Origin of the sequence: Streptomyces sp. NPDC046727 (assembly GCF_040645635.1) — a bacterium.
Taxonomy (GTDB): domain Bacteria; phylum Actinomycetota; class Actinomycetes; order Streptomycetales; family Streptomycetaceae; genus Streptomyces.
This window is the reverse complement of the sequence record NZ_JBEYYR010000002.1, coordinates 315,652-372,775: the sequence shown is the minus strand read 5'-3', so window position 1 is coordinate 372,775 and position 57,124 is coordinate 315,652. Positions and strand designations below refer to the sequence as shown.

The window sequence follows — 57,124 nt, the reverse complement described above, 5'->3', positions numbered from 1 at the left end:
CGCTTGGCACTGGAACCGGCTGGCATGATCGCTCCCTTCCTCTGCGGCAGCGTACGAGTACCCGCATTCCGGGCGCTCACCTCACCGTTCGAGCCGCGCCACCCGCCCCTGTTCGCCGGCCGCCCAGCAGCTCAGGTCGGGGGTGCAGGCCACTGTGTCGTACGAGCCGGTGTCGATCGTCCGCCAGCTGTCGCCACCGTCGGTGGTCAGGTCGGTGCCGGTGGGGCCGACGGCCAGCGCGGCGGTGCGGCTGTGCGGGAGCCAGGCGGCACCGGAGCGGTAGGCGGGCGGCGGAGCGGCGGCGGGCCGCCAGGTACGGCCGCCGTCGGCGGTGACCGCGGCGGACCGGGGCGAGGACCGGTCGGGGCGGTAGTCGCCGCCGACCGCTATGCCGTGGGTGCGGTCGCGGAAGGCGAGGGCGAAGACGCCCTTCGCCGGATCGCCCGCGGGGACCGGCGTGTCGGCGGCCGTCCACGTCAGCCCGCGGTCGGCGGAGTGCAGTACGCGCGCGTGGGCGCCGCCGCCGGTGGCCAGCCAGACGTCCTGGGGACCGGAGGTGATGAGGCACTGGCCGCTCGCGGCGAAGCCCGCCTCGCCGTCCAGTGCGGGCGGCATGCCGTCCGAGGGCAGCACGCGCCAGGTGCGTCCGCCGTCCGCGGTGGACAGGAGGCGGAACTTTCCCTCCACGGGGTCGCTCAGGGCGAGGCCGTGGCGGTGGTCGAAGAAGGCGAGGCAGTCGTAGAAGGCCTTCGGGTCGGTGTTGCGGAAGGACTCGGTCCAGGTCGTGCCGCCGTCGCCCGTGCGGTAGACGCGGGACGACTCGCCCTCACCGATGGCCAAGGCCACCGCGCGTCGCGCGTCGAACGCCGTCACGTCCCGGAACTGCAGGTCGGCCGCCCCCGGCGGAGAGACGTTCCGCCAGTGCGCGCCGCCGTCCGTGGTGCGCAGCACCGTGCCGCCGGTGCCGGCCAGCCAGGCGGTGCGCCGGTCGACGGCCGCGAGGCCCCGGAACCGGATCTGCGGGGTGCCGGGGTCCTTCGCCGCCCAGTGCACGCTCCCCCGGCCCGTGTTCGCCTGCCCCGACGGCAGGGCCTCGGCCGTCGGAACCGTCAGAGCGGCCAGCGCCGCCGCGCACGCCACCCCCGCCGCCACCAGCCGGCCGGCCCGTCCCCTGCGTCGCGTGCTCCCCAAGCGCCTCATGGCGGGCGAAGCTAGCCCCACTCCCCCGGCCCCGTCCAGAGGGCCGCCCCCGGCCCGGCTGTGCGGGACAGGCGGGATCGAGCGCACGTTCCCCGTGCATGAACACGGTGACCGAGGTCACTCGTCGGCCGTGTGCACGCATCGGCCGTTTCCGTCGTCTCTTCCAGTGCCGGGTGCCGCACACCCGGGCGTAGTCCAGCCGTCACGAGGGAGCAAGGCGTTGTCCACCGTCATCGAGCAGCCCGTAGAGGCCCGCCTCGTCGCCGCCGCACCGCGCATGCCGAGCATTCCCGCCACGCTGTGCTACGACCGGCGCGACCCGTTCGCGGTCCGCATGACGTTCCCGGCCCCGGCCACCCTGGAGGGCGTCGAGGTCTGTTGGACCTTCTCCCGTGAGCTGCTCGCGGCCGGGCTCCAGCGCCCCGAGGGCCAGGGCGACGTCCGCGTGCGGCCGTACGGGTACGACCGCACGGTGCTGGAGTTCCACGCCCCGGAGGGCACCGCGATCGTGCATGTGCGCTCGGGCGAGATCCGGCGGTTCCTGGAGGCGGCCGACGCCCTGGTGCCCGTCGGCCTGGAGCACCTCCAGCTCGACCTGGACCACGACCTGGCGGAGCTGATGCGGGACGCCTGCTGAGCGCCACGCGCGCGTGAGGAGCGCGGCCCCGCCCGAGGAGCGCGGTTAATTGCGTTGACACCCCTCCCGGCCCCTCCTACGGTGTACAGCGGTTCTGTTGCCGTCGATTGGAGAAGGACGTTGCTCGTCTGAGGTCCTGAGACATCGCGTCGCACCGGTGAGGTGTGCGCGGCGTACGACCTCGGCGTCCGAGCCGTCCTCCGGCACAGGCCTTTTCGCATGGCCTCTTCGTGCCAGGCCCTTCGGTTTCCGCCTCGCGGTGTCTCGATACGCGTTCACCCGACCGCATCCCCCTCGCGAGGCGCCCATGTCTGCATCCCTCACCTCTACGTCCCTGTCCTTCACCTGGCCCGACGGCACCGCCGTCTTCGACGGCCTGGACATCGCCTTCGGCCCCGGCAGGACCGGGCTCGTCGGCGTCAACGGATCGGGCAAGTCAACCCTGCTCAAGCTGCTGGCCGGCGAACTCCTCCCGGCCGACGGCACCGTCAAGGCGGCCGGCGAGATCGGCTACCTCCCGCAGAACGTCACGCTCGACACCTCGCTCCGCGTCGACCAGGCCCTCGGCATCGCCGACCGGCGGGCCGCCCTGCACGCCATCGAGGCGGGCGACGTCGCCGAGGAGCACTTCGAGACCCTCGGCGACGACTGGGACGTCGAGGAGCGCGCCCTGGTCACCCTCGGCGAACTCGGCCTCGGCCACATCGGCCTGGACCGGACCGTCGGCGAGGTGTCCGGCGGCGAGTCGGTGCTGCTGCGGCTCGCTGCGCTGCTGCTGCGCCGCCCCGACATCCTGCTGCTCGACGAACCCACCAACAATCTCGACCTGTACGCGCGCCGGCGGCTGTACCAGGCCGTCGCCTCCTGGCCGGGCGTGCTGGTCGTGGTCAGCCACGACCGGGAACTGCTCGACCTGGTCGACCAGATCGCGGAGCTGCGCTCCGGGGAGGTCGCCTGGTACGGCGGCAACTTCTCGGCCTACGAGGAGGCCCTGGCCGTCGAGCAGGAGGCGGCCGAGCGCATGGTGCGCGTCGCCGAGGCCGATGTGCGCAAGCAGAAGCGGGAACTGGCGGACGCCCAGGTCAAGCTGGCCCGCCGCAAGCGGTACGGGCAGAAGATGTACGAACAGAAACGCGAGCCGAAGATCGTCATGGGCGCCCGCAAGCGTGCCGCCCAGGAGTCCGCGGGCAAGCACCGCATCATGCACGAGGAGCGGCTCGCCGAGGCCCGGGAGCGGCTGGACGAGGCGGCGGAGGCCGTACGGGACGAGGACGAGATCCGCGTCGAACTGCCGTACACGGCCGTACCGCCCGGTCGGCAGGTGCTCACCCTGGAGAACCTCGTCATGGCCCACCACGCGCGCGTGAAGGGCATCCTCGATCTGCGCGGGCCGGAGCGGATCGCGCTCGTCGGCCGCAACGGCTCGGGCAAGACGACGCTGCTGCGGACCGTCGCCGGGGAGCTGGCACCGGTGGGCGGGGCGGCGACGGCGCACGTCCCGCTGCGGTTCCTGCCTCAGCGGCTGGACGTGCTGGACGACGGTCTGTCGGTCGCCGAGAACGTGGCCCGGTTCGCGCCGGGCGCCACCAACAACCGGATCCGGGCCCGGCTCGCCCGCTTCCTGTTCCGGGGCGCGCGGGCCGACCAGAAGGCGGCCACCCTGTCGGGCGGTGAGCGGTTCCGGGCGGCCCTGGCGGCGCTGATGCTGGCCGAGCCCGCGCCCCAGCTGCTGCTGCTCGACGAGCCGACCAACAACCTCGACATGGCCAGCGTCCGGCAGCTGACCACGGCCCTGGAGTCGTACGAGGGCGCGCTGATCGTCGCCAGCCACGACCTGCCGTTCCTTCAGTCGATCGGGATCACGCGGTGGCTGCTGATGGAGGGAGGGGAGCTGACGGAGACGACACCGGAGGCGCTCGGGGATCCGGTCTGACCGGCCCGGCGGGGTCCCAGGAGAGGCACAGCCCGACGACGAGGGTTTTACCCTGGCCGGAGCGCGCTGCATGATGACGGACCGGCGCCTTGTGACCGGCGCCGGCAGCCGCACCATCGCACCACCGATTCGAAAGGTCCCTCGTGCCCAGCAAGAAGGCCCTCGTCCGCCGCCCCAGCCCACGCCTCGCCGACGGCCTGGTGACGCACATCGAGCGGGAGAAGGTCGATGTCGGGCTGGCCGGCGAGCAGTGGGAGGCCTACGTGGCGGCCCTGCGTACGCACGGCTGGGAGACGATCGAGGTCGAACCGGCCGACGACTGCCCGGACTCGGTGTTCGTCGAGGACACCGTCGTCATGTACAAGAACGTGGCGTTGATCACCCGGCCCGGCGCGGACTCCCGGCGCGAGGAGACCGCCGGCGTCGAGGAGGCGGTGGCCCGCCTCGGCTGCTCGGTGAACTGGATCTGGGAGCCGGGCACGCTGGACGGCGGTGACGTCCTGAAGGTCGGCGACACCGTCTACGTCGGCCGCGGCGGGCGGACCAACGCGGCCGGCGTGCAGCAGGTGCGGGCGGCCTTCGAGCCGCTGGGCGCCCGGGTGGTCGCCGTGCCCGTGAGCAGGGTGCTGCACCTGAAGTCGGCGGTGACCGCGCTGCCCGACGGCACGGTGATCGGGCACATCCCGAAGATCGACCGGCCGTCGCTGTTCCCGGGCTTCCTGTCGGTGCCGGAGGAGTCCGGCGCGCACGTGGTGCTGCTCGGCGGCAGCAAGCTGCTGATGGCGGCGAGCGCCCCGAAGACCGCGGAGCTGCTGACCGATCTCGGCCATGACGTGGTGACGGTCGACATCAGCGAGTTCGAGAAGCTGGAGGGGTGTGTGACCTGCCTCTCGGTGCGCCTGCGGGAGCTGTACGCCTGATCGGGTGATCCCGTTATTCCGAACAGCCCCGGGACCTGCGGGTCCCGGGGCTGTTCGGCATGCCCATGAAACGCCCGTACGGGTGGGCTGATCAGCGCTCTTTATGGCCGCCTTAACCTACGGCTTCGTAACCTACGGATTCGTAGCCTACGATCTCGTAGGCTCCCCGGCACCGCTCGCCGGACCCTCCCCTTTCCTCCCCCCTTTGTTCGGCGTCCCTCTGGAGTTCCTGTGACGATCACTTCCCCTCACCTCGGCAGCCCGTCCGCCTGGACCGACGCGCGGCTGCTGTACGCGCTCGAGGAAGTGGTCGAGACCGAACTGAACCGGCATCTCAAGATCGCCAAGGACTGGATGCCGCACGAGTACGTGCCGTGGAGCGACGGCCGCAACTTCCCGGGCCTGTTCGAGGACGGGGAGGCCTGGGACAAGGACCAGTCCCAGGTGACCGAGATCGGCCGTATCGCCCTCGTCGTCAACCTGCTGACCGAGGACAACCTGCCGAGCTACCACCACGAGATCGCCACGCTCTTCGGCCGCGACGGCGCCTGGGGCACCTGGGTGCACCGCTGGACGGCCGAGGAGGGACGGCACGGCATCGTGATGCGTGACTACCTGCTGGCCTCGCGCGCGGTGGACCCGGACAAGCTGGAACGTTTCCGTATGGCACACATGAGCGAAGGCTTCGAGTCCGACAACGGGCACTCGATGCTGCACTCGGTCGCCTACGTCGCCTTCCAGGAGCTGGCCACGCGGATCTCGCACCGCAACACCGGCCACCAGTCCGGGGACCCGGTCTGCGACCGCATGCTGGCCCGCATCGCGACCGACGAGAACCTGCACATGGTCTTCTACCGCAACCTGCTCAAGGCCGCCTTCGAGATCGCGCCCGACCTGACCATGCAGGCGGTCCGCGACGTCGTGGTGAACTTCCGCATGCCCGGTCACAGCATCCCCGGCTTCGAGCGGGCCGCCGCGCAGATGGCGATCGGCGAGGTCTACAACCTGCGCATCCACCACGACGACGTGCTCCAGCCGGTGCTGCGCTTCCTGAAGGTCATGGAGATCGACGGCCTCGGCCCCGAGGGCCGCCAGGCGCAGGAGGAACTCGGCCTGTTCATGGGCGGGCTCGACGCGGAGGCCACGAAGTTCGACGAGAAGCTGGCCGCGCGCAAGGCCCGCATGGCGGCACGCGCCGGCGGCTGACACCCCGCGCGCGCGGGCCGGGCGGCCGGTCCTCCGGCGGAACCCGCGGACCGCGTCAGTGGGCGGTGCGGCGGAGGGCCAGGCGCTCCTTCTCCGACAGGCCGCCCCAGACGCCGAACCGTTCGTCGTTGGCCAGCGCGTACTCCAGGCAGGCGGGGCGCAGTTCGCACATGGCGCAGATGCGCTTCGCCTCGCGCACCGAGCTGCCGGGCTCGGGGAAGAAGAAGTCCGGCCCGGTCTGCGCGCACAGGGCCTGGGCCTGCCAGGTCTCGTCGGCCGGGGTGATGGTTTCGAAGTGCATGGCCAGGAGCCTGCCGCACGCCGAAAAACGTTCGATCAACGCCGGATCAACGGCGGGCACGGGGCCTCCCGCAAAACCGATGATGCTCCGCCGGACCCGGCACGCGCACGGCGGCGCGCGGAGCGGTGTGAAAACCGGGAGAACGCCCGCTGTCACGGTGGGTGAGGGCAGCGGCGGCCCGGCGCGTCGCGATGCTCCCTGCGGCGATTGTCAGTGGGCGGTGCCAGACTCGGCAGTGCACAGGACGAGACCCCTTCCGAGGAGGGCCGAGATGCTCACCACCCGGTTCGTCAACGGCGCCCCCAACTGGATCGACGTCGGCAGTCCCGACATCGACGGCGCCACGTCCTTCTACGGCGCCCTCTTCGGCTGGCAGTTCCGGTCGGCGGGGCCGGACGCCGGCGGGTACGGCTTCTTCCAGTTGGACGGGAGGACCGTGGCGGGCGGCATGCAGAGCGATCCCGGGCAGGGCCCGCCGGCCTGGACGGTGTACTTCCGGAGCACGGACGCCCGGGCGACCGCCGAGGCGGCCGAACAGGCCCACGGCCGGGTGCTGCTCCCGCCGATGGACGTGATGGGCCAGGGCCACATGGCGCTCATCGCCGACCAGGCGGGCGTGCCGTTCGGGATCTGGCAGCCCGGACAGACCGAGGGCGTGGACGTGACGGGCGAGCCGGGCGCGCTGTGCTGGGTCGAGCTGTACACGCCGGACATCGCGGCAGCCGCCGCCTTCTACCACAAGGTGCTCGACCTGGAGACCTGCGCGGTGTCGTTCCCCGGCGGGACGTACACCAGCGTCAATCCCGGTGGTGCCGGGGAGGACGCGATGTTCGGCGGGATGGTGCCGATGGCGGACGCGCCCGCCGAGGCGGAGGGCGGTCCGTACTGGCTGCCGTACTTCGAGGTGGCGGACACCGACGCCGTGGTCGAGCAGGCGCAGCGCCTGGGCGGGAAGGTGCGGATGCACGCGACGAGCGTGGCGGGCGTCGGCCGCATGGCCAAGCTCGCCGATCCGTACGGGGCCCGCTTCGCGGTGATCAGGAGCGAGCCGCCGCAGGGCTGAGCACCACCGAGTGCCCGGCGGCTATGCGGAGGCGCGGCGTATCAGGGTGGTCGGCAGGATCACGCCCGTCGCCGGGGTGCCCTGGGCGGCGGTCGTCGCGCGCTCCCGGTGCCGGCCGTCGGCCAGGCCCTGCAGCAGCAGGCGGGCCATCAGCCGGCCCATCTCCTCGATGTCCTGACGGACCGTGGTCAGCGGCGGGTCGGTCTGTTCGGTGACCGGCACCATGTCGTCGAAGCCGACGACTGCCACGTCCTCGGGCACGCACCGGCCCCGCTCGCGCAGCACCCGCAGGGCGCCGAGCGCGGTGAGGTCGTTGGCGGCGAAGACGGCGTCGACGTCCGGGCAGCGGTCGAGGAGTTCACGCATGGCGCGTTCGCCGCCGGACGGGGTGAAGTCGCTCTCCACGACCAGCCGGGGATCGCTCGCGCCCAGGGCGTCGGCCATGACCTCCCGGTAGCCGTCGAGCCGGTCCACCGCCGAGGTCTGGTCCAGCGCACCGGTGATGTGCGCGACGCGCCGCCGACCGAGGTCCAGGAGGTGCCGTACGGCCGCGCGCGCCCCGCCCCGGTTGTCGCAGTCGACGTACACCACGCCCTGGTTCTCCCCCGCACGCGCGCGTGCGGAGCCGGTGGCCGGGGTGACCTCGTCCCAGTGGGGGCGGCCGCCGAACACGGTGGGGACGCCGGCGTCACGGATGAGACCGGGCAGCGGGTCGTCCAGGTGCAGGGAGAAGACGAGCGCGCCGTCGACATGGCCGCCGGCGAGATACCGGGCCACGCGCGTGTGGTCGGCCCGGCCCTCGGTGAGCAGCAGCACCAGCTGGTTGTCGTGCGCGGTCAGCTCCTTGCTGATGCCGCGCAGCTGGAGGGCGAAGAAGGGGTCGGCGAAGACCCGGGTCTCGGGCTCGGCGATGACGACCGCGACGGCGTCGTGCCGCCGGGTGACGAGGCTGCGCGCCGCCTGGTTGGGGACGTAGCCCAGTTCCTCGACGGCCCGCCGGACCCGCTCGGCCAGCGGCTCACGGACCCCGTCGCCGCCGTTGACCACACGGGACACGGTGGCCCGGGACACGCCGGCCCGCTCGGCCACGGCCTCCAGCGTGGGACGCGACACTGCCTCGGTCACTTCGGACTCCTCCTCCGCGGCTGGCGATCAGGATAGCCGCGGGGCGCCCGTCGGGCCGGTGCCGGTGCGGACCGGACCCGACCGGCTCAGCCCAGCAGGTCGACCGCCGTCCCCACGCCCCGGCGCTCCGCCTCCCGGAAGGCGTACCAGGCGACGGCGAGATCCTGCCAGGGCAGTCCGACGGGGGCGTACACCGTGCGCTGCCGGGCCGAGGTCCGGCCGGGTCGCGTGCCGCGCAGGGCGTCGGTGAGGGTGGGCGTCGGCGGCCGTCCGGGCCAGGTCGGGGGCTGACAACGCGCCCATCACCGCCGCCAGTTCCAGGTCGTCGACGACGAGGAGCGCCGCGTCCAGCAGGTCGGCGGCGAGTTCCCGCTTGCCGGGCTCGTCGGTGCCGAGACTGGTGAAGTACTGTCCGGCCCGGGTGTCCGCGAGGGTGAGCAGCGGTGCGCGGGACCAGGTGGCGAGCAGCACGACGTCGGCCGCCGCGGCCACCGCCCGGGCCGAGTCGAGTGCCCGGCCGCCGTGCCGGGCGGCGAACGCGGCGGCCCGCCCGGCGTCCGTGTCGTGGACGACGAGGTCCCGTGGCCGGCGCCCGCTCGCCAGGCCGCGCAGCGTCAACTCGGCCTGCGCGCCGGCGCCGACCACGGCGAGGACCCGGTGGTCGGCGGCGGCCCCGGCCCTGCCCCTGGTCCGCGGGGAACTGGCCTCGCCCCGGCGCCACCGGAACGCCGACGCCCGGCCCGGCGTCCGCTATGACGTCTCCTCCGACGTCACCCTCCTGACCGACTGCCGACGCGTCCTGGAGGGTTTCGGCGAGCGGCCGGAAGAGCACCGAATAACCGGCTGACCGGACCCCCGCCCCCGTCAGGACGACGGCTCCCGCCGGGCCCGGCTGGGTTGGACGCGCTTCGGTTCGCCGGGCATCTTCGGGTACTCCGGCGGGTACGGGAGGTCGCCCAGGCCGTGGTCGTGCTCGTCGCGGCGGGCCAGTTCCAGCAGGGCGTCCAGGGAGTAGGCGTGGTCGTCCATGTCGGCGTGCACGTCACCGAGTTCGGCGAACCGGGCCGGCATGGTGGCGAGGTCGAAGTCGCGGGGGTGGACGACACCGACCTCGTCCCAGCGCAGCGGTGCCGAGACGGGGGCGTGCGGGCGGGGGCGTACGGAGTAGGCGGAGGCGATGGTGCGGTCGCGGGCGGTCTGGTTGTAGTCCAGGAAGATGCGTTCGCCGCGCTCCTCCTTCCACCACTTGATGGTCACCTGCTCGGGCATCCGGCGTTCCATCTCCCGGCCGACCGCGATCGCCGCGCGGCGCACCTGGGTGAAGGTCCAGCGCGGTTCGATGGGGACGAAGACGTGCAGACCCCGGCCGCCCGAGGTCTTCGGCCAGCCGCGCAGTCCGCCGAACTCGTCCAGGACGGCGCGCAGTTCACCGGCGGCGCGGGCCGCGTCGGCGTAGTCGGTGCCGGGCTGCGGATCGAGGTCGATGCGGAGTTCGTCGGGGTGGTCCACGTCGGTGGCGCGGACCGGCCAGGGGTGGAAGGTGAGGGTGCCGTACTGGGCGGCCCACACCACGGCGGCCTCCTCGGTGGGGCACATCTCGTCGGCGCTGCGCCCGCTGGGGAAGGTGATGTGGGCGGTCGGGATCCAGTCGGGCATGCCCTTCGGGGCCCGCTTCTGGTAGAACCACTCGCCGCCGACGCCGTCCGGGTAGCGCTCCAGGGTGGTGGGGCGGTTCCGCAGGGCGCGCAGGATGCCGGGGGCGACGGAGGCGTAGTACCGGGCGAGGTCCAGCTTGGTGAAACCCCGCTCCGGGAAGAACACCTTGTCCGGGCTGGACAGCCGTACGGTCCGGCCGCCCACCTCCACTTCCACCGCAGCACCCATGCGGCCACCGTAGGCGCACCCCGCACAGCTCGCATACCGGGCAAAGCGGTATGTATGCGAGCAGAATCGAGTCATGGATCTCCCCGTCATGCCGCCCGTGAAGCCGATGCTCGCCAAGTCGGTGGCGAAGATCCCGCCGGGCATGCACTACGAGGCGAAGTGGGACGGCTTCCGGTCGATCGTGTTCCGGGACGGGGCCGAGGTCGAGCTGGGCAGCCGCACCGGAAAGCCGCTGACCAGGTACTTTCCCGAGCTGGTCGAGGCGCTGCAGGAGCGGGTGCCGGAGCGGTGCGTGCTGGACGGGGAGATCGTGATCGCGCGGAACGACCGGCTGGACTTCGACGCGCTGACCGAGCGGATCCACCCGGCGGCCTCCCGGGTGCGGATGCTGGCCGAGAAGACCCCGGCCTCCTTCGTCGCCTTCGACCTGCTGGCCCTGGACGACCACGCACTGCTCGACGTACCGCTGACCGACCGCCGCGCCCTGCTGGACCGGGCCCTCGCCGACGCGACCCCGCCGGTGCATCTGGCGCCCGCGACGACCGACATCGAGGTGGCCCGGCAGTGGTTCGAGGAGTACGAGGGCGCCGGTCTCGACGGGGTCGTCGCCAAACCGCTCAACCTCCCCTACCTGCAGGACGAGCGGGCGATGTTCAAGATCAAGCACGAGCGGACGGCGGACGTCGTCGTCGCCGGGTACCGCTTCCACAAGAGCGGCCCGGTGGTGGGCTCGCTGCTGCTCGGCCTGCACGACGAGCACGGTCGGCTCCAGCATGTGGGCGTGTCGGCGGCCTTCGCCATGAAGAGGCGCGCCGAGCTGGTGGCGGAGCTGGAGCCGCTGCGCATGGACGACGTGTCGGGTCACCCCTGGGCCGCCTGGACGGACGAGACCGCGCACGAGACGGCCCGGCTGCCGGGCGCGCCGAGCCGCTGGTCCGGCAAGAAGGACCTGTCCTGGGTGCCGTTGCGGCCCGAGCGGGTGGCCGAGGTGGCGTACGACCACATGGAGAACGGGCAGCGGTTCCGGCACACGGCCCGCTTCCGCCGCTGGCGCCCGGACCGTACACCGGAGAGCTGCACCTACGCCCAGCTGGAGGAGCCGGTGCGCTACGACCTGGCGGAGATCCTCGGCGAGAAGGACCACGGCTGAGGAGGAGGGTGTCCAGGGGGCCGCGGCCGAGCGACGCGCCGCGCGGGCGCCGCCGTCCGCCTACGGTCGCATGAGGATCTTGACGGCGCCGTCCTGCTTGCGCTGGAACATCTCGTACGCGTGCGGTGCCTCCGCCAGGGGCAGCCGGTGCGTGGCGAAGTCCTCGACGCCCAGGGGGTCCTGGTCGGTCAGGTAGGGCATGATCTCGTCGGTCCAGCGGCGGACGTTGGCCTGGCCCATGCGCAGCTGGATCTGCTTGTCGAAGAGGGTGAGCATCGGCATCGGGTCGGCCATGCCGCCGTAGACGCCGCTGAGCGAGAGGGTGCCGCCGCGGCGGACCAGGTCGATCGCCATGTAGAGGGCGCCCATCCGGTCGATGCTGAAGCGTTCGGCGAGCGGCACGCTGAGCTTGCGGGGCATGAGCGCGGTGGCCGTCTGGGCGAGTTTGGCGGCGTGACTGCCGTGCGCCTCGGTGCCGACGGCGTCGATCACCGCGTCCGGACCCCGGCCGCCGGTCTCGTCCTGGATCGCGTGGACCAGTGCCTTCTCGTCGTCGAAGGCCCTGAGGTCGTACGTCTCGACACCGCGCCGCTCCGCCCGGGCGAGCCGCTCGGGCACCAGGTCGACGCCCAACACCCGTTCCGCGCCACGCGCCCTGGCGATCCGGCAGGCCATGTCGCCGATCGGGCCGAGGCCGAGGACGGCGAGGGTGCCGCCGGGCGGGACGGCGGCGTACTCGACGGCCTGCCAGGCGGTGGGCAGCACATCGGAGAGGTAGACGAACCGGTCGTCCGGCGGGCCCTCGGGCACCTTGATCGGGCCGAACTGCGCCTGGGGGACGCGGAGATACTCGGCCTGGCCGCCCGGTACGGCGCCGTAGAGGCGGGTGTAGCCGAACAGCGCGGCGCCCATGCCCTCGCCGGTGACCTGAGTGGTCTCGCACTGGGTGGGCAGTCCGGTCAGACACATCCAGCAGTTGCCGCAGGCGATCTGGAACGGCACCACGACCCGGTCGCCGGCCGCGAGGTCCGGCACGCCCGGGCCGACCTCCTCGACGATGCCCATGGGTTCGTGACCGAGGATGTCCCCCGGCGTCATGAACGGAGTGAGCACCTCGTACAGGTGCAGGTCGGAGCCGCACAGTCCGGTGGACGTGACACGGATGACGGCGTCCGTGGGTTCCTCGATCCGCGGGTCGGGCACGTCCTCGACGCGGACGTCCCGCTTGCCCTGCCAGGTGACCGCCTTCATGGCTCGCACTCCCTTGGTCCCGGACGGCTGCGCCCGTGCGCGGTGGGGCCCGGGTACCCCGCGCGCCACAGCCGAACCACGGCCCGGACCTGTCCGGAAGCACCCTTCAGCCCGACCGGATGAGACCGGAAGCGACCGGATATGGCCGGAGATGACCCGACGGGCGCACAATCGGACCACACGAACGGGGTGGCCAGGGTGGGCATGAGGCACCGGGCGCGCACACGGCGCGCCGCACCGACAGCGATGCTGCTGGCCGTCGCGCTGACGGCCTCCCTCGCGGCGGGCTGCACCGGCCACGGCCGGGACGGCGACGACCGCGGCCCGGACCACGTCCCGTCGCCGCCGGGCAAGTCGGCCGCGACCGGCTCACCGCTCGCCGTGAAGATCGACAACGTGCGCGCGGCCCGCCCGCAGACCGGGCTCGGCGCTGCGGACGTCGTGTACGTGGAGGAGGTGGAGGGCGGGCTGACCCGGCTGATGGCGGTGTACGCGACACGGCTGCCGGAGACGGTCGGGCCGGTGCGCAGCGCCCGCGAGTCGGACCTGGAGCTGCTGCGCCAGTTCGCTCGGCCGACGCTCGCCTTCTCGGGCGCCCAGCGCGCGCTGCTGCCGCTGATCGACCAGGCGCCGCTGCGCGCACAGTCCCCCGACGCGATCCCCGGCGCCTACGACCGTGACCCCGGCCGGGCCGCCCCGCACAACCTCTATCTGCACCCCGCCGCGCTGCTGCCCGCCGCCCCGGGCGAGGCGGCACTGACCACGGGCTTCCGGTACGGCCCGGCCCCCGACGGTGGCGCACCCGTGTCCGCGCGGACGGTCCGCTACCCGGCCGCCCGTCTCACCTTCACCTGGTCCGCCGAGCGCGGCGGCTGGCTGGTCGCGATGGACGGCGAGCCCACGGTGACCACCGACAGCGGCCGGCCGGCGCCGCCGACGGTCGTCCTGCAGCAGGTGACGGTCCGTGCCTCCGGGTACCACGACGTGCTCGGCAACCGCACGCCGTACACCGAGACGGTCGGATCCGGCCGGGCCGAGGTGCTGCGCGACGGGCGGTCCTACGACGCCTCCTGGTCCCGGCCGGCCGCGACGGACGGTACGGCCTTCACGGCGGCGGACGGCAGCCGGCTGGACTTCGCCGCCGGGCAGGTGTGGGTGGTGTTCGTCCCGGCGCCTTAGGAACGGGCGTCGGTGATCCGGCCGCGGGGAGGGCGCGGTCAGCCCTGGGCGGCCAGCGGCTCGGCCGGGTTGCGCAGGCCCTCGGCCGCGTCCGCGACCCGGCGGATCAGGTCGAGGAACACGGCCTGCTCCGCGGCGGACAGCGGGGCGAGGAACACCTGGTTCATCCGGGCGGTGCGCACGGTCAGCCTGCGGTGGGTGCGCAGGCCCTCGTCGGTGAGCCGGAGCAGGAAGCGCCGGCCGTCCCGCGGGTCGCGCACCTTGCCCAGCAGCCCGCGACGGTCGAGCCGGCTGATGACCTCGGCGATGGTCGACCGGTCCAGGCCGACCCGCTCTCCCACGGTCCGCTGGTCGAGTCCGGGCTCGGCGACGAGCGCGTTCATGACCGCGAACTGCGGCGAGGTGATCTCCTCCGAGACCATCGTGTTCCACAGCAGGTAGTGCGCCTGCTGGAGCCGCCGGGCCAGATGCCCGGGATGGGTGGCGAGGTCCACCGCGGCCATGTGCGCTCCCCTGGTCGATTCGTCGGTGCACTGAACAATACCGGCGCCGGACCCGTCTGTCTCACCACGAATGCCCTTCTCTACCCGGGCTCTTGACGGCATCTTGCCCCGGTGGCAGCGTGAGCAGCACTCGCTGAAATGCTCAGTGCCCTGATTATCAGGTCCTGACGAACCGGAGAGACGAGGCTTCGCGGATGGACAAGGTGGTCGCCACGGCCGTGGAGGCGGTGGCCGATGTGCCGGACGGCGCGTCGCTGGCGGTGGGCGGGTTCGGACTGAGCGGAGTGCCGAACGTGCTGATCCAGGCGCTGTACGAGCGCGGGGTCGGCGAGCTGAGCGTGGTGTCGAACAACTGCGGCGCGATGGAGTCGGGCCTCGCCGTGCTGCTGGCCGCCGGCCGGATCGCCCGGGTGACCGGCTCCTACATCGGTGCGAACAAGGAGTTCGCCCGCCAGTACCTGGCCGGTGAGCTGGAGGTGGAGCTGATCCCGCAGGGCACGCTGGCCGAGCGGCTGCGAGCGGGCGGTGCCGGCATCCCCGCCTTCTACACCCCGGCCGGGGTCGGCACCCAGGTCGCCGAGGGCGGACTGCCCTGGCGCTACGACGGCACGGGCGGGGTCGCCCTCGCCTCGCCGGCGAAGGAGGTGCGGGAGTTCGACGGCGTGCGGTACGTCCTGGAGCGCGGCATCCGCACCGACTACGCGCTGGTCCGGGCCGCGCGGGGCGACCGGCACGGCAATCTGGTGTTCAACCGGTCCGCCCGGAACTTCAACCCGCCGGCCGCGATGGCCGGGCGGGTCACCATCGCCGAGGTGGAGGAGCTGGTCGAGCCCGGCGTGATCGACCCGGACGCGGTGCATCTGCCGGGCGTCTTCGTGCAGCGGGTGGTCGCCCTCAGCCCGGAGCAGGCGGGCGACAAGAAGATCGAGCGGCGGACGGTGCGCGGCTGATGGCCTGGACGCGTGAGGAGGTGGCCGCGCGGGCGGCCCGGGAGCTGCGGGCCGGGCAGTACGTCAACCTCGGCATCGGTCTGCCGACGCTGATCCCCGACCACCTCCCCGAAGGGGTGGAAGTGGTGCTGGAGTCGGAGAACGGCATCCTCGGCACCGGCCCCTACCCCACCGAGGACCAGGTCGATCCGGATCTGATCAACGCGGGGAAGGAGACCGTGACGGTCCTGCCCGGTGCGTCCTTCTTCGACTCTGCGCTGTCGTTCGCGATGATCCGGGGCGGGCACATCGATGTGGCCGTGCTGGGTGCGATGCAGGTGTCCGCCGGGGGTGACCTGGCCAACTGGAGCGTGCCGGGGAAGCTGGTCACCGGGATCGGCGGCGCGATGGATCTGGTGCACGGCGCCCGGCGGGTGATCGTGGTGATGACGCACACCGCCAAGGACGGCTCTGCGAAGATCCTGGAGCGGTGCACGCTGCCGCTCACGGGCACGGCGTGTGTGAACCGAGTCATCACAGACATGGGCGTGCTGGATGTCACGGACGACGGGCTCGTCCTGGTGGAGACCGCACCGGGCGTGACCGTTGAGGACGTGGTCACCAGGACCGACGCCGAAATGAGGATCGGGGAGAACGTGCTGTGAACCCCGTTCGCACTGTGGACGCCGTCCGCACCCAACGGCCGCTACGAGGAAGCGTCAGGTATCGCCCATGACTCTCACCCAGCGCGACATCGACCAGGAGATCGCGGCCAGGCACGCCGACTACGAGAAGCGCGTGGCCGACGGCGCGCCCGTCGAGCACCACCCCCGGCGCGACTACGCGCCCTACCGCTCCTCCCTGCTGCGCCACCCGAAGCAGCCCCTGGTCGCGGTCGACACCGCCCAGGACCCCGAGCTGGTGGAGCTGCACTCCCCCGCCTTCGGCGAGCGCGACATCACCGAGATCGACAACGACCTCACCCGGCAGCACACCGGGGAGCCGGTCGGCGAGCGGATCACCGTCTCCGGGCGGCTGCTGGACCGGCACGGGCGCCCCGTCCGCGGCCAGCTGATCGAGATCTGGCAGGCCAACTCGGCCGGCCGCTACGCCCACCACCGGGAGCAGCACGACGCCCCGCTGGACCCGAACTTCACCGGCGTGGGCCGCACCCTCACCGACACCGACGGCCGCTACCGCTTCACCACCGTCCGGCCCGGCCCGTACCCGTGGCGGAACCACGTGGGCGCCTGGCGCCCGGCCCACATCCACTTCTCGGTGTTCGGCAGGGCGTTCACCCAGCGGCTGGTGACGCAGATGTACTTCCCGCACGACCCGCTCTTCCCGTACGACCCGATCCTGCAGTCGGTGACGGACGACGCGGCCCGGCAGCGGCTGGTCGCCGCCTACGACCACAGTCTGTCGGTGCCGGAGTTCTCCCTCGGCTACCGCTGGGACATCGTGCTGGACGGCCCGGCGGCCACCTGGACGGAAGAAGGGCACTGACCGCCATGACGATCACCGACACGCACGACGGCCCGGAGCGGGTGCCGCCCACCCCGTCCCACACGGTCGGCCCGTTCTACGGCTACGCGCTGCCGTTCCGCGACGGCGAGGAGATCGCGCCGCGCGGCCACCCGGACACGATCACCGTGCACGGGTACGTCCTCGACGGCGACGGCGACCCCCTGCCCGACGCGCTGGTCGAGCTGTGGGGTCCGCGTCCGGACGGCACGGTGCCGCGGGTCGACGGCTCCCTCCGGCGCGACCCGGCCACCGGTGGCCATCTGGGCCGCAACGGCGTGGAGTTCACCGGCTGGGGCCGCAGCCAGACCGACGCGAACGGCCACTGGTACGCCCGCACCCTGCGCCCCGGCGCACGCGGGGGGAACGCGCCGTACCTCAGTGTCTGTGTCTTCGCGCGCGGTCTGCTCGTCCACCTGTTCACCCGGATCTACCTGCCGGGCGACGAGACCGCCCTGGCCGCCGACCCGCTGCTCGCCCGGGTGGGCGACCGGCGCGACACGCTGATCGCGGGCGACGAGGGCGGCGGCACCTACCGTTTCGACATCCGCCTTCAAGGTGAGGGCGAGACGGTCTTCCTGGAGTACCAGTGACGTTTTCCTCTCCTCCGTACGCCGACACCGGCCTGCTCGCCCCCGAGTGGGGGCTGTCGGGCGCCGCGTCCGAGACCGGCGACCACGCGTATCTGCGGGCGCTGCTCGACGCCGAGGCCGCGCTGACCCGGGCGCAGGCCGCGCTGGGGCTCGCCCCGGCCGAGGCCGCGACGGCGGTGACCGCGGCGGCCGTCCCGGAGGGGTTCGGCATGCGCTCCCTGGCGGCGCGGACCCCGGCCGGCGGCAACCCGGTCATCCCGCTGGTCGCCGACCTGACCGCGGCGGTCGGCGCGGAGTACGGCCCCTACGTCCACCGGGGCGCCACCAGCCAGGACATCATGGACACGGCGACGATGCTGGTCGCCGTGCGCACCCTCGGCCCGGTGCTGGCCGACCTCGGCCGCACCGAGCGGGCGCTGGCCCACCTCGCCGCCGAGCACCGGGACACGGCGATGCCGGGACGGACACTCACCCAGCACGCCGTACCGACGACGTTCGGGCTGAAGGCGGCCGGCTGGCGCTCGCTGGTCCTGGACGCACGCGACCGCATCACGCGCGTACGGGCCGCACTGCCCGCCCAACTCGGCGGCGCGGCCGGAACGCTGGCGGCCTTCCAGGCGTACGGCGCGGCGGACGCGGCCGCGCTGACACAGGCGTACGCCCGCGAAGTCGGGCTCGCCGCCCCGGCGTTGCCCTGGCACACGCTGCGCACGCCGATCGCGGACCTGGCCGGCTGCCTGGCCGTCGCGGCGGGCGCGCTGGGCAAGTTCGCCGTGGACGTCCTGACGCTGTCGCGCACCGAGATCGGCGAGGTGAGCGAGGGCAGCGGCGGCGGTTCGTCGGCCATGCCGCACAAGGCGAACCCGGTGCGCTCCACGCTTCTCGTGGCCGCCGCCCGGCGCGCTCCCCAGCTCGCGGCGGTGCTCCACGGCTCCCTCGTCGCCGAGGACGAGCGGCCGGCCGGCGCCTGGCACGCCGAGTGGGAGCCGCTGCGCGACCTGCTGCGGCTGGTGGGCGGCGCGGCCTCGCACGCGGCCGAGCTGGCCGAGGGGCTGCGCGTGCACCCCGCCGCGATGCGCCGCAACCTCGGCATCACCCGCGGCCTGATCGTCTCGGAACGGCTCTCCGCCGCCCTCACGCCCGTCCTGGGCCGGGCGCGGGCCGAGGAGCTGCTGACCGAGCTGGCCCGCCGCGCGCACACCGAGGACCGGCCACTGCGTGAACTGCTCGGCGAGCAGCCCGAGTTGAAGGAGGTCGACCTGGACGACCTCGGCGACCCCGCGCACTACACCGGTTTCGCCGGCACCCTCACCGACCGTGCCCTGGAGCGACATTGACCGTGAAACTCCTCAGCCACCTGGAAGAGGGCGCGGCTTCCGCGCCGGCCCTGCTGCTCGGGCCGTCGCTCGGCACCTCGCATGCCCTGTGGGACCGGGTCGCACCCGAGCTGTCGACCGGCCACCGGGTGGTCCGCTGGGACCTGCCGGGGCACGGGGGCTCGGCCGCGGACCTGATCGGGCCGGGCGCGACCGTCGGCGACCTGGCCGCGCTGGTGCTGGAACTCGCCGACGCGCTCGGCATCGACCGCTTCGCCTACGCGGGCGTCTCCCTGGGCGGCGCCGTCGGCCTGCACCTGGCCGTCCACCACCCCGAGCGGCTGACCTCGCTCGCGGTCCTGTGCTCCGCCGCGCACTTCGGCGGGGAGGAGCCCTGGCGGGAGCGGGCGGAGCGGGTGCGCCGCGAAGGACTGGAGTGGCTGGTGGCGAGCGCCGAGGCGCGCTGGTTCACGCCGGGGTTCAGCGTGCCGAGGCTGATCCGGGACCATCGGGAGGCCGACCCGGAGGCGTACGCCGCCTGCTGCGACGCGCTCGCCGCGTTCGACCTGCGTGACCGGCTCGCCGAGATCACCGTACCGACGCTCCTCGTGGCGGGCCGGCAGGACCGCGCCACCCCGCCCGCGCGGCTGCGGGAGATCGCCGACGCGGTGCCGGCGGCGACGCTGGTGGAGCTGCCCGGGGCCTCCCACCTGGCACCGGCCGAGTGCCCCCGGGCCGTGCTGACCGCGCTGCGCAACCGGCGGGTGCTTGCCGAGGAGGAGCCGGACCGAGGGTGACCCTGCTGGTCGTACCCCCGGCAGCAGCTCGTTCCCGGTGCTCCGGTGTGCCTACGCTGGCGGCATGTCGACTGTCCTGATCACCGGCGCCACCTCCGGCCTCGGCCGCTACGTCGCCTTCGAACTGGTCCGCGCCGGTCACCTCGTCCTGGCCCACGGCCGCGACCGGGCCCGCACCGAGCAGCTGGTCGGGGAGCTGCGCACGGAGGGGGCGGCCGAGGGCTTCGTCGCCGACCTGGCCCGGCTCGCCGAGGTGCGCGAGCTGGGCGACCGGGTGGCCGGGGCGCATCCGGAGCTGGACGTGCTGATCAACAACGCGGGCGTCGGCGCCGGCGCCCCCGGTTCCGGACGCGAACCGAGCGCCGACGGGCACGAGCTGCGGCTCGCAGTCAACTACCTCGCGCCCGTGGTGCTGACCCGGGCGCTGCTGCCGGTGCTGCGGGCCGATCCGCCGGCCCGGATCGTCAACGTCGGCTCGGCGGGCCAGGAGCCCGTCGACTTCACCGACCCGGAATTCACCCGCGGCTACAGCGGGATGTCGGCCTACTGCCGCAGCAAGTTCGCCCTCGCCGCGTACACGTTCACGCTGGCCGAGGAGCTGACGGGCAGCGGAGTCGCGGTGAACGTGCTGCACCCCGCCACCTTCATGGACACGGCGATGGTCCGCGAGGGCGGGATCGCCCCGTGGAACTCCGTCGCGGACGGGGCGCCGGGCGTCCTGGCGCTGGCCACCCGGGAGACGGGCAGCGGCGGCTACTACGACGGCACCCGGCCCGCGCGGGCGCACGAGTCCGCGTACGACCCGGAGGTGCGCGCGCGACTGGCGGCGGTGACGGAGCGGCTCCTGGCCGGGTGAAGGCGGACGGCACGCGGCGTGCCGCATGCCGTCCGCCCCCTCGCGGGACCTACCGCAACCCGCGTCCCGTCTCCAGCACCTCCCGTGCCTGGGCCACCAGTCCCTCCGCGCCGCAGGCGCGAGCGAGGTCCAGGCCCCGGCTGAGTTCCGCGATCGAGCGGGCGGCGATGCCGTACTCGACGCGGGCCGCCGCGTGCTCGTACTGGCAGGGCGAGGCCTCCAGGTAGGTGACGGCCCGGGCGGCGAGCTGGACCGCCCGCTGCCCCGTCTCCAGGGCGGCGGCGCAGCGCAGGGCCTCGCCGATGGCGGTGTCCGTGCCGAACCGCTCGGCCTGCTGGCGGGCGTCGGCGGCGAGCTGGGCGGCCCGGGCCGGGTCCTGCCCGGCGAGGGCCTTGGCCAGGTCGATGGACCAGGGCGCGAGGACCGGGTTGTGGCCGCCGCGGGAGGCGGCGGTCTTCTCGGCGGCCTCCAGTTCGTTGATGCCTTCCTCGGTGCGGCCCACGGCGAGCAGCAGCCGGCCGCGCACGGAGCGGATGTCGGGCAGCACGATGGTCGACGGGTACGGCGGCGCGAAGCCGTACTGTTCGGCGACCGACCAGGCCTCGTCGACCCGGCCGCGGGCCAGCAGGGTGTCGACCAGTCCGCAGGTGGACGACCAGTACAGCGGCAGGCGGCGGCCGACGCGTTCGGCGAGGAGCAGGCCCTCGCGCAGGGTGGACTCGGCGTCGCGCAGTCTGCCCTGTCTGCGGTAGGCGAGTCCGAGGAAGGCGTTGGCCAGGGAGAGGTGGCCGCCGCGCCAGCCGGCGCCGGTGTAGACGCGGCGGGCCTCGGCGAACAGGCTCTCCGCGCGGTCGAGCCGGTCGGCGTAGGCGTACGCGCTGCCGAGCATCATCAGCAGTTCCATGCCCCACTCGGGGTCGGTCCAGCCGAGGCCGGGCGCGAGGCGGCCGTTGACGAGGGCGCGGTCGCACAGTTCGAGGACCTCGTCGGCGCTCTCGCCGTGGGTCATCGCGTCGAAGCCGCGCAGGATCAGCAGGGCGCGTTCGGCGTTGTCGCGGCCGGTGCAGCTGCTCGCCAGTTCGGCGAGGCGCCGGGAGCGGGCCGGGGCGACGGTCTCGCCGTGGATGCCCTCCCACATGAACTGGAAGGCCTGCAGCCGCATCCGGACGGGACCGGCCGTGTGCCGGGCCGCTTCGGCCTCGACCGTGCGGACGGCCTCCTCCAGCTGGTCGTTGTGGAGCAGCGCCTGGGAGAGGCGGACGACGGCGTCGACCCGGTCGTGCCCGTCGAGGCCGGGCATGCCGAGCGCGCTCTGCAGATGGTCGATGGTGACCGCGGGGTTGGTCAGGAGGGTGGCGCAGCCCAGTTCGTAGAGGACGTGCGCGTGCACCTCGGGGCGGGGCGGCTCCTGCAGCGCGCGTTCCAGGCAGCGGCGGGCCGCGTCCGGCGCGCCGACGGCGAGGTGTTCGCGGGCGGCCTCGCGCAACTGCTCGACGAGTTCCTCGTCGTCGTCCGGGTGCACCTTCAGCAGGTGCCGGGCGGCCTCGGCGGCGCCACGGCCCAGCTCGGTGATGATCTGCGCGGCCACGCCGTGCATCGCGGTGCACACGCCGGGCGGGATGGAGTTGTAGACGGCGGTGGCGATGAGCGGGTGGACGAACTCCAGCTCGCCCGCCTCGTGTTCGGTGCCGGAGGCCGGGTCGGGTTCGGTGAGGATGCGGGCCGTGCAGAGGAGTTCGGCGCAGCTCCGGGCGAGGTCGTCGTTCATGGTGGCGAGGCGGGCGACCATGTCGACGGTGATGCCGGTGCCGAGGATGGCGGCGGCCCAGGCGAACCGGGTGGCCTCCAGGCCGAGGCCCTTGAGCCGGTCGACCAGGCCGCCGCCGCGGGCCGCGCGGTTGAGCGCGCGCAGCTCTCCGGCCTGCGCCTCGGTCGGCTGGAGCTCGCTGTCCTGCACCTTGGCGAGGAGTTCGACGGTGTCGTAGGGGTTGCCGCCGGTGACGGCCCAGACCTCGCGGCAGAACGCGTCGTCGGCGTGCCGGCCGAGGGTGGCGCGGGTGAGCCCGGCGGTGGCGTCCGGGGTGAGGGCGCTGAGGGTGGTGACGGGGCGGCCGGCGGCGGCCACCGTGTCGAGCAGGCGGGCGCTCTCCCCGCTGACGTCGCCGGGGCGGCGGGCGACCACGAGGAGGACGGACACGTCGTCCAGGCGTTCGGCGAACGCGGCGAGCCAGCGCAGGGTCTCCTGGTCGGCCCAGTGCGCGTCGTCGAGGAGCAGCACCAGCGGCCATTCGCGGCGGGCGAGCCGGCGCACGGCGGCGACGAGTCCGTCGCAGACGTACTGCGGGTCTGCGCTGCCCTCCTGGGGGTCGGCTATACCGAGGGCGGGGCCGGCGATGTCGTACCAGTCGCCGAGGTACTCGCGGGCCTCCTCGGGCATCAGGGACAGCAGCGCCGGCTGGAGCAGCTGTCGTACGACGTGGAACGGGACGGATCTCAGTGTCTCGGCGCCGCGTGCGGACCAGACGACGCAGCCGCGGCGTTCGGCGATGCGCCGGGTCTCCGTCAGCAGCGCGGTCTTGCCCAGTCCCGCATCGCCCCGGAGGACCAGCAGGCTGCCCGCGGACGCCTGGTCCGCGCACAGGGCGTCGAGAGCCTGCGCGACGGTGGCGATCTCGGCGTCCCGCTCCCACAGGGGAGCCGAGCCGGCCGCCGGCGGCCGTCCCTCCGTCATCCCGTTACCTCCCCAGGTCGCCCGAATGACGTACAGGCACCGAGCGTAGCCGTCCGGTGGAGCCTCTGGTGGCCGGTCGCGGCAGCTGTTGCCCGGCCGGGTGAAAGAGGGTGCGGGCAGGCGACACCGTGCCCCGCCCGACCAGCGGACGGAGCGTCAACCACGGCTGCGGCGGGGTGTCACGGAGAAATCCCGGGCGAAATGCTCCTGTTCGCCCCGCTCGGGAGCGGATCCTCTCATCCCGCTTTCACCGTTGCCTCATACGGTGGGGGCATGACGCAGGTGACTCCTCCCGGGTGGTACCCCGACCCGGGGCAGACGAACGACGGTCCGCCCACCGAGCGCTGGTGGGACGGCAAGGCCTGGACGGACCAGACCCGCCCCGCCGGCACGGCCGCCGCGTGGGGTCCCCCGACGCAGGCGCCGGCGCCCGCACCGGCGCCCATCGGGTACGGCGCGTACCCGGCGAACGCGGGGTACCAGGCGTACCCGGGGTATCCCGCCGAGCCTCCGGCCCCCTCCCGGCGCGGGTTGCGCACGGGCATAGCCGTCGTGGTGACGGCCGCGGTCCTGGCGAGCATCGGGGTCGGCGCGTGGGCCCTCACCAAGGGCGACGGCGGCGGCGACGACCGAGCGGGCTCGTCGCAGGGTCCGGACGGCGGACACGGCGGCGGCCGGGGCGGCCCGCCCGGCGGCTCCGAAGGTCCGGGCGGCGGGTCCGGCGGCGCCTCGCCGTCCCCGAAGCGGTCCGAGGCACCGAAGGTCCCGGGCGGTGGCTCGGTGCCGGACCCGGTCAACGGCATCAGCCTGCCGGTGCCGAAGGGCTGGACCGGGCAGGCCATCAGCATCGGGGCGCAGGTGACCTCGGACGACTCCTACAAGTGCCCGGGCAACTCGGCCCAGACGTGCACGGCGGGCGGCGCCTACACGGCTCCGGCGACGGTGCTGGGCATCGAGGACGACACGGCCGAGGAGGTCGCGAAGGCGGACATCGCGGCCAACGCCAAGCGGTCGTACGGCGGCGACACCTACGGCGGCATCACCTCGCACAAGGTGCTGGCCTCCGAGGCGGTGACGGTGGCCGGCCAGAAAGGCTACCTGGTGCGCTGGAAGGCGGTCACCAGCAAGGGCGCCGACGGCTGTGTCGAGTCGGTCGCCTTCCCCTCCCCCGGCGACCCGAAGCAGATCGTGGTGGTCCGCTTCGGCGTGGACGCCGGCCAGGAGCTGTCGGTCATCGACGAGATCCTCAAGGGAATCAAGGTCTCGTCCGGCGGCGGGAACGGGCAGGACGTCTGAGACATGGACCGGCCGGGTGGGATTCCCCTCCGCTCAAGAGGAACCCCACCCGGCCGGGGGGTGCGCGCCGCCCCCGTCCCCACGGTGCGGCGCGGGCAGGTCACCGTTCAGTCATCCCGTGAACGGCGGCCTGGGTCTCATCTCAGCCCGAGTGCGGGCAGCACCGCGGCCTCCACGAAGCGGGCCAGGTAATCGCCGTCGGCGTACTGGCCGTTGAGCACCGGCCGTACGCGCAGGACGCCGAACATCATGGCCGGGATGTACTCCAGCGCGGGGTGGCCCGCCCGCACCTCGCCCCGGGCCACGCCCCGGGCGAGCATCTCCTCCAGCGCGGCGATCTCCGGGCGGACCAGCGCGTCGCGCAGCGCCTCGGCCAGCTCCTGGTCCGAGGTCACCGCGTGCCCCAGGGCCTGCAGCAGCCGGGTGTCCTTGCCGGACCAGTCGCCCGCGGCCCGCGCGGCCTGGCGCAGGTCCTCGGCGAGCGAGCCGGTGTCGATCCCGGCGAACCGCACCCGGCGGCTGGCGCGCAGCGCCGCCGCGACGAACTGCGGCTTGGTCTTCCACTGCCGGTAGAGCGTGGACTTGCTGCAGCGGGTGCTGGCGGCGACGCCCTCCATGGTGACCGAGTCGTAGCCGCACTCGCGGATCTGCTCCAGCACGGCGTCGAAGAACTCCCGCTCACGCTCCGGCGTGATCTTGGAGCGGCGCGAGGCGACGACCGTCTCCGGTCCGTCCGCGGCCTGCGACGTCATGCGGTGCTTCCCCTCACTCGTGCCTGTCCCCAGTGTGGCGCATATCAATCGATACGCAAGTGTACCGGTACTCCACCGTATCGGTACACTGGCGTATCGGTACGACAACGTATCGATGAGCTGCGTCACGCACCACCGCCCGCAGCACCACATGCACCACCGTCAGCGAAGGGGCCGGGGGATGAATGCCCGAACCGAGCCTGCGGAGGCGGAAACGGAGCCGGAGAATCCGGCACGTCCGCCTCTGATACGTGAGTTCCTGCTGGTCGCCGGGCTCTTCCTCGTCTACAAACTCGGCCGCCAGCTGGCCACCGGCCACACCGCGGAGGCCTTCCGCAACGCCCGCGACGTGTGGCACCTGGAGCGGGCCGCGCATCTCCCCCACGAGACCGCCGTGCAGTCCGCACTGCTGCACGGCGACACCCTCGTCCACCTGGCGAACACCTACTACGCGACCGTCCACTTCCCGGCCACGCTCGCCTTCCTGGTCTGGCTGTACCTGCGCCGGCCCGCCCACTACGTGTGGGCCCGCCGGGTCCTCGCGGTCGTCACCACGGCCGCGCTGGTCCTGCCGTTCACCTTCCCGCTGGCCCCGCCGCGGATGCTGACCGGCACGGGCCTGGTGGACACCGCCCGGATCTACGGCCCGTCCGTGTACGGCCCGCCGTCCAGCGACCACCTCTCCAACCAGTTCGCGGCGATGCCCTCGCTGCACTTCGGCTGGGCGCTGATGGTGGCGATCGGCCTGATCGCGGCCACCCGGTCCCGGTGGCGCCCGCTGTGGCTGCTGCACCCCCTGATCACTCTGCTGGTGATCGTGGGCACGGCGAACCACTACTGGCTCGACGCGATCGTCGCGACAGCCATGCTCGCCCTCGCCCTCGCGCTCATCCATCCGCCGCGACGCACGGCCACCACGGCGGGTCGCGGCACCGGCCGGCTCGGCACACCCGAGCCCGTCCTGGCGGGAGCCGGCCGATGAGCGCCGCCGCCCTGGCCGCCCTCGGCCTGTCCCTCGTGTCGGCCGTCGCCTACGCGCTGGCCGCCGTCGCCCAGGAACGCCTCGCGTCGCGCAGCGCCGACACCGGCCTGCTGCGGCTGCTGGGCACCGGCGCCTGGTGGTCGGCGGTCGGGCTGAACGCCGCCGCCGCGCTGCTGCACGTCGTCGCCCTGAAGTACGGCCCGCTGACCGTCGTACAGCCGCTGGGCGCGCTCACCCTGGTCGCGGCCGTGCCGCTGGGCGCGCGGGCGGCCGGGCGGCGGGTCAGCGCGGTGGAGTGGCGCGGTACGGCGCTCACGCTGCTCGGGCTGTCCGCGCTGCTGGTCACCGCCGCCGGACCGGCGCCCGCCCGGGTGCTCTCGCTGACCGAGGCCCTCGCGGTGGCGGGTACGACCGCTGCCGCGATCGGCCTGCTGTCCCGGCCCGGCGCCCGGCCGGGCCTGCGGCACGCGACGGCGTCCGGCTTCGCCTCCGGTGTCGCCTCCGCGCTCACCCAGACGGTGACCGTCGCGGCCACGGACCGCTCGGGACCGGCGCTGAGCACCGAGGTCGTCGTGGTCGCCGTGCTCGTCGCCGCGTTCGCCGCCGGCGGGCTGCTGCTGTCCCAGACGGCCTACCGGGGTGGGCTCGGTGCCCCGCTGGCCGTGGTCACCCTCGCCAACCCGGTGGCCGCCGCCGTGATCGGCCTCACCCTGCTGGGGCAGGGCCTGCGGGGCGGGGCCGGCGGGGTGCTGCTGGCCCTGGCCGGTGCGGGGCTCGCCGCGTGGGGCGTGGTGCTGCTCAGCCGGACGGCCCCCGAACCCCGCCGCGCCGGGCCGCCGGACGAGAGCGACGAAGAGCACCCGGTGGCGGCCGTCCTGGCCCTGGAGCCCGCGACGGCGACGGCCGAACCGGTCCTGGTGCCGCGACAGAAGGAGCAGCCGGGGCATCTGACGGCACTGTGACGGCATACGGCGGCGGCCGGTGCGCGGAGGATCCGCGTGCACCGGCCGCCGTCGCCGTACTGTGCGCCTGTCGCGGCGGCCTGTCAGCCCCAGCCGCGCGCGTCCTGCTTGAGGGCGGTGTCCACGGTCAGCGCCGTCGCCACCACGAGGCTCAGCAGCGGCTCGGGGAGCTGGTAGTGAATCTGCAGGACGTAGTTGTCCGCGGTCGTGAACAGGGTCTTGGCGAGGCCCTCCCAGGTCTTGGTGATCCGGGCGACCTCGTTGTCCGCGTGGTCGACGATCGCGAAGTTCCAGGCCCGCCAGTTCTCCGCCTTGATCGCGCCGACCTGCTGGCCGTTCGCCATCATCGCGAAGTTGATCTTGCCGATCATGTTCTTCTGGACGATCTCGCCGACCGGCGAGCCGTCCGGGCGGGTCACGATCACCCGGGACTTGAAGATCTTCGCGGGCCGGGTCAGCAGCAGCTGCGGCTGGCCGTAGGCGTCGCGGATCTCCAGCTTGTGGGTGAGGAACTGGTCGAGGCTGGAGACGAAGCGCAGGATCTTGCGCAGCACGCCCTGCCCGACCTGGGTGACCGATCCGATCTCCCGGCCGTTCTGATCCATGACCTTGTACTCGTTGGTCAGCTCGATCAGCTTGGCCTTCTGGTTCACGACCAGGACGGGCTCGGTGAAGAGGGTGCCGCCGCCGGCGCCGCCGGCCGCGACACCGGCCTGCTGCTGCACCTGGCGCTGCACCTTGGCGTCACCGGCCTGCTGCTGCGGGAAGGCGGCCTGCTGGGCGGGGGCCTGCTGCGGCGGAACCTGCCCGGCGGGCTGCTGCGCCGGGTTGGTGTGCTCGGTCCACTGCGTGCCGTCCCAGTAGCGGAGCGTCTGCGGCGCTCCGTGCGGATCCGGGTACCAGCCTGCAGGAGTGTTCGATTGCGTGGTCACCGGGGCACACTACCCTGATGTGACCGGTACCTGACCAGTCCGCACGGAGCGTCGTTCATCGCCCGTTCACCCCGTGACGATCGCCGGGTCGCTGACGCCGGGCTGCCCGTTCTCCACGTGGCCGGCGAAGCCGCGCAGGAACGCCGGGTCGGCGTCGGAGGTCACGGTCAGGTCGTACCAGCGGTCGCTTCCCGCGAGGCCGACGGTCTGCCGCACGGTCGCCCCGGGCCGCACGGTCACCGTGACCGGGGCGGCGCCGTAGCCGTCGGCCAGCTTGAGCTTCACCGTGCCGGAGCCCTTGTTGGTGAAGGTGAGCTGGATGTCGTCACCCGTGTGGCGGGCGGTGACCTCGGGGCCGGCGACCTTGTTGCGGCCCTTGAAGACGCGCAGGAAGCCGTTGGGGCCGTGCACGGCGAGGTCGTAGTTGCCGCCGGAGTAGGCCGAGTTCCAGGTGTCCGACAGCGTCTTGCCGGCCTCCGTGGTGTACGTCCAGGGGCCGTCGGTACGGCTGTTGGAGGTGACGAGGAAGGCCGCTCCCGCGTTCGCCCCCGAGGCGAACGTGAGCGTGAACTTGCCGGCCGAGGTGTCCGCGGAGCCGTCCACGAGCGGGGCGTACTTCAGCGGGCGGGTGGGCCGGCTGCCGGGCTCCTGCTTGGGCAGGGAGGGGTTGGCGGGCGGCTTGGGCACGTAGTCCGGGTGGCGGTTGCGGTCCGCCGGTTCGTACCCGGCCGTGGAGGGCAGCGCCACCGGCGCGGCGTCCGTGCGGGAGAAGTCGAAGGCGCTGGTCAGGTCGCCGCATATGGCGCGCCGCCAGGGCGAGATGTTCGGCTCCTGGACACCGAAGCGACGCTCGATGAACCGGATGATCGAGGTGTGGTCGAGGGTCTCGGAGCAGACGTAGCCGCCCTTGCTCCACGGCGAGACGACCAGCATCGGCACCCGCTGGCCGAGCCCGTAGGGGCCGGCCACGTGGCTGCTGTCGCCCTTGAACAGGTCCAGCGCGGGGTCGACCGTCGACTTGCCCTGGGCGGCCGAGGCCGGCGGGTAGGGCGGGATGACGTGGTCGAAGAAGCCGTCGTTCTCGTCGTAGGTGATGAGCAGCGCCGTCCTGCCCCACACATCGGGGTTGGAGGTGAGCGCGTCCAGGACCTGGGAGACGTACCAGGCGCCGTAGTTGGCGGGCCAGTTGGGGTGCTCGGTGAAGGCCTCGGGGGCGACGATCCAGGAGACCTGGGGCAGCCTGTCCGCCTGGACGTCCGCCTTCAGCTGGTCGAAGAAACCCTCGCCCTTGCGGGCGTCGGTGCCGGTGCGGGCCTTGTCGTACAGGGGGTCGCCGGGCTGGGCGCCCCGGTACTGGTTGAAGTAGAGGAGCGAGTTGTCGCCGTAGTTGCCGCGGTAGGCGTCGTTGATCCAGCCCCAGGAGCCGGCCGCGTCCAGGCCGTCGCCGATGTCCTGGTAGATCTTCCAGGAGACCCCGGCCCGCTCCAGGCGCTCGGGGTACGTCGTCCAGCCGTAGCCCTTCTCCTCGTTGCCGAGGACCGGGCCGCCGCCCTTGCCGTCGTTGCCGGTGAAGCCCGTCCACATGTAGTAGCGGTTGGGGTCGGTGGAGCCGATGAACGAGCAGTGGTAGGCGTCGCAGACGGTGAAGGCGTCCGCGAGCGCGTAGTGGAAGGGGATGTCGTCCCGGGTCAGGTACGCCATCGTCGTCGCGGACTTGGCGGGCACCCACTTGTCGTACTTGCCGTTGTCGAAGGCGGTGTGTCCGTCGTTCCAGCCGTGCGGGAGGTCCTGGATGAAGGCCAGGCCCAGGTCGTCGGCGTCCGGGTGGAAGGGCAGGACGTCCTTGGTGCCGTCGGACTGCTTCCAGACGGACCGGCCGTTCTGGGTGACCGGACGGGGGTCGCCGAAGCCGCGGACCCCTCGGAGCGAACCGAAGTAGTGATCGAAGGAACGGTTCTCCTGCATCAGTACGACGATGTGCTCGACATCGTCCAACGATCCGGTGCGGTAGCGGGCCGGCAGGGCTGCGGCGCGCTGGATGCTGCTGGACAGCGCGGTGAACGCCGTGGTGGCGCCGGCGAGTTGGAGGAAGCGCCGCCGATTGACTTCGGGCATGAGTGAGGGTCCTCTCGTCCTGACGTAGCCGATGCCGTCCGATGACGGAATCTGCGCGGAGCGAGTGTTCCAAGAGCAGCAAACGTCAGGGAAGGGTCTGGTGGCGCCCATGTGAAACTCGGCGGTCAGTGCGGGGTGGCCCGCCTTTCCTCCTCCTGGGCCCGGATGACCTCGTCGGCCGTCTTGACGAGGTGGGCGGGGTTGCCGATGAGGACACGCGTGAGGGCGTAGGCACGAGGGTCCATGGTGATGTAGCGGACCGGACGTTCGATGATCTTGATGGTGTTGTTCTGGAGGATGACGACCTTGTCGATCCACAGGAGACTCGGCTTGGCCCAGAAGCGATTGTCGACCACGGAGACGAGGTCGACGGACAGCTCGGGGCTCTTCGCCACCACCAGCGTGGACGCCTGTTTGCCCTTGCCCTGCTTGCTGATGGCGTTCAGGACCTTGTCCGTCGTGTCGGCCCGCTCCGCTCGGTACAGCTCCGCGAATTCGGCGCCCCAGACGGTGTCCGCGTATTTGACACCGTCGACCTGGGTGGGCATCTTGGCCTTCGGATCGACCGCCAGTTTCGCCGCAAAGCCGTCGTAGTCCTGCGGATGCATCTCCGGAATCGACACGACGCGCTTGTTGCTCAGCCGGCTCAGATCCTCCATCATCGCCCGCTCGTGCGGCCGGGGAACGGGCTTGAGCGGGCGCTTGAGCGCGCGCACGCCGCTGAACCCCGTCCCCAGGTCCCGCTCGATGATCTTCAGCCACTGGGCCAGACGCGAGGCGTAGTTGAGGCGTGAGAGATAGAAGGCGAGATCCGACTGCTGTTGCGGACTGAGCCGTCCCACGGTTCGGATGATCCCCAGGAACTTGTCGAACGACTCCTTGGGAAACGCCCGCAGAGCGATCACCATGTCGACCGTGAAGCGGTCGAGCTTCGAGGCCACGGAACCCGGGATGCGCCTCGCCAGGTTGACCCGGAAGGCCCGCAGGGCGATGCCCACCCTCGGAATCTGTTTGACGAGCGCGCCGAGCACGGGAGGGATGACGAGCCCCAGGAAGGCGAGCAGTTGCTCGGGCTTCGACAGCTTCCGGCCGCCCACGAACTGATAGCCGAGGAGGGCCTCGTACGACAGCACGAACTCGCCGATCACGGGAATCGAACTGAGCACGTAGTCGGCGAAGTCGTGGAGCACCTCGTCCGGCTGCCCGATGGCCGCTTCCGGCAGCGGGAGTTCGCCCTCGATGATCTGGAGCGGCTCGAACGCCGTGTAGAGCCACTGGAGCCAGATCAACGGCCAGGCGCCCTGCAGCGACCTGACCTGGCCCGCGCCGGGAGGGGAGCCGTCCAGGATCCAGCGGGTCTGCTCCACGAGGTGCCGGGTGGCATCGGACGCGGCGTTCATCGTCGTGTGGACGGCGAACTCGCGGTGGCCCGGCCAGGGAACGGTGTAGTACCGGCTCTGCCACTCCACGAACGCGGCCCGGACCTCGGTGGCGATCAGGTACGCCGCCTCCATGTCCTCGCGCGGCACCTTGCGGGTCTCCCGCTCCCTCAGCCGTTCCGTCCTGTTCGGGCTCTGGTCGATCTCCGCCTGCTCCGCCGCGGTGATGCCGCGGGCGAGCATCACCGCGTGTTTGTAGGAGGTGAGCACCTCGGCGACGAGCCCCCAGCGCACCTCCTTGGCCGGGACGGCCACGGGGGTCAGACCCCGCTGCCCAGGTCGGAGCCGATCTCGATGTCGGTGCCCGAGGACGGGGTGTACTCGTTCCACTCGGCGATCAGGGCGCCCTTGGTGCCGGGCTGGAGGACGGCGAACGGGGTCACCGAGCCGTCGTGGGCCCGGTCCAGCCGGGCGACCGTGATGCGGGTGGCGTCCGGGATCGCGGTGATGATCTGGCTCTCCTGGACCACCCGGCCGTCGGCGGGATCGGTCTTGTCGGCGGAGTCGATGACGACCTGGGCGCCGACCAGGAAGTCCTTGCTCGAATCGACCCTGATGGTCACCGGGTTGGCGGTCTTGCCGAGGACGTCCTTGGAGGTGGCGTAGACGGCCTCCTCCAGCCGGACCGCGGTGCGGGCCGGGTTCGCCGGCGGGATGCCCGGGTAGTTGCGGTCGTCGTAGGCGGCGATCTCCCTGGCGATGGTGAGGTACTGCGAGTTCGGCGTCGTCGGCTGGGACTTGAAGCCGCCCTCGGCGAACCTCACCCAGTCCTCCTCCCAGCCCTTGCGGACGGTCAGGACGACACGCGCGCTGCCGGACCGCAGGAACGCCTGCCGGTTCGCGTCGGGATGCCGGAGCCGGCGGATGAAGTTCCAGCTCTGCGGCACGTCCCAGAAGTACGAGTAGAGGAACGTGACCACGTTCTCCCACTCGATGGCCTGGTTGATGAAGCGGACGACGTCCTCGTGCTCGCGCACGGTGGCCCACGCCGTGGCATCCAGGCCGAGGCCGTTCTCGTCGAAGCCGATGCCGTGCTCCAGGTCGACCCGGGCCTTGACGAAGGCGTCCACGACCTCCGGCGGCATGAAGGCGAAGTCGGGTCCGAGCAGGAAGCGCAGCACCCCCTTCATGATCTCCTCGCTCTCCTCCCGGCGGAGGGTGAGCGTGTCGACCTGCTCGATCTGCTCCTGGAGCGCCGCGGCCTTGGTCGCGATGTCCTGCTGGCGCTCGTAGTACTGGGTCTGGGCCGCGTCCCGCAGCAGGTTCCAGACGTCCGACTGCCACTTGTCCCGGATCCGGTCGCTGTGCGCCGGCTTGGTCGGGTCGGGGTCGGGCTGGGTGGGAATCGGCTCGATCTCGGAGGCGACCCTGATCGTCGTGTTGCGGTTGTTGATCATCTCGAACGAGATGTAGACCTTGCCGGTGGCGTGCAGCATGAACTTGTTGTAGGCGGTGGAGGTCAGCTCGAACGGCCCGAACTCGCCCTGCGTCTGGTCCTTGACGTAGAGCGGGGTGCCGAGCACCTTGAAGCTGAACTTGTTCTCGTCTCCCGTCTTGCTCGTGGTGGCGAACCACATGGTCAGGGTCTTGATGCGGTACCCCTCCGGGACCTCCAGCGGGTCCGGGGTGAAGATGTGCCAGCCCTCGTCCTGGGAGGGGGCGCCCACGCTGAACTGCGGGGCCGACGGCACGAGCGGCGGATCGGGGACCACCGCGCCGTACCGTTCGGCCAGCACCCGGTAGTGCGGCTGAGTCTCGCCCGGCAGGACCGCGTCGGTGATCTCCGCATGCGGCAGACCGAACTGGAACGGGCCCAACTGGTTCTTGAGGTCGGCGAGTTCCTTGTGCATCCGGCGCAGCCCGGCGCCGGGTTCCGGGATCACCAGGTCATAGGTCAGCCGCAGCCCGTACCGGTAGAGCCGCACCCGCCACTTGCGCATCAGGCTGAAGTAGTCGACCCGCATCGCCGCGACCTGGCTCGGGTTCTTCAGCACCCGGGTCGAGGTCTCCTCGCTGCCGGTGACCGTGGTCGTGGAGATGGTGACCTTGTGCTCCTGCTTGGCGCGTGACGACGCCTTCTTGGTCAGCGAGGTGGCGTGCTTGGTGCTGTCCGTCGCGGACTGCGACTTGGAGTCCTGCGAGGAGAAGCCCGACTGGGCCGAGCCGTTGATCACCGGGATCCCGCCGGCGACCGTCGCGGTGACGTTGAACTGGTTGGAGTGCTGCGCCTGCGACGACGTCGACTGGGACAGCTCGGTGTTGTCGGTCACCCCGGTCTCGCTGACCGTCTCCAGCGAGTCGGTCACGATCGACGTGAACTCCTTGCTGCGGACCGACCATTCCTTGTGGCTGACCGCCGTCTCCTCCAGCGGGGCCAGCGGAATGGTGGCGATCAGCTCGCCCCGCTCCAGTCCGGCGGGCACCATCTCCAGGCGCTCCAGGTTCAGCATGCCGAGCGGTGTCGCCTGGGTGTTGGCCAGCAGTCCGCGGACGGCCACGACGGCGCCGCGCACGTCCTGCTCGGCCAGTCCCCGCGTCGGGCCGTCGGCCAGTTGCCCGGCCTGCCGCTGTCGCAGTTCGATCAGCGCGTCCCCGAACGCCTTCAGTGCGGGGACCGGGATGTCCACGAAGGCACTGGGCGGCGGCATCAGCGAGGGCTGGGTCCGCTGCTCGAACTGTGCGAGCAGTTCGACCAGTTCGTCGGAGACGTCGCCGGAGACCTCGTCGGCGTGCCGGAGGTGGTCGCGGACGGCGTGCGCCTCGTCCGGGCGCAGTCCGAGCTGACGGACGTACGCCGACTTGATCAGCGCCTGCCCGGCCGGGGGCGCCGGAAGCCGCAGCTGGACCAGGGTCGCCTTGGGGACCTCCCGGGCGGATCCGGTGAACACCGGCGGCACCGTCACACCCGTTGCATCCGACTCGTTCAACTCGGCCTCCCTGCAGCACTGGTTGCGATGAGACGCTCACCCAACGTGACGCATGGAGGAGGCGAACTCCACACGATCGCGTGAACTCTTCACATAAACCCCTCATAGGGGTGATGGTGCCCCGGACCGGGTGGCGGCCCGGGGCACACAGCGTGGCCGTCTCAGGGATTCAGGTACGCCTCCACCTCGCTGAACTGGCCCGCCGGCCAGCCGGTGTTGGCGCTGACGGTGAGGCGCAGGTGGCGCAGGTTCGTACCGCTCGGCAGGGACACGGTCGCGGTGTTGCCGGTGGCCGGGTCGAAGCGGTAGCCCTGGGAGCCCACCACGGTGGAGTAGTTCGAGCCGTCGGTGCTGCCGAGCACGTTGACGGTCTGGGTCCGGGCGCCCCAGGCCGAGGACGGCGGCAGCTTCAGCACCAGGCGGCGCACGGCGTACGAGGAGCCGAGGTCGACCGTCCAGGACTGCGGGAAGGCGTTGTTGGCGGACTCCCAGTAGCTGTTCGCGTCGCCGTCGACCGCCTTGCCCGGCGTGTAGACGTCCTGGGAGCCGGTCGCGGTGGCCGGGCGGCCCTTGGCGAGGTTGCGGTCCGGGTCGGGGTCGGGGTTGCCCTGGCCGGGCCGGGGCCAGCTGGAGCAGTCCGACCAGGTGCTCGACCAGCCGGAGTTGCCGCCGCCGTCGGTGAGCGCGAAGGAGCCGGAGTTCGCCGGGTAGGGGCAGTTGTAGATGCCGGCGGCGCCGACCTGGGTGGCGGTGACGTTCTTGAAGGTGGCCGCGCCCTGCGCCTCGGCCTGGACGACGACCGTCCCGGTGTTCCGCACGGTCGCGCCGGTCACGTTGACGTTCCGGACCGGATACCCCTGCCCGCCGCCGGAGACGAACTCGAAGGCGCTGTACGGGCTGTCGGTGATCGTCGTGTCGGTGATGTCGACGGTCGCGTTGATCGCGCTGTCGTAGGAGTCGACGCGCAGGGCACCCATCGGGTGGTTCCAGTTGGGGTTCATCGCGCCGGTGCGCACCAGCGTGTTGCCGTCGACGGTGATGGTGCCGGCCAGGGGGTGGAAGGGGTCGAGGAACTTCTGGTTGGAGATGGCGATGCCGCTGCCGAGGGCGTTGGTGTCGGAGATCAGGTTGTTCCGCACCGCGATGTCGGTGCCGCCGTAGATGGCGATGCCGTTGGCGAGGTTGGGCTGCGAGATGGTGTTGCTCTCGAAGCTGGAGTCGGTGTCCGGGGAGTACAGCGACCACATGGCGAGGGAGTCGTCGCCCTGGTTGCGCAGGAAGTTGTCGCGGACGCGGACCCCGCGCGCGGTGCCGTTGAGGTTGAGGCCGTCGGCGGTGGTGTCGAGGATGCGGTTGTTCTCCACCACCAGGTTGTCGTTGTTGCCCATGAGCCACAGGCCGACCTTCAGGTGCTGGATCCACATGCCCGAGACGGACGAGTTCGGTCCGAGGGAGCCGTTGACGAAGTTGTCCGGGTTGGAGTCGACGCGCTCGGTGACCTCGCCGATGACCGCGAAGTCCTTGATGTGGACGTTGCCGGCCGAGCTGGACTGGTCGATGAAGCGGGAGGTGTGCACGACCGAGTGCCAGCTGCCGGCGCCCCGCAGCGTCACGTTCTGCACGCCGCTGAGGGAGGACGTGATCCGGTAGTCGCCCGGCGGGATCCAGACCGTGCCGCCCTGGGCGGCGGCGATGGCGTCCCGGAACGCCTGGGTGGAGTCGCCGTTGCCGCTGGGGTCGGCGCCCTTGGAGACGACGGACACCGAGCCGGCGGGCTGGGCGGCGGCCCCCGCGACCTGCTCGAAGTCGGCGACGTCGACGGTGACCTGGGTGCCCGTCGACTCGAAGGCGACCTTGTCGCCCGCCTGGACGTTCTGCCCGAGCAGCAGCCGGGCGTTGTCGAAGAAGTGGTGGGTCCTGGCGCCCGGGATCCAGCCGGTGTCGATGTAGGAGTACTTGGCGGTCACCGGGAGCGTCCTGGCGAGCTTGATGCCGTTGACGTACACGGCGAGCGAACCGGACTGGCCGTCCGGGACGCTGTAGGCGACGTTCACGGCATTGGCCGCGCGCGGCACGGTGAACTCCACCCGCTGCCCGGAGGTCAGCCGGACGGCCTGCCGGCCGGAGGCCTCCGAGGCGAGGGTGCCCTGGGTGTAGTCCGGGCCGATCTTCGTGCCGGTACCGGTCGCCGACTCGGCCTCCACGGAGGTGAAGGGGAGTGTGGCGCCGGCCGCCGCGTGGGCGGCCGGGGCGACGGCGGTGAGCATGCCGGCGGCGAGGGCGACGACCGCCCCGATGGCCGGCATGCGCCTGACATATCTGGCGTTGCTGCTGTGCATGTGCTGATCCCTTCGTGGTGGGGGTGCGTGGGACAGCAAGGTGCGTACGGGCGCGGCTCAGGCGCGCAGCCAGGCCGCCGTGTCCCGTGGCATCCGGCCGGTGTCGTCCAGCGGGCCGCTGCTGAGCAGGAGTCGGGAGTGCGCGGGGAGGTCGGCGGGCGTGGCCGCGAGGTTGACCACGCACAGCGCTCCGTCGGCGCGGGCGAAGGCGAGCACGCCGTCGGGGGCGGGCAGCCAGGTGAGCGGGCCGTCGCCGAACTCCGGGCGGAGGGCGAGGGCCTCGCGGTAGAGGGTCAGCATGGAGTGGGGGTCCCGCTCCTGGCGGTCGACCGCGTACGACGTCCAGTCGGCCGGCTGCGGCAGCCACGGCTCCTCCCGTGAGCCGAATCCCGCGTACGGCAGGCCCTCGGCCCAGGGCAGCGGCACGCGGCAGCCGTCCCGGCCGGGGTCGGTGCCCCGCGACCGGAAGTACATCGGGTCCTGGATGCAGTCGACCGGGATGTCGGCCTCCGGCAGACCCAGCTCCTCCCCCTGGTAGAGGTACACCACGCCGGGCAGCGCCAGCGACAGCAGGGCGGCGGCCCGGGCCCTGCGGGTGCCGAGCGCGAGATCGGTCGGCGTGCCGAAGGCCTTGGTGGCGAAGTCGAAGGCGGTGTCCTCGCGGCCGTACCGGGTGACCGTGCGGGTGACGTCGTGGTTGCACAGCACCCAGGTGGCCGGGGCGCCGACGGGGGCGTGCTCGGCGAGGGTGGTGTCGATCGAGGCGCGCAGCCGTGCCGGGTCCCAGGGGCAGGCCAGGAAGGAGAAGTTGAAGGCGGTGTGCAGTTCGTCGGGGCGCAGGTAGCGGGCGAAGCGCTCGGGGTCGGGGAGCCAGACCTCGCCGACGAAGACGCCGTCGTAGTCGTCGGCCACCCGCCGCCAGGAGCGGTAGATGTCGTGGAGTTCGTCGCGGTCCACGAACGGGTGCGGCTCCGGGTGCGCGGCGAGGCCGGGGAGGTCCGGGTCCTTGGCGAGGAGGGCCGCGGAGTCGATGCGGACGCCGGCGACGCCCCGCTCGAACCAGAACCGCAGGATGTCCTCGTGCTCCTGGCGGACGGCCGGGTGGGCCCAGTTGAGGTCGGGCTGCTCGGGGGTGAACAGGTGCAGGTACCAGTCGCCGTCGGGCAGCCGGGTCCACACCGGTTCGGTGGAGCCGGCGAACTGCGACGGCCAGTCGTTCGGCGGGAGTTCGCCGTCCGGACCGCGTCCGGGCCGGAAGTGGAACAGCTCGCGCTCGGGGCTGCCGGGCCCGGCGGCGAGTGCGGCCCGGAACCAGGGGTGCTGGTCGGACACGTGGTTGGGCACGATGTCGACGAGGGTGCGGATGCCCAGCTCCCCGGCCTCCGCGATGAGCTTCTCCGCCTCGGCGAGGGTGCCGAAGGCCGGGTCGATGGTCCGGTAGTCGGCGACGTCGTAGCCGCCGTCCTTCAGCGGGGACAGGTACCAGGGGGTGAACCACAGGGCGTCGACGCCGAGTTCGGCCAGGTACGGCAGCCGGGCGCGGACGCCCGCGAGGTCGCCGGTGCCGTCGCCGTCGCCGTCCGCGAAGCTGCGGACGTACACCTGGTAGATGACGGCGGAGCGCCACCAGTCGGGGTTGTTCGGGGCATGGGTGGGCTGTCCCACTGCGCTTGCCTTTCTCTGGACGGGGCGGGGGCGTCAGCCCTTGGTGCTGCCCGCGGTGATCCCGGCGATGATGTGCCGCTGGAAGACGAGGAACAGCGCCACCATCGGGATGCTCGCGATCACCATCGCGGCGATGAGCACGGTGAGCTGGATGTTCTGCGACAGCTGGACCAGGGCCACGCTGATCGGCTGTCTGCCGGTGTCGGAGAAGACCATCAGCGGCCACAGGAAGTCCTGCCAGACGGCGACCAGCGCGAAGATCGACACCACGCCGAGCACCGGCCGGGACATGGGCAGGACGACGGACCACAGGATCCGCAGCCGGCCGGCGCCGTCGATCTCGGCGGCCTCCAGCACATCGCGCGGCAGCTGGTCGAAGAACCGTTTGAGCAGGTAGAGGTTGAAGGCGTTGGCGACCGCCGGCAGCCAGATGGCGAGGGGGTCGTTGAGGAGGCCGAGGTCGGCCACCGTCAGATACTTCGGTACGACCAGGGCCTGCGCCGGCACCATGAGGGTGGCGAGGATGCCGCCGAGGATCACCTTGCCGAAGACGGGCCGCAGCTTGGACAGGGCGTAGGCCGCGGCCGTGCAGAACACCAGCTGGAACGCCCAGGCGCCGGCCGCCTGCACCACGGTGTTCCACAGGTGCCGCGGCAGCTGCATCAGCTCCCAGGCGTCGGTGTAGCCGCCGGTGTGCCAGTGCTTCGGAACCAGTGTCGGCGGGGTCCGGGCCACCTCGTCCGGGGACTTCAGCGCGCCGGTCACCATCCAGTACACGGGGAAGAGGAAGGCCAGCGCGAAGAGGACGACGGCAGCCGTGAACACCGTCCAGTAGACGGCCTTGCCGCGCGGGCGGGCGAGGGTGGCCGGGGAGATCAGGGTGCGGGTGCTCATGCGGTGTCCCCCTCGGAGCGGGTGAGCCGCAGATAGACCGCGGAGAAGGCGCCGAGCAGCAGCAGGAGCATCACGCTGAGGGCGCAGGCGCCGCCGAAGTCGTTGTAGAGGAAGGCGTACTTGTAGATGAGGTAGAGGACGGTGACGGTGGCGTTCTCCGGGCCGCCGCCGGTGATGACGAACGGTTCGGTGAACACCTGCATGGTGGCGATGATCTGAAGGAGCATCAGCATCAGGATCACGAACCGGGTCTGCGGGACCGTGACGTGCCGGATGCGCTGGATCAGGTTCGCGCCGTCCAGTTCGGCCGCCTCGTACAGCTCGCCGGGGATGGACTGGAGCGCGGCGAGGTAGATGAGGACGGTGCCGCCCAGGTTGGCCCAGGTGGCCACTATGACCAGGGAGATCAGTGCGGTGTCGGCGCCGTTGGACCAGTTCGAGGTGGGCAGGTGCAGGAAGCGCAGGGCCTCGTTGGCGAGGCCGGCGCCCGGGTCGTAGAACCACTTCCACAGCAGGGCGCTGACCACCGGCGGGATCATCACCGGCAGGTAGACCACGACCCGGAAGAACGCCTTGGCGTGCCGCAGTTCGTTGAGGACGAGGGCGAGCACGAAGGGGATCGCGAACCCGATGAGGAGGGCCAGCAGGGTGAAGGTGAGGGTGTTGCGCCAGGCGGCCGTGAACTCGGGGTCGTGCCAGACGCGGGTGAAGTTGGCGGTGCCGGCCCACTGGGGCTCGGAGCCGGGCGTGTACTTCTGGAAGGCGATGACGACCGCGCGGATCGCCGGGTACCAGGAGAACAGGGCGAAGCAGATCAGGCCGCCGAGGAGGAAGGCGTAGGCGCGGGCCTGGTCGGCGAGGCGGCGCCGCCTTGGGCCCCCTGCCGGAGGCGGCGCCGGGACCGGGTGGGCGGCGGCCTTCGTCGCGGTCCGCCGCTCGGCCGTCTTCGTCATCACGGTCAGCTCCGGGCCAGAATGCTGTCGATCTTTCCGGACGCGTCCTTGAGCAGCTGGTCGATGTCGGCGTCCTTCTCGGTGAGGACGGCGGAGACGGTGCCGTCGAGGACGGAGTAGATCTGCTGGGCGTTCGGCGGCTCGATCTTCATCCGGAGCTGCTGGTTGCCGTCGAGGAACGCCTGGTAGTTCTCCACCGGGACGTTGGCATCGGCCTTCTTGGCCTTCTGGTCCTCGGCGTCCGCGGCACCGGTGAACAGGCGCGGTTCGGGCAGGCCGACGGGGGCGTCGTTCTTCTTGGCGCGGGCGTAGTCGCCGAGGAAGCCCTTGCCCGGGGTGAGGAACATGTGGTCGAGCCACTTCAGGCCGGCGCGGATCTGGGCGGGCGTGTCGTGCTTGTTGAACATGTAGCCGTCGCCGCCGATGAGGGTGCCCCTGCCGCCCGGCATGGGGGCGAGAGCGAGGTCCTTGTAGCTGCTGCCCTTCTCCTTGACCAGGATCGGGATGTTGTCGGGGGCGGCGAGATACATGCCGAGCTTGCCGGAACCCATCATCTGCTGCACGTCGTTGATGACGAGGAGCTGCTTGCTGCCCATGGAGTCGTCCGTCCACCGCATGTCGTGCAGGTTCTGCAGGACGGCGTGGCCCTCGGGGGTGTCGATGGCGGCCTTCTTCCCGTCCGCGTCGACGACGTCGCCGCCCTGGGAGTACAGCTCGGCGGTGAAGTGCCAGCCGCCCTGGTTCTGCGCGCTGTAGTCGGCGTAGCCGACCGTGCCGTTGCCCAGGGCGGCGATCCTCTTGGCGGCGGCGCGGACCTCGTCCCAGGTCGCCGGCGGCCTGTCGGGGTCCAGGCCGGCCTTCTCGAACAGCTTGCGGTTGTAGATCAGCCCCATGCTGTATCCGGTGCGGGGTATGCCGTAGACCTTGCCGTCCACCGTGTAGATGTCCCGCAGCTGCTTCTGGAGGGTGGCGTAGCTCTTCAGTTCCTTGAGGTACGGAGTGAGGTCGGCCGCCTGGTGGATGTCGACGACATGCCGGGCGTCGGTGAAGTACGTGTAGAACACGTCCTCCATCTGGCCGCCGGCGAGCTTGGCGTCGAAGGTCTTCGGGTCCTGGCAGGGGAAGGCGTCGTGCGCGACGACGTCGATGTCCGGGTTGTCCTTCTCGAAGGAGGCGATGTCGTCCTCGAAGAAGCCGCGGTCGACCTTGGCGCTCCGGGGCGGCTCGCAGTTGACGGTGATGCGGGTCTTGCCGCTCGCCGCATCGCCGTCACCGGACCCGCAGGCGGTGACGGCGAGGGCGAGGGAGGAACAGACGCCGATCGCGACGACGGTACGGCGGAACCCGGTGCTTCTCATCGGTGGACCCCTCATGGCACTCATGGCAGGAGCGGTGGGCGCCGCACACTCAAGCACCACCGACAGCGCGACGCAAGATGTCGCGCAGAATCTGAAATTGTTCGACAGTGGGTTGGATCTTCTGATGCTCAGCCGCGCGGGGCTTGCGCGGTGGAGCCGCGCACCACCAGTTCCGGCTCGAAGAGCAGCTCCTCGGCGGGCACGGCGGTGCCGCCGATCTGCGCGTTCAGCAGCTCCACGGCCGCGCGTCCCATGGCCTCGATGGGCTGGCGGACCGTGGTCAGCGGGGGCTCGGTGCAGTTCATGAACGCCGAGTCGTCGTAGCCGACGACGGAGATCCGGCCCGGGACGTCGTACCCCTTGCGGCGGGCCGCCCGGATCGCGCCGAGCGCGAGCGGGTCGGAGGCGCAGATGATGCCGGTGACGCCCCGGTCGATCAGCCGGGAGGCGGCGGCGTGACCGCCCTCGATGGAGAACATGGCCCGCGCGACGGACTCCTCCGGCAGATCCCCGGCGACGGCCCGGGCGGCGGCCAGTTTGCGCGCCGAGGGCACGTGGTCGCCGGGGCCGAGGACCAGGCCGATGCGCTCGTGGCCGAGCGAGGCCAGATGCCGCCAGGCCTGCTCGACGGCGACGGCGTCGTCGCAGGACACGGCCGGGAAGCCGAGGTGCTCGATGGCCGCGTTGACCAGCACGACCGGGATGTTGCGCTCGGCGAGCAGCCGGTAGTGGTCGTGCGGCGCGTCGGCCTGGGCGTACAGGCCGCCGGCGAAGACCACGCCGGAGACCTGCTGCTGGAGCAGCAGCTCGACGTAGTCCGCCTCCGACACGCCGCCCTTGGTCTGCGTGCACAGCACCGGGGTCAGCCCCAGCTGGGCCAGCGCACCGCCGATGACCTCGGCGAACGCCGGGAAGATGGGGTTCTGCAGCTCGGGCAGGACGAGACCGACGAGCCGGGCGCGCTCACCGCGCAGCTGGGTGGGGCGCTCGTAGCCGAGGACGTCGAGGGCCGTCAGCACCGCCTGCCGGGTGGCTTCGGAGACTCCGGGTTTGCCGTTGAGCACCCGGCTGACCGTGGCCTCACTGACCCCGACCTTCTTCGCCACTTCCGCAAGTCGTCGCGTCATGACCGCAAGCGTAGCGCAATTAACGCAAGCGGCTTGCGTAAAGCGGGGCGTGTTCGCCGGGTGCGCTCGGGGCGGTCCCGCCCGCCGGCCCGGCGCCGCCGGCGACCTGAACGCCGACGGTGCCGGGTCAGCTCTCGGGCGACGGGACGACCGTGAGGTGCGAGGCCGCGCCCCGCGGGCGGCGCGGACGGCGCACCGGCGCGGCGGGCCGGCGCGGGTCGCGCAGGACCATCGTCAGGCGGCGGTAGCCCAGCTCGCGCAGCGGCTGCGGCGACTCCTCGACGATGCGGCACTCCGTGCGCCCGCGGCGCGGGTCCGGGTGGTGCAGGAGGCGCACGGCGCCGTCGAGGCGGGTCGCGTCCTCACCGACGGCGCGGATCCAGTGCGGCAGGCCCTGCCGGTAGGCGGCCTCCATGATGGGGTCCTGGGCGATGTCCCGGCGCAGCGCCTGGAGTTCGTGGTCGTGCCCGTACGTCTCCAGGGCGGACCGGAGGTGGGCCAGCATCGGCAGGCACCAGCCCGGCTCGTGCTCGCCGAGGACCTCCCCCGCGTCGGGGTGGAACAGGACGAAGCGCAGGAAGTTCTCCCCCGGCATGGCCGTCGGATGGGGGCGCACTCCGCAGAAAAGTGTCTCGAATGCGCTGTTGGTCATGACCACGTTCCAGTTGCGGTCGACGACCAGCGACGGACAGGTCAGGTACTCCAGCAGCGCCCCGTAGTCCTGGAGGTACGCCTGGGTCTCGCAGGTCTCGGGGACGGGCCGCGGTGCCGGCCGCTGCCCTCCTGCCTGATGTGCCATCGGGAGGTCACCCCTCTTGCCTCTGCGGCCTTTCTCGCGGCGATGCGATCCTGCTGCCCAGGCAAGAGTCATGTCAACTATCGTGGCATTTCATGCCGGTTGACGGCTGAAATTCGCCACAGTTGTGGCGACACCTGGATGTGGGTTCGAGACACCGGCTACTCTCCGGGAAGTTCACGGCGATCGCTCGTGAGAAGCACGGACGCATCTGAAGCCCTCTCAAGACGTAGGAGTTCTGTCGGTGACGGATGGCTACGAGGATCCGGGCGCCTCGGCGACCGCCCAGCTGCCGGCCGTCGTCGCCCGCGTCACCGCGCTCGCCGACCGCCTCGGCGTCCCGCATGCCGAGGTCTTCGACATCGGGCGGCTCTCCAGCGCCTGCGGCGTGCCGGAGCCGGTGGTCAGGGCCCTGCTCAGCGGTCGGCCCGCGGGCGAGCCGGACGTCCAGGCCCGCTTCCTGCAGCGCCTGGACCTGCTGCGCCGCACCCGGTTGAAGCCGGGCGGGCGGCGGTACACCCAGCAGGAGATCGCCGACGGCGCGGGCATGTCCCGGCAGCAGGCCGGCGCCCTCATCAACGGCGACCGGCGGCCCACCATGGAGCACTGCGACGCCCTGCAGCGCTTCTTCCGGGTGCACGCCGGCTTCCTCACCGCGGAGGATCCCGAGGCGCTGGCGGGCGCGCTCCAGCGCACCGAGCAGGAGCTGCTGCAGAAGCTCGCGGACCGGGAGCGGGCCGCCGCCCAGACCGCGGAGGATCCGCTGGAGCGGCTGCTGCAGGACCACGGCGTGCGCGGAATCGCCTGGCGTGCCGCCCAGTTGCCCACCGACCAGCACCGGGACAAGGTCGCGGAGTGGCTCGACATGCTCCTGGAGAGCGTCAAGCGGCCTGAGGCGTGAGCCGGGCGAGCACTGCGGGCCCCGGCAGGGGCATGCGCCGGCTGCGCGACGAGCCGGTGGGCGGGCTCTGGCGGGATCCGACCGCCCGGGACGTCGCCGGGGTGGAGGAACGCACCGCTGCAGACGACCAGTTGATGAACCTGGGCCATCGGCTGTCATCAGGTGGCGGTGCGGCGGGGCGCGGCCCGCGCCCGCTTCGGCCTCGCCGAGGTGCGGGAGGCCGAGCCCTTCGGACTGCCCCCGGCCGGCAAGTGCCGTGAGCGGCCGATCGGTTCGGTGCCGCGCGTCCCGGTACGGCGGGCCGGCGTGGCCGGTTGCACCGAGGCGTCTCTGAGGTACCCGGGACCGCGAGGCGGGACCGGGCCCCGCTGCCCGGTGGCGTCACGGGCGGCTCGCGGTCCGGCGGGTCCCCCGACCGGCCTGGGCGGGACTGCGTCAAGGGGCTTGCGGTGCGGTTCCGCCTCCGCTGAGCGGGCTAACCGGCGCGGAGCCGGACGGCGTTGTCAGTGGGGGGCGGCAAGCTGGGGGGTGTGCGCCGTGCCACGCGGTGCACGGCGCCGCAGGGCGCGTGACCGTGACGCCTATTCGGGGAGAGCCGACCGATGCCCACCGCCGTACTGACCGACCGTGAGCGTGCTGCCGTCCAGGCCTATCTGCGGCTGCTCCATACGGTGCGCGCCGCCTTCGACGGGCCACCGGACGACGTCCGGCCCGCCGTCGTCCCGCCCGTCGTGCTCGCCGAGGCGGAGCAGGCGCTGACCCGGGCGGGACTCGCGGGCAACGAGGAGGAGTTCTTCCGGCTGCTGCGTGACTGGTGCCCGCCGCCCGCCTGAGCACCCTGACGGGTGCCCACCGCCGCCGTCGGCGGAGCGACTCTGCGACGGCGGCGGGCGGGCGCGTGCCGCGGTCAGGGGCGCGACGGGGCGGCGGAGGGGTGCGGTATGACGACGGACGTGGCCACCACGCCGTCCCGTACGACCCACCGGCCCTCGAACACCTGCAACGGCCGGCCGCCGACCAGGGGGCCGGGGACGAGGAGTTCGGCGCGCAGGGTGCCGCACGCCCCGTCGTCGCCGTCCGGGGCCAGGGTTATGTCGGCCTCGGAGAAGTCCAGCCACTTACGGGTGAGCGGGAACCACGCCTTGTAGACGGACTCCTTGGCGCTGAACAGCATCCGGTCCCAGTGCACGGCCGGCCGGCGCTCGGCCATCCGGTCGAGCCGCGCGGACTCGGCGGGCAGGAAGACGGCGGGGCCGACGCCCTCGGGGAGCGGCCCGTGCGGTTCGGCGTCGATGCCGACGGAGACGAGGTCGGCGGCGCGGACCAGCACGGCGGCGCAGTAGCCGTCGCAGTGCGTCATGCTGCCGACCACCCCGGCCGGCCAGCGCGGCGCGCCCCGCTCGCCGCTGAGCACGGCCTGCGGCGGCACGCCGAGCTTCTCCATGGCGCGCCGGGCGCAGCCGCGTACGGCGGCGAACTCACGGCGCCGCTTGGCCACCGCGCGCGCGACGAGCGCCTCCTCCTCCGGGTAGAGCGGGGCGTCCCACAGCGGGTCGTCAGCGTGCGCCTCCACGGCCACGACCGACTCCGGGAGCAGCTCCTCGATCACCTGCTTCGACCTCCATCGGCAGGACGCGGCGCAGCCTTCCCGGGGGATCCGGGCGCTTGCGCCACTCGCGCGGGTATCCGACGGAGACCTCCATGAAGCGGACTCCGTCGTGCCAGGTGGTGCGGGGGATGTGCAGATGGCCGTAGACCATGGTGGCGACCCGGAACCGGCGGTGCCAGTCAGCGGTCAGCGTGGTGCCGCACCACATGGCGAACTCGGGGTGCCACAGGACCTCGGTGGGGTGCCGGTCCAGCGGCCAGTGGCCGGTCAGCACGGTCGGGAGGTCCTCGGGCAGCTCGGCGAGCCTGCGCTCGGTCTCGGCGACCCGCGCCCGGCACCATGCCTCACGGGTCGGGTAGGGGTCGGGGTGCAGCAGGAACTCGTCGTTGCAGACGATGCCCGTGCTCTCCGCGTAGGCCAGGCCCTCCGCCTTGGTGGAGCTGCCGGCCGGCAGGTACGAGTAGTCGTACAGCAGGAAGAGCGGGGCGACGACGACCGGGCCGCCGGCGCCGCGCCACACCGGGTAGGGGTCCTCGGGGGTGACGACGCCCAGCTCGCGGCACACCTCGACCAGGTGCTCGTAGCGGGCGACGCCGCGCAGGGTGACCGGGTCGCTCGGATGGGTCCACAGCTCGTGGTTGCCGGGCGCCCAGATCACCTTGCGGAAGCGGCGCGCGAGTGTGCCGAGGGCCCAGCGGATGTCGGCGACGGTCTCCGCGACGTCACCGGCCACGATCAGCCAGTCCTCGTCGCTCTCGGGTCGCATGCCCTCGATGAGGGCGCGGTTCTCCGGGTAGCTGATGTGCAGGTCGCTGATGGCCAGCAGCTGTCCGGCCCCGGCCGTCGACTCCACCCGCGCACCCCTTCCGATCATCCGATGCCACAACAAGAACACATGGACGGTGCCATGGACAAGTGGTTCCGTCACCGCGTGTCCCCGCCGGGCGCCGGACCCCCTCGGATCCGTAACACTCGCGTTGCACGAGGGGCCTCCCGATAGCCGTATGATCGCCCCAACACCGGCGCCCCTAATTCCCTTTCGTACAGGGCCGTTTGGTGACCCTTCCTCCCTCCTGCCCGGGCACGGGCCGCTCCGCCCTGCCCGCACACCCCGAAAGGCGGCCTGCATGCTCTCTCGCGTACGCGTCTGGCTCAACCGCACGTACGCGGAGAACGTGTTCTTCATGGATCAGCTGCGGAGAAATCCCAGTGATCGCGCGGTCGAGATCCATGCCACGCACGGCGACCCCGACTCCCCCGTGCTGGCCGCCGCCGACACCGCCGACCTGGAGCCGGAGGGCCTGTCCCCGGCGGCTTACGTCGAGTACGCCCTCGACCAGTGCGTCCGGCGCGGCATCGACGTCTTCGTGCCCCGGCTGCACCAGTCCGCGATCGTGGCGCACCGGTCCGAGTTCGCGGCGGCCGGTACGGCGCTGCTGGCGCCCACGCCGGAGGCGGTCGCCGTGTTCGAGGACAAGGCGACGGCGTACGAGGCGGTGCGCTCGGTGGGTGTTCCGGTGCCGCCGTGGTGGCGGGTCCGGACGGCGGACGAACTCGTCGCGGCGGTGGACGAGTTGGAGGCGTCCGGGCACCGTGCGTGCTTCAAGCCGGCGGCCGGCGCGGGCGGGGTGGGCTTCCGGATGATCACCCGGTCCCCCTTCTCGCTGTCGCACCTGAACGGGTTCCCGGGCCCGTACGTCCAGCTCGACCTGGTCGTGGAGGCGCTGCGGCGGGCCGGGGAGCCCGTGGACTGGCTGGTGATGCCTCGTCTGGAGCAGCCCGAGGTGTCCGTCGACTGCCTGACCGGACCGGACAACCGGGTGCGGCTCGCGGTGGGCCGCACGAAGAACGGCCGCCGCCGGGGCTTCACCTTGGACGAGCGGTGGCTGGCGCCGGCCCGGCTGATCGCGGAGGGTTTCGGGCTGCACCATCTGTCCAACATCCAGTTCCGGATGCTGGGCGACCGCCCGGTGCTGCTGGATGTCAACACCAGGCCCGCCGGGGGCCTGCATCAGCTGTCGCTCTGTGGGGTGAACGCCCCCTGGGCGGCCGTGCGGTTGGCGCTGGGCGAGGACCCGGGGGTGATCGAGCCGCCGTTCCTGGGCCAGGACTACACGGTGGTGTCGGGGCCGCGTCCACTGGCGCCTGCGGCGCTTCCGCGGCAGAGGGTCGACTCGGCCGACGTGCTGTTGCCGGCCGTACCGGCACCTGCGCAGGCGGCTCAGGTTCTGCCGCTCTAGACCGTACGCCGGTCGCGTGGGCGCGACGAGCCGCCTCCACCGGTATGGACCAATTCCGCACTTCTCCTTGACACACGGATTGGTCCATACCAAATTCAGTGGCGCACCAGGTTCCGCACTCCCCTGCACTCCCGAACACCCCCATCCCCACAGGGAGATCGCGTGCGCGACACACTCGGGCGTTCCAGACGCCGGCTTCTCGCTCTGCTCGGCTCCGCGGCCCTCGCCCTCGGCGGGGCCGTCGCCCTCCCCGGTACGGCCCACGCGGCCAACGTCCTGGCCAACCCCGGCTTCGAGTCGGGCGGCCTGTCCCCCTGGACCTGCACCGGCAACCTCGGTTCGGTCGTCTCCTCCCCCGCGCACGGCGGCACCAAGGCCCTGCAGGGCGCGGTGACGTCGAGCGACAACGCGCAGTGCAGCCAGACGGTCGCCGTCCAGCCGAACACGACGTACACCCTCAGCGGCTGGGTGCGCGGCAGCTACGTGTACCTCGGCGTGAACGGCGGCGCCTCCACCTGGACCTCGTCCCCGTCGGCGTACAGCCAGCTCAGCGTCTCCTTCACCACCGGCGCCGCGCAGACCAGCGCCACCGTCTACGTGCACGGCTGGTACGCCCAGGGCAGCTACTACGCCGACGACATCAGCCTGGACGGACCGGGCGGCGGAGGCGGCGGCGGCGACACCCAGGCACCGACCGCGCCCGGCGCGCTCACCTCCACCGGCAAGACGTCGTCGAGCGTGTCACTGAAGTGGAACGCGGCCACGGACGACGTGGGCGTGACGGCGTACGACATCTACAGCGGGGCCAACCAGCTGCTCAGTGTCTCGGGGACGTCCGCCACGGTCAGCGGGCTGTCGCCGAGCACGAGCTACACCTTCACCGTGAAGGCGCGCGACGCGGCCGGGAACACCTCGCCCGCCTCCAACTCCGTGACCGTGACGACCGATGCGGGCAGCGGCGGCGGGACCGGCTTCAAGCAGGCGGCGCCGTACCTCTACGAGGGCTGGGGTGATCCGCCGAGCCCGACGACGGTGATGAGCGCGACCGGGGCCAAGTGGTTCACGATGGCGTTCGTGCTGGACTCCGGCGGCTGCACCCCGGCCTGGGACGGCAGCCGGGCGCTGACCGGCGGTGTGGACCAGACGGCTATCAACCAGATCCGCTCCGCGGGCGGTGACGTCGTCCCGTCGTTCGGCGGCTGGCAGGGCAGCAAGCTCGGCGCCAACTGCTCCTCCGCGAGCGCGCTCGCCGGGGCGATCCAGAAGGTGATCGACGCCTACGGCCTGAAGGCCATCGACTTCGACATCGAGAACACCGACGAGTTCGAGAACGAGGCCGTCCAGGCGAAGATCCTCACCGCGCTGAAGACGGTCAAGGCCAACAACCCGGGCCTGAGGACCATCGTCACCTTCGGCACGTCCACCACCGGCCCGACGTACTACGGCAACCGGCTCATCGAGCAGGCGCAGTCGCTCGGCGCGAACATCGACGTGTTCACCATCATGCCGTTCGACTTCGGCGGCGGTTCGGACATGTACGGCAACACGGTGAACGCGGCGGAGGGGCTCAAGAACAAGCTGAAGTCCACCTTCGGCTGGGACGACGCGACCGCCTACGCCCACATCGGCATCTCCGGCATGAACGGCCTGTCCGACCAGCAGGAGACGACGACTGCGGCGATCTGGACGCAGATCCGGGACTGGGCGAACGCGCACCACATCGCGCGGCTCGCGTTCTGGTCCGTCAACCGTGACCGGCCGTGCCCGGGCGGCGGTGTCGCCGAGAACTGCTCCGGCATCAGCCAGAGCAACTGGCAGTTCACCTCGATCACGGCCGGCTTCACCGGCTGACGCACAGGGGTGACGTACGGCGGAGGGCCGCTCGGCGGAGCGGCCCTCCGCGCTCACGCGAGGTAGGCCAGGCCCGGGTGGACCTCGGTGTAGCGCTCGACCAGCCTGCGGGCGACGGTGACCGAGTCGACCAGCGGATGCAGTGCGAACGCCTTCACGGCGGTCGCCCGGGAGCCCGACCCGGCGGCGGCGAGCACCTCCCGCTCGACGGCCTTGACCGAGCACACCAGGCCGGTGGCATGGCCGGGCAGCGGATCGGCGGCGAGCGGGTGGGCGCCGTTCGCGTCGACCAGGCACGGGACCTCGACGACCGCGTCGGCATCGAGGACGGACAGGGTGGAGCGGTTGCGGACGTTGAGGATCAGGGTGGTGCGTTCGTCGCGGGCGACGGCCCGCATCAGGGCGAGCGCCACCTTCTCGTACCCGCCCGACAGGTCGTCGGCCTCGCGTTCGCCCGCGCCGGCGCTCTCCCGGTTCTCGGCCATGTAGGTCGCCTCGCGCTCGGCGCGGGTGCGGTCCCAGGTGTGCAGGGCGGAGACGCCGGGATCGGCCGCCTGCTCGTAGAACGTGGCCTGCTGGTCGCGCAGGAAGGCACCGCGGGTCTGCCCGGCCTCCCGGTAGGCGCGGACGGTCTCCCGGTTGAAGTAGTAGTAGTGCAGGTACTCGTTGGGGATCGCGCCGAGCGACCGCAGCCAGTCGGTGCCGAACAGCCGGCCCTCCTCGAACGAGCCGAGCAGCGCCGGGTCGGCGAGCAGGCGCGGGAGTTCGTCGCGTCCCGCGACGCGCAGGCCGCGCACCCAGCCGAGGTGGTTGAGGCCGACGTAGTCGACGAAGGCCTCCTTCGGGCCGACGCCGAGGACCCGGGCGATACGGCGGCCGAGGCCGACCGGCGAGTCGCAGATGCCGATGACGCGATCACCGAGGTGGCGGGACATGGCCTCGGTGACCAGGCCGGCCGGATTGGTGAAGTTGATGACCCAGGCGTCCGGGGCGAGGCGGGCCACGCGCCGGGCGATGTCGACGGCGACGGGGACCGTGCGCAGCCCGTAGGCGATCCCGCCCGCGCCGACGGTCTCCTGGCCCAGCACGCCCTCCGCGAGCGCGACCCGTTCGTCGTCCGCCCTTCCCTCCAGGCCTCCGACGCGGATCGCCGAGAAGACGAAGTCCGCGCCGCGCAGGGCCTCGTCCAGATCGGTGGTGGCGATCACGGTGGGCGCGTCGGGGATCCCGGCGGCCTGCTCCGCCAGTACCCGGGTCACCGCACGCAGCCGGCGGTCGTCCAGGTCGTGCAGGACGACCTCGGTGACCCGCCCCTCGGCGTGGTCGGCCAGCAGCGCGCCGTACACCAGCGGCACCCGGAATCCGCCGCCACCCAGAATCGTCAGCCTCACGCCCGCACCTTCCTTCCCACCCGCACCCTTCTAGCAGATCGGGCACCGGAGCAGGACGACAACGGTGGCGCGGCTCGGGCCCACGCCGTCAAGGCCGTCCGGACGGGAAACGCCATGTGCCGTTCACAGCTTGCCGCCGAACCGGTCGGCGGTGGGGAAGCAGCGTTCGAAGAAGGCCGCCTTGCCGATGTGGTCGTCCTGGGGGCTGGTGAAGGTGAAGTCGTCGGCGTAGAGGGGCCGGGCGCAGGCTCCCGGCGGGCGGCGGCACCGCGTGTCCGCCCGGAATCGCGGGAGGCCGACAGCGCGGTCCGAGCCGGCATGGCGGCTTCAGCCGGTGAACTCGCTTGTGTCGCAAGGAGTTTCCTTGCTTCAAGCCTTGACGGCCACGGGGGTGGGGAGCACATTGGCGGCACGTTGAGAGCGCTCTCAGGCGTGCGTGTGGGAGCGCTCTCATGAAACCTCCCGCACACCCCCGTACCGAGAGGCTCCCCATGTACGCATCCTCCGGCAGCCCCAGGCCCAGACCCCGCCCGCTGCGGCGCGCGCTCGTCGCCGCCGTGGCCACGCTCGGTCTGGCCGTGGCCGTCGCCACGGCCGCCACCGCACCCGCCGACGCCTCCGTGCCCACCCCGCCCTCGGGCTGGACGCAGGTCTTCGCGGACGACTTCGACGGCGCGGCCGGCTCCGGCGTCGACACGGCGGACTGGCAGTACGACACCGGGACGTCGTACCCCGGCGGCGCCGCCAACTGGGGCACCGGCGAGGTCGAGACGATGACGTCCGGCACCGGCAACGTCTCGCTGGACGGGAACGGCAACCTGCTCATCACCCCGCGCCGTGACGCCTCCGGCAACTGGACGTCGGGCCGTATCGAGACCAACCGCACCGACTTCCGGCCACCGGCGGGCGGGAAGCTGCGGGTCCAGGCCCGGATCCAGTTGCCGAACGTCACCGGCGCCGCCGCCAAGGGCTACTGGCCGGCGTTCTGGATGCTCGGCGCGCCGTTCCGCGGCAACTACTGGAACTGGCCGGGAATCGGCGAGCTGGACATCATGGAGAACGTCCAGGGACTGAACACCGACTGGGCCACGATGCACTGCGGCACCAGCCCGGGCGGCCCGTGCAACGAGACCTCCGGCATCGGCAACTCCACCTCCTGCACCGGCAGCACCTGTCAGGCCGGGTTCCACACCTACGCGATGGAATGGGACCGCTCGACCAGCCCCGAGGAGATCCGCTTCTCCCTCGACGGCGTCGGCTTCCACACGGTCAAAGCCACCCAGGTCGACGCGACGACCTGGGCCAACGCCACCGACCACGGCTTCTTCATCATCCTGAACGTGGCGATGGGCGGCGGCTTCCCGGCCGCGTTCGGCGGCGGCCCGGACGGCGGGACGGAGCCCGGCCACCCCATGGTCGTGGACTACGTGCAGGTCCTGCAGTCCTCCGGCGGCGGCACCACTCCCCCGCCGTCCGGCAACCGGAACGCCTACAGCGCCGTCCAGGCCGAGTCCTACGACAGCCAGTCCGGGATCAGCACCGAGACCACCACGGACACGGGCGGCGGGCAGGACATCGGATACATCGCCAACGGCGACTGGGCGCTGTACAAGGGGGTCGACTTCGGTCCGACCGCGGCGAGGCAGTTCTCCGCGCGGGTCGCGAGCGGTGCGGCGAACGGGGTCAGCGGACTGGTGGAGGTGCGCCTGGACAGCCGCGGCAACGCGCCCATCGGCAGCTTCGCCGTCGCCGGTACGGGCGGCTGGCAGTCCTGGCGGACGGTCCCGGCGAACATCGGCGCGGTGACCGGCACGCACGACGTCTATCTCACCTTCACCAGCGGCCAGCCGGCCGACTTCGTGAACGTGAACTGGTTCACCTTCGGGCACTGACAGCGGCCGGCGAACCGGGCGGCGGCGCGCGGGAGTTGACCTTCACGTATACGTCAACCCCTAGCGTCGCCGCCATGACGACCACACCCACCACTGCCCGTACGGGCCTCCAGGCCCGCCTCGCCGCCCGCCCGCGCGGACTTCCCGCGCCCGGCGACATCGAGATCACCGAGGTGGCCGTACCGGACCCGGCGCCGGGCGAGGTCCTGGTGCGCAATCTGTTCCTGTCGCTCGACCCCGGCATGCTGCTGCTGATGGCGGCGGACTCCCGGCTCCCCACGCCCCGCTACGAGCTCGGTGCGCCGATGCACGGGGACGCCGTGGGCGAGGTGCTGGTCTCCGCGGACCCCGGTCTCTCCCCCGGCGACCTGGTGGTGCACCGGCTGGGCTGGCGGGAGTACGCGGTGGCCGGCGCCGGGGAGTTCCGGCGCGTCGACCGGGACGCCTACCCGAGCCCGTCCCTGCATCTCGGTTTCGGGCTGGTCGCCCATGTGGGCCTCATGGAGGTGGCCCGGCTCCGGCCCGGGGACACGGTGTTCGTCTCCAGCGCGGCCGGGGCGATCGGGAGCCTGGCCGGGCAGATCGCCCGGCTGCAGGGGGCGGGCCGGGTGATCGGCAGCGCGGGCTCGGCGGCGAAGGTGGCGCGGCTGACCGGGCGGCTCGGCTTCGACGCGGCCTTCGACCACCACGACGGGCCCGTCCTCGACCGGCTGCGCGAGGCGGCGCCCGACGGGATCGACGTGTACTTCGACAACGTGGGCGGCGAGCAGCTGCGGGCCGCGATCGAGGTGATGAACGAGCACGGCCGCATCGCCGTCTGCGGTGCCCTGCACCGGCAGTCCACGGGCCGGCCCGATCCGGGTCCCGGGGATCTGCTGGCCGTCGTCGCCAAACGGCTCACGATCCGCGGGTTCACGGTCCGCGACCACTTCGACCGGGCGGCCGAGTTCGGGGCGCAGTTCCGCGCCTGGCTGCGCGAGGGCTCGATCGTGTACGACGAGACGGTGATCGACGGCCTGGCGAGCGCCCCGGCGGCGCTGACCGACCTGGTGCGCGGCCGGTACACCGGGAAGACCGTGGTACGGCTGGGCGGTTGAGCACGGAAGAAGCCCCTGCGACCGAGGTGGTTGTGATGCTGATCGGTGACCTGGCCGCACGGACCGGGACGACCACCCGGACCCTGCGCTACTACGAGGAGGAGGGCCTGCTGGAGCCCGGGCGGACCGCGGCCGGGTACCGGGTGTACGGGCCGGAGGCGGTCACCCGGGTGCGCAATGTGCGGGATCTGCTCGCGTCCGGGTTCACGGTGGAGAACGTGCGGTCCTTCGTCCGCTACCTCGACGCCGATCTGCCGGAGGTCTTCGCGTACTCGGAGTCCTGTGCGGCCAACTACGAGGTGGGCGCACGCCGGGTGGCCGAACTCCAGGAGCGCATCGAGGCCCTGACCCGCATGCGGGACACCCTCGTACGCCGGATGCCGTGGCTGGCGGGCGATCCGGTGCGTTAGCGCAGCTCCGCCCGGAACGCCACCGGTGTCTGGCCGGTGTGCAGGTGGAAGAACTTGGAGAAGTTCGCCGCGTCGGGGAAGCCCACGGCCGCCCCGACGCGGCCGATCGGCAGGTCCGTGTGGGCGAGGAGGCGTTTGGCCTCCAGGACGACGCGCTTGTCGATGAAGCCCTTCGGGGTCTCGCCGGTGGCCGCGCGGACGGCGCGGACCAGGGTGCGGCGGGAGTAGCCGAGGGCGTCGGCGTAGGCGCTGACGCTGTGGTTGGTGGCGAAGTCCTGCTCGACGGCGTCCCGGAAGCGGGTGAAGGTGCTGTCGGTGTGCTGCCGGGAGGTCTCCGCCGAGCTGGCGGCGAGATGGGCGAGGCGCAGCAGGGCCGCGGTCAGCGTGTGCCGCAGGACGGCCGTGTGCAGGCTGAGCGGGAGCGTGGCGGTGTCCTCGTACTCGCGGCGGAGCTGGTCGAGGGCGGCCTGGAGCGCGGTGAGCCGGTCCGGGTCGGGGTGCAGCAGCGGCGGCAGGTCGTAGCGGTACAGGCCGGTGGCCTCGACGGTGGCGCGGGGCAGGAAGCCGGGCTGCATGGTCAGCACGGTTCCGCGGTACACGCTCTCCTGGGAGAAGCGGTGGACCTGTCCGGGGCGGATCCACAGCAGATCGCCGGCGCCGGCCTCGTACTCGGCGAAGTCGATCATGTGGCGTACGGGGCCCTCCGTGAAGAGCATGACCACGTGGAAGTCGATGCGGTGGACGCGGTGCAGGGGGGCGTCGGCGTGCCAGGTGCGGTCGGTGCCCATGGGGCCGATCTGCATGCCGACGCCGCCGACGGACAGGTCCGCCGGGAAGGGGAAGGTCCTGATTCCGTCACCGGCAGCTTCGGGGCTTCTGTCAGTCATGTCCATTTCGTGCTGTCCCTGTCGCGCGATCACTGTCCCAGATTCACCACAGGCTGACACACCCCGACCTTTCCTCGAAAAAGTCAGACTTTTAAGTTTGAACGCGTCAGGCCAGCTATCCCGCACTGAACGAGGACTTCTTGAAGATGACCACGCAGACTTCCGATGGCTTCGAGTGGACCGACCTCGACCGGCGCGCCGTGGACACAGCCCGGCTTCTGGCGGCCGATGCGGTGCAGAAGGTGGGCAACGGGCACCCGGGCACCGCGATGAGCCTGGCTCCTGCTGCGTACACGATCTTTCAGAAGGTGATGCGACACGACCCGGCCGACCCCGAGTGGACCGGCCGTGACCGGTTCGTCCTCTCCCCCGGCCACACCTCGCTGACCCTCTACACGCAGCTGTTCCTCGCCGGGTACGAGCTGGAGCTGGACGACCTGAAGGCCTTCCGTACGCAGGGCTCGAAGACGCCGGGCCACCCCGAGTACGGGCACACCGCAGGCGTGGAGACCACGACCGGCCCGCTCGGCCAGGGCGTCGCCAACGCCGTCGGCATGGCGATGGCGGCCCGCTACGAGCGCGGCCTCTTCGACCCCGAGGCCCCCGAGGGCACGTCCCCGTTCGACCACACCGTCTGGGCGATCGTCTCCGACGGCGACCTGGAGGAGGGCGTCTCCGCCGAGGCCTCCTCCTTGGCCGGCCACCAGAAGCTCGGCAACCTGGTCTTCCTCTACGACGACAACCACATCTCCATCGAGGGCGACACCGCGACCGCCTTCTCCGAGGACGTCCTGAAGCGGTACGAGGCGTACGGCTGGCACGTGCAGCGGATCGAGCCGGAGGAGAACGGCGACGTCGACGTGCACGCGCTGTACGCGGCGCTGAAGGCCGCCCAGGCCGAGACCGGGCGGCCCTCGATCATCGCGATGCGCACGATCATCGCCTGGCCCGCGCCGAACGCGCGGAACACCGAGGCGTCCCACGGCTCCGCGCTCGGCGACGAGGAGATCGCCGCCACCAAGCGCCTCCTCGGCTTCGACCCCGAGCAGACCTTCGAGGTCGCCGACGAGGTGCTGAAGCACACCCGCCGGGCCCTGGACCGGGGTGCCGAGGCGCACTCCGCCTGGGACAAGCGGATCGCCGAGTGGCGTGCCGCCGACGCCGAGCGGGCCGCCCTCTTCGACCGGATCGGCAAGGGCGAGCTGCCCGAG

The 57,124-nt window shown here is 72.1% G+C and carries 49 protein-coding genes and 2 pseudogenes (2 of these 51 running past the window's edge); 25 read left to right on the top strand and 26 right to left on the bottom strand.

Annotated elements, in window-relative coordinates:
* A protein-coding gene (locus ABZ937_RS03790; RefSeq protein WP_361685286.1) for a plasmid stabilization protein crosses the window boundary here: on the bottom strand, window positions 1-26 show its start. It extends 313 nt beyond the left edge of the window; 26 of the gene's 339 nt are visible here — the first part of the coding sequence; the start codon lies at window positions 24-26; the stop codon falls past the left edge of the window.
* Between the two features lie 55 nt (window positions 27-81).
* Entirely contained in the window at window positions 82-1,140 is a 1,059-nt protein-coding gene (locus ABZ937_RS03785) for an oxidoreductase (protein ID WP_361685431.1), read from the bottom strand.
* A gap of 280 nt (window positions 1,141-1,420) precedes the next feature.
* On the opposite strand from ABZ937_RS03785, the gene ABZ937_RS03780 reads away from it, so the two are divergent.
* The 4 genes from ABZ937_RS03780 to ABZ937_RS03765 all read left to right on the top strand — a co-directional run bounded on the left by ABZ937_RS03780 (window position 1,421) and on the right by ABZ937_RS03765 (window position 5,896).
* Complete coding sequence (locus ABZ937_RS03780; RefSeq protein WP_361685284.1) at window positions 1,421-1,837, top strand: SsgA family sporulation/cell division regulator; 417 nt, start codon at window positions 1,421-1,423, stop codon at window positions 1,835-1,837.
* A gap of 307 nt (window positions 1,838-2,144) precedes the next feature.
* On the top strand, window positions 2,145-3,770 hold the full coding sequence (locus ABZ937_RS03775; protein WP_361685282.1) for an ATP-binding cassette domain-containing protein: 1,626 nt from the start codon (window positions 2,145-2,147) through the stop codon (window positions 3,768-3,770).
* A 143-nt stretch (window positions 3,771-3,913) separates the two neighbouring features.
* Complete coding sequence (gene ddaH, locus ABZ937_RS03770) at window positions 3,914-4,690, top strand: dimethylargininase (RefSeq protein WP_361685280.1); 777 nt, start codon at window positions 3,914-3,916, stop codon at window positions 4,688-4,690.
* Window positions 4,691-4,921: 231 nt separating this feature from the next.
* Window positions 4,922-5,896, top strand: a complete 975-nt coding sequence (locus ABZ937_RS03765) for an acyl-ACP desaturase (RefSeq protein ID WP_361685278.1) — start codon at window positions 4,922-4,924, stop codon at window positions 5,894-5,896.
* A gap of 55 nt (window positions 5,897-5,951) precedes the next feature.
* Here ABZ937_RS03765 and ABZ937_RS03760 read toward each other — a convergent pair whose 3' ends face one another.
* Complete coding sequence (locus ABZ937_RS03760; protein ID WP_361685276.1) at window positions 5,952-6,197, bottom strand: WhiB family transcriptional regulator; 246 nt, start codon at window positions 6,195-6,197, stop codon at window positions 5,952-5,954.
* 271 nt (window positions 6,198-6,468) lie between these two features.
* Between ABZ937_RS03760 and ABZ937_RS03755 the strand changes: the two genes are divergently transcribed.
* A complete protein-coding gene (locus tag ABZ937_RS03755; protein WP_361685274.1) occupies window positions 6,469-7,260 on the top strand; it encodes a VOC family protein in 792 nt (263 codons plus the stop codon).
* 21 nt (window positions 7,261-7,281) lie between these two features.
* Here the strand turns inward: ABZ937_RS03755 and ABZ937_RS03750 are convergent, their stop codons facing one another.
* The 4 genes and pseudogenes from ABZ937_RS03750 to ligD form a co-directional block, all read right to left on the bottom strand.
* Window positions 7,282-8,385 (bottom strand): LacI family DNA-binding transcriptional regulator, encoded by a 1,104-nt coding sequence (locus ABZ937_RS03750; protein WP_361685272.1) that lies wholly within the window; start codon window positions 8,383-8,385, stop codon window positions 7,282-7,284.
* A gap of 86 nt (window positions 8,386-8,471) precedes the next feature.
* Window positions 8,472-8,624, bottom strand: coding sequence for a hypothetical protein (locus ABZ937_RS03745; RefSeq protein WP_361685429.1), 153 nt, complete (start codon window positions 8,622-8,624; stop codon window positions 8,472-8,474).
* Window positions 8,625-8,730: 106 nt separating this feature from the next.
* Window positions 8,731-9,030: pseudogene (locus tag ABZ937_RS03740) on the bottom strand (ornithine cyclodeaminase family protein); the annotation flags it as partial.
* A 219-nt stretch (window positions 9,031-9,249) separates the two neighbouring features.
* A complete protein-coding gene (ligD, locus tag ABZ937_RS03735) occupies window positions 9,250-10,269 on the bottom strand; it encodes a non-homologous end-joining DNA ligase (protein WP_361685270.1) in 1,020 nt (339 codons plus the stop codon).
* A 73-nt stretch (window positions 10,270-10,342) separates the two neighbouring features.
* On the opposite strand from ligD, the gene ABZ937_RS03730 reads away from it, so the two are divergent.
* Complete coding sequence (locus ABZ937_RS03730) at window positions 10,343-11,419, top strand: ATP-dependent DNA ligase (protein ID WP_361685268.1); 1,077 nt, start codon at window positions 10,343-10,345, stop codon at window positions 11,417-11,419.
* Between the two features lie 60 nt (window positions 11,420-11,479).
* Here the strand turns inward: ABZ937_RS03730 and ABZ937_RS03725 are convergent, their stop codons facing one another.
* A complete protein-coding gene (locus tag ABZ937_RS03725) occupies window positions 11,480-12,670 on the bottom strand; it encodes a zinc-dependent alcohol dehydrogenase (protein ID WP_361685266.1) in 1,191 nt (396 codons plus the stop codon).
* A 204-nt stretch (window positions 12,671-12,874) separates the two neighbouring features.
* Between ABZ937_RS03725 and ABZ937_RS03720 the strand changes: the two genes are divergently transcribed.
* Window positions 12,875-13,849, top strand: coding sequence for a DUF3048 domain-containing protein (locus ABZ937_RS03720; RefSeq protein WP_361685264.1), 975 nt, complete (start codon window positions 12,875-12,877; stop codon window positions 13,847-13,849).
* Window positions 13,850-13,887: 38 nt separating this feature from the next.
* Here the strand turns inward: ABZ937_RS03720 and ABZ937_RS03715 are convergent, their stop codons facing one another.
* Entirely contained in the window at window positions 13,888-14,352 is a 465-nt protein-coding gene (locus tag ABZ937_RS03715; protein ID WP_361685262.1) for a MarR family transcriptional regulator, read from the bottom strand.
* Between the two features lie 194 nt (window positions 14,353-14,546).
* On the opposite strand from ABZ937_RS03715, the gene ABZ937_RS03710 reads away from it, so the two are divergent.
* The 7 genes and pseudogenes from ABZ937_RS03710 to ABZ937_RS03680 all read left to right on the top strand — a co-directional run bounded on the left by ABZ937_RS03710 (window position 14,547) and on the right by ABZ937_RS03680 (window position 20,367).
* Window positions 14,547-15,302 (top strand): CoA transferase subunit A, encoded by a 756-nt coding sequence (locus ABZ937_RS03710; RefSeq protein ID WP_361685260.1) that lies wholly within the window; start codon window positions 14,547-14,549, stop codon window positions 15,300-15,302.
* Window positions 15,302-15,946 carry a 3-oxoacid CoA-transferase subunit B gene (locus ABZ937_RS03705; RefSeq protein ID WP_361685258.1) on the top strand — a complete coding sequence of 215 codons (645 nt, stop codon included), beginning with the start codon at window positions 15,302-15,304 and terminating at the stop codon, window positions 15,944-15,946. Before ABZ937_RS03710 ends, ABZ937_RS03705 begins: the two co-directional genes overlap by 1 nt.
* A gap of 67 nt (window positions 15,947-16,013) precedes the next feature.
* Window positions 16,014-16,787, top strand: a complete 774-nt coding sequence (gene pcaH / locus ABZ937_RS03700; RefSeq protein ID WP_361685256.1) for a protocatechuate 3,4-dioxygenase subunit beta — start codon at window positions 16,014-16,016, stop codon at window positions 16,785-16,787.
* 5 nt (window positions 16,788-16,792) lie between these two features.
* Entirely contained in the window at window positions 16,793-17,398 is a 606-nt protein-coding gene (gene pcaG, locus ABZ937_RS03695) for a protocatechuate 3,4-dioxygenase subunit alpha (protein ID WP_361685254.1), read from the top strand.
* Complete coding sequence (gene pcaB / locus ABZ937_RS03690; RefSeq protein ID WP_361685252.1) at window positions 17,395-18,735, top strand: 3-carboxy-cis,cis-muconate cycloisomerase; 1,341 nt, start codon at window positions 17,395-17,397, stop codon at window positions 18,733-18,735. The genes pcaG and pcaB overlap by 4 nt, the downstream gene beginning before the upstream one ends.
* Window positions 18,732-19,469 (top strand): annotated as a pseudogene (gene pcaD, locus ABZ937_RS03685) (3-oxoadipate enol-lactonase); the annotation flags it as partial. The gene pcaB and the pseudogene pcaD, both read left to right, overlap by 4 nt.
* 106 nt (window positions 19,470-19,575) lie before the next feature.
* Window positions 19,576-20,367, top strand: a complete 792-nt coding sequence (locus tag ABZ937_RS03680; RefSeq protein WP_361685250.1) for an SDR family NAD(P)-dependent oxidoreductase — start codon at window positions 19,576-19,578, stop codon at window positions 20,365-20,367.
* Between the two features lie 49 nt (window positions 20,368-20,416).
* Here ABZ937_RS03680 and ABZ937_RS03675 read toward each other — a convergent pair whose 3' ends face one another.
* A complete protein-coding gene (locus ABZ937_RS03675; protein WP_361685248.1) occupies window positions 20,417-23,098 on the bottom strand; it encodes an AAA family ATPase in 2,682 nt (893 codons plus the stop codon).
* A gap of 273 nt (window positions 23,099-23,371) precedes the next feature.
* Between ABZ937_RS03675 and ABZ937_RS03670 the strand changes: the two genes are divergently transcribed.
* On the top strand, window positions 23,372-24,394 hold the full coding sequence (locus ABZ937_RS03670; RefSeq protein ID WP_361685246.1) for a DUF2510 domain-containing protein: 1,023 nt from the start codon (window positions 23,372-23,374) through the stop codon (window positions 24,392-24,394).
* A gap of 137 nt (window positions 24,395-24,531) precedes the next feature.
* Here ABZ937_RS03670 and ABZ937_RS03665 read toward each other — a convergent pair whose 3' ends face one another.
* Window positions 24,532-25,146 carry a TetR/AcrR family transcriptional regulator C-terminal ligand-binding domain-containing protein gene (locus tag ABZ937_RS03665; RefSeq protein WP_361685244.1) on the bottom strand — a complete coding sequence of 205 codons (615 nt, stop codon included), beginning with the start codon at window positions 25,144-25,146 and terminating at the stop codon, window positions 24,532-24,534.
* Between the two features lie 181 nt (window positions 25,147-25,327).
* Here ABZ937_RS03665 and ABZ937_RS03660 point away from each other — a divergent pair, with 181 nt between their 5' ends.
* Together ABZ937_RS03660 and ABZ937_RS03655 are read left to right on the top strand one after the other, a co-directional pair.
* The gene (locus tag ABZ937_RS03660) at window positions 25,328-26,128 is read left to right on the top strand and encodes a phosphatase PAP2 family protein (RefSeq protein WP_361685242.1); all 801 of its coding nucleotides are present in this window, start codon (window positions 25,328-25,330) and stop codon (window positions 26,126-26,128) included.
* Entirely contained in the window at window positions 26,125-27,090 is a 966-nt protein-coding gene (locus ABZ937_RS03655; RefSeq protein ID WP_361685240.1) for a hypothetical protein, read from the top strand. Before ABZ937_RS03660 ends, ABZ937_RS03655 begins: the two co-directional genes overlap by 4 nt.
* Window positions 27,091-27,173: 83 nt before the next feature.
* Here ABZ937_RS03655 and ABZ937_RS03650 read toward each other — a convergent pair whose 3' ends face one another.
* The 11 genes from ABZ937_RS03650 to ABZ937_RS03600 form a co-directional block, all read right to left on the bottom strand.
* On the bottom strand, window positions 27,174-28,022 hold the full coding sequence (locus tag ABZ937_RS03650) for a phospholipid scramblase-related protein (protein ID WP_361685238.1): 849 nt from the start codon (window positions 28,020-28,022) through the stop codon (window positions 27,174-27,176).
* A 66-nt stretch (window positions 28,023-28,088) separates the two neighbouring features.
* Entirely contained in the window at window positions 28,089-30,137 is a 2,049-nt protein-coding gene (locus tag ABZ937_RS03645; protein ID WP_361685236.1) for a phosphocholine-specific phospholipase C, read from the bottom strand.
* A 125-nt stretch (window positions 30,138-30,262) separates the two neighbouring features.
* Window positions 30,263-31,831 (bottom strand): hypothetical protein, encoded by a 1,569-nt coding sequence (locus tag ABZ937_RS03640; protein WP_361685234.1) that lies wholly within the window; start codon window positions 31,829-31,831, stop codon window positions 30,263-30,265.
* Window positions 31,832-31,836: 5 nt separating this feature from the next.
* Entirely contained in the window at window positions 31,837-34,503 is a 2,667-nt protein-coding gene (locus ABZ937_RS03635) for a hypothetical protein (protein WP_361685232.1), read from the bottom strand.
* 161 nt (window positions 34,504-34,664) lie between these two features.
* Window positions 34,665-36,842, bottom strand: coding sequence for a discoidin domain-containing protein (locus tag ABZ937_RS03630; RefSeq protein WP_361685230.1), 2,178 nt, complete (start codon window positions 36,840-36,842; stop codon window positions 34,665-34,667).
* Between the two features lie 57 nt (window positions 36,843-36,899).
* Window positions 36,900-38,507, bottom strand: a complete 1,608-nt coding sequence (locus ABZ937_RS03625) for a glycoside hydrolase family 13 protein (protein WP_361685228.1) — start codon at window positions 38,505-38,507, stop codon at window positions 36,900-36,902.
* Window positions 38,508-38,540: 33 nt separating this feature from the next.
* Window positions 38,541-39,401 carry a carbohydrate ABC transporter permease gene (locus tag ABZ937_RS03620; protein WP_361685226.1) on the bottom strand — a complete coding sequence of 287 codons (861 nt, stop codon included), beginning with the start codon at window positions 39,399-39,401 and terminating at the stop codon, window positions 38,541-38,543.
* Window positions 39,398-40,354: a sugar ABC transporter permease gene (locus ABZ937_RS03615; protein ID WP_361685427.1), complete on the bottom strand. Its 957-nt coding sequence runs from the start codon at window positions 40,352-40,354 to the stop codon at window positions 39,398-39,400. Before ABZ937_RS03615 ends, ABZ937_RS03620 begins: the two co-directional genes overlap by 4 nt.
* A gap of 5 nt (window positions 40,355-40,359) precedes the next feature.
* Complete coding sequence (locus ABZ937_RS03610) at window positions 40,360-41,712, bottom strand: sugar ABC transporter substrate-binding protein (protein ID WP_361685224.1); 1,353 nt, start codon at window positions 41,710-41,712, stop codon at window positions 40,360-40,362.
* 128 nt (window positions 41,713-41,840) lie between these two features.
* Window positions 41,841-42,839, bottom strand: coding sequence for a LacI family DNA-binding transcriptional regulator (locus ABZ937_RS03605; protein ID WP_361685222.1), 999 nt, complete (start codon window positions 42,837-42,839; stop codon window positions 41,841-41,843).
* 127 nt (window positions 42,840-42,966) lie between these two features.
* Window positions 42,967-43,638 (bottom strand): hypothetical protein, encoded by a 672-nt coding sequence (locus tag ABZ937_RS03600; protein ID WP_361685220.1) that lies wholly within the window; start codon window positions 43,636-43,638, stop codon window positions 42,967-42,969.
* 241 nt (window positions 43,639-43,879) lie between these two features.
* Between ABZ937_RS03600 and ABZ937_RS03595 the strand changes: the two genes are divergently transcribed.
* Together ABZ937_RS03595 and ABZ937_RS03590 are read left to right on the top strand one after the other, a co-directional pair.
* Window positions 43,880-44,536, top strand: a complete 657-nt coding sequence (locus tag ABZ937_RS03595; RefSeq protein WP_361685218.1) for a helix-turn-helix transcriptional regulator — start codon at window positions 43,880-43,882, stop codon at window positions 44,534-44,536.
* A 602-nt stretch (window positions 44,537-45,138) separates the two neighbouring features.
* On the top strand, window positions 45,139-45,369 hold the full coding sequence (locus ABZ937_RS03590; RefSeq protein ID WP_361685216.1) for a hypothetical protein: 231 nt from the start codon (window positions 45,139-45,141) through the stop codon (window positions 45,367-45,369).
* 74 nt (window positions 45,370-45,443) lie between these two features.
* Here the strand turns inward: ABZ937_RS03590 and ABZ937_RS03585 are convergent, their stop codons facing one another.
* Window positions 45,444-46,145 carry a 4'-phosphopantetheinyl transferase superfamily protein gene (locus ABZ937_RS03585; RefSeq protein WP_361685214.1) on the bottom strand — a complete coding sequence of 234 codons (702 nt, stop codon included), beginning with the start codon at window positions 46,143-46,145 and terminating at the stop codon, window positions 45,444-45,446.
* Window positions 46,093-46,998 carry a metallophosphoesterase gene (locus tag ABZ937_RS03580; protein ID WP_361685212.1) on the bottom strand — a complete coding sequence of 302 codons (906 nt, stop codon included), beginning with the start codon at window positions 46,996-46,998 and terminating at the stop codon, window positions 46,093-46,095. The genes ABZ937_RS03585 and ABZ937_RS03580 overlap by 53 nt, the downstream gene beginning before the upstream one ends.
* A 274-nt stretch (window positions 46,999-47,272) precedes the next feature.
* Here ABZ937_RS03580 and ABZ937_RS03575 point away from each other — a divergent pair, with 274 nt between their 5' ends.
* Together ABZ937_RS03575 and ABZ937_RS03570 are read left to right on the top strand one after the other, a co-directional pair.
* Complete coding sequence (locus ABZ937_RS03575; protein WP_361685210.1) at window positions 47,273-48,385, top strand: ATP-grasp domain-containing protein; 1,113 nt, start codon at window positions 47,273-47,275, stop codon at window positions 48,383-48,385.
* Window positions 48,386-48,547: 162 nt separating this feature from the next.
* A complete protein-coding gene (locus tag ABZ937_RS03570) occupies window positions 48,548-50,236 on the top strand; it encodes a carbohydrate binding domain-containing protein (RefSeq protein WP_361685208.1) in 1,689 nt (562 codons plus the stop codon).
* 53 nt (window positions 50,237-50,289) lie between these two features.
* Here ABZ937_RS03570 and ABZ937_RS03565 read toward each other — a convergent pair whose 3' ends face one another.
* Window positions 50,290-51,627, bottom strand: a complete 1,338-nt coding sequence (locus ABZ937_RS03565) for a 6-phospho-beta-glucosidase (protein WP_361685206.1) — start codon at window positions 51,625-51,627, stop codon at window positions 50,290-50,292.
* A 491-nt stretch (window positions 51,628-52,118) separates the two neighbouring features.
* On the opposite strand from ABZ937_RS03565, the gene ABZ937_RS03560 reads away from it, so the two are divergent.
* From ABZ937_RS03560 to ABZ937_RS03550, 3 genes are all read left to right on the top strand, one after another.
* Window positions 52,119-53,519: a glycoside hydrolase family 16 protein gene (locus tag ABZ937_RS03560; protein ID WP_361685204.1), complete on the top strand. Its 1,401-nt coding sequence runs from the start codon at window positions 52,119-52,121 to the stop codon at window positions 53,517-53,519.
* 74 nt (window positions 53,520-53,593) lie between these two features.
* Window positions 53,594-54,616, top strand: coding sequence for an NADP-dependent oxidoreductase (locus ABZ937_RS03555; RefSeq protein ID WP_361685202.1), 1,023 nt, complete (start codon window positions 53,594-53,596; stop codon window positions 54,614-54,616).
* Window positions 54,617-54,651: 35 nt separating this feature from the next.
* Complete coding sequence (locus ABZ937_RS03550; RefSeq protein ID WP_361685200.1) at window positions 54,652-55,026, top strand: MerR family transcriptional regulator; 375 nt, start codon at window positions 54,652-54,654, stop codon at window positions 55,024-55,026.
* On the opposite strand, the gene ABZ937_RS03545 is transcribed toward ABZ937_RS03550, so the two are convergent.
* Window positions 55,023-55,913 carry an AraC family transcriptional regulator gene (locus ABZ937_RS03545; protein ID WP_361685198.1) on the bottom strand — a complete coding sequence of 297 codons (891 nt, stop codon included), beginning with the start codon at window positions 55,911-55,913 and terminating at the stop codon, window positions 55,023-55,025. The genes ABZ937_RS03550 and ABZ937_RS03545 overlap by 4 nt on opposite strands.
* Window positions 55,914-56,059: 146 nt before the next feature.
* Between ABZ937_RS03545 and tkt the strand changes: the two genes are divergently transcribed.
* On the top strand, window positions 56,060-57,124 hold the 5' portion of the coding sequence (gene tkt / locus ABZ937_RS03540) for a transketolase (protein ID WP_361685196.1). Its footprint extends 1,011 nt past the window's final position; the window shows 1,065 of its 2,076 coding nt (coding positions 1-1,065); its start codon is at window positions 56,060-56,062; the stop codon falls past the right edge of the window.

Coding starts and splice junctions, on each gene's coding strand:
- ABZ937_RS03775 (WP_361685282.1), top strand. CDS start 2,145: ATGTCTGCATCCCTCACCTCTACGTCCCTGTCCTTCACCTGGCCCGAC.
- ABZ937_RS03760 (WP_361685276.1), bottom strand. CDS start 6,197: ATGCACTTCGAAACCATCACCCCGGCCGACGAGACCTGGCAGGCCCAG.
- ABZ937_RS03755 (WP_361685274.1), top strand. CDS start 6,469: ATGCTCACCACCCGGTTCGTCAACGGCGCCCCCAACTGGATCGACGTC.
- ligD (WP_361685270.1), bottom strand. CDS start 10,269: ATGGGTGCTGCGGTGGAAGTGGAGGTGGGCGGCCGGACCGTACGGCTG.
- ABZ937_RS03730 (WP_361685268.1), top strand. CDS start 10,343: ATGGATCTCCCCGTCATGCCGCCCGTGAAGCCGATGCTCGCCAAGTCG.
- ABZ937_RS03725 (WP_361685266.1), bottom strand. CDS start 12,670: ATGAAGGCGGTCACCTGGCAGGGCAAGCGGGACGTCCGCGTCGAGGAC.
- ABZ937_RS03720 (WP_361685264.1), top strand. CDS start 12,875: ATGAGGCACCGGGCGCGCACACGGCGCGCCGCACCGACAGCGATGCTG.
- ABZ937_RS03715 (WP_361685262.1), bottom strand. CDS start 14,352: ATGGCCGCGGTGGACCTCGCCACCCATCCCGGGCATCTGGCCCGGCGG.
- ABZ937_RS03710 (WP_361685260.1), top strand. CDS start 14,547: ATGGACAAGGTGGTCGCCACGGCCGTGGAGGCGGTGGCCGATGTGCCG.
- ABZ937_RS03705 (WP_361685258.1), top strand. CDS start 15,302: ATGGCCTGGACGCGTGAGGAGGTGGCCGCGCGGGCGGCCCGGGAGCTG.
- pcaH (WP_361685256.1), top strand. CDS start 16,014: ATGACTCTCACCCAGCGCGACATCGACCAGGAGATCGCGGCCAGGCAC.
- pcaG (WP_361685254.1), top strand. CDS start 16,793: ATGACGATCACCGACACGCACGACGGCCCGGAGCGGGTGCCGCCCACC.
- ABZ937_RS03680 (WP_361685250.1), top strand. CDS start 19,576: ATGTCGACTGTCCTGATCACCGGCGCCACCTCCGGCCTCGGCCGCTAC.
- ABZ937_RS03675 (WP_361685248.1), bottom strand. CDS start 23,098: ATGACGGAGGGACGGCCGCCGGCGGCCGGCTCGGCTCCCCTGTGGGAG.
- ABZ937_RS03670 (WP_361685246.1), top strand. CDS start 23,372: ATGACGCAGGTGACTCCTCCCGGGTGGTACCCCGACCCGGGGCAGACG.
- ABZ937_RS03665 (WP_361685244.1), bottom strand. CDS start 25,146: ATGACGTCGCAGGCCGCGGACGGACCGGAGACGGTCGTCGCCTCGCGC.
- ABZ937_RS03660 (WP_361685242.1), top strand. CDS start 25,328: ATGAATGCCCGAACCGAGCCTGCGGAGGCGGAAACGGAGCCGGAGAAT.
- ABZ937_RS03655 (WP_361685240.1), top strand. CDS start 26,125: ATGAGCGCCGCCGCCCTGGCCGCCCTCGGCCTGTCCCTCGTGTCGGCC.
- ABZ937_RS03645 (WP_361685236.1), bottom strand. CDS start 30,137: ATGCCCGAAGTCAATCGGCGGCGCTTCCTCCAACTCGCCGGCGCCACC.
- ABZ937_RS03630 (WP_361685230.1), bottom strand. CDS start 36,842: ATGCACAGCAGCAACGCCAGATATGTCAGGCGCATGCCGGCCATCGGG.
- ABZ937_RS03620 (WP_361685226.1), bottom strand. CDS start 39,401: ATGAGCACCCGCACCCTGATCTCCCCGGCCACCCTCGCCCGCCCGCGC.
- ABZ937_RS03615 (WP_361685427.1), bottom strand. CDS start 40,354: ATGACGAAGACGGCCGAGCGGCGGACCGCGACGAAGGCCGCCGCCCAC.
- ABZ937_RS03610 (WP_361685224.1), bottom strand. CDS start 41,712: ATGAGAAGCACCGGGTTCCGCCGTACCGTCGTCGCGATCGGCGTCTGT.
- ABZ937_RS03605 (WP_361685222.1), bottom strand. CDS start 42,839: ATGACGCGACGACTTGCGGAAGTGGCGAAGAAGGTCGGGGTCAGTGAG.
- ABZ937_RS03600 (WP_361685220.1), bottom strand. CDS start 43,638: ATGGCACATCAGGCAGGAGGGCAGCGGCCGGCACCGCGGCCCGTCCCC.
- ABZ937_RS03590 (WP_361685216.1), top strand. CDS start 45,139: ATGCCCACCGCCGTACTGACCGACCGTGAGCGTGCTGCCGTCCAGGCC.
- ABZ937_RS03575 (WP_361685210.1), top strand. CDS start 47,273: ATGCTCTCTCGCGTACGCGTCTGGCTCAACCGCACGTACGCGGAGAAC.
- ABZ937_RS03560 (WP_361685204.1), top strand. CDS start 52,119: ATGTACGCATCCTCCGGCAGCCCCAGGCCCAGACCCCGCCCGCTGCGG.
- ABZ937_RS03555 (WP_361685202.1), top strand. CDS start 53,594: ATGACGACCACACCCACCACTGCCCGTACGGGCCTCCAGGCCCGCCTC.
- ABZ937_RS03550 (WP_361685200.1), top strand. CDS start 54,652: ATGCTGATCGGTGACCTGGCCGCACGGACCGGGACGACCACCCGGACC.
- ABZ937_RS03545 (WP_361685198.1), bottom strand. CDS start 55,913: ATGACTGACAGAAGCCCCGAAGCTGCCGGTGACGGAATCAGGACCTTC.